Annotated in this window: 52 protein-coding genes (1 of these 52 running past the window's edge); 25 read left to right on the top strand and 27 right to left on the bottom strand. The window is 68.6% G+C overall.

All coding sequences use genetic code 11. The annotated features are described in order from the left end of the window. The 3 genes from AB0B91_RS47525 to AB0B91_RS47515 form a co-directional block, all read right to left on the bottom strand. Positions 1-233 carry the beginning of a glycosyltransferase family 2 protein gene (locus AB0B91_RS47525; protein WP_358335703.1) on the bottom strand. Its footprint begins 658 nt before the window's first position, so only the first 233 of its 891 coding nucleotides appear in the window; its start codon is at positions 231-233; its stop codon lies off the left edge, out of view. Positions 234-325: 92 nt separating this feature from the next. Then, positions 326-586, bottom strand: coding sequence for a WhiB family transcriptional regulator (locus AB0B91_RS47520; protein ID WP_214633495.1), 261 nt, complete (start codon positions 584-586; stop codon positions 326-328). A gap of 322 nt (positions 587-908) precedes the next feature. Next, entirely contained in the window at positions 909-2,756 is a 1,848-nt protein-coding gene (locus AB0B91_RS47515) for a hypothetical protein (protein WP_358335700.1), read from the bottom strand. A gap of 193 nt (positions 2,757-2,949) precedes the next feature. Between AB0B91_RS47515 and cofD the strand changes: the two genes are divergently transcribed. The 3 genes from cofD to AB0B91_RS47500 all read left to right on the top strand — a co-directional run bounded on the left by cofD (position 2,950) and on the right by AB0B91_RS47500 (position 6,019). Beyond that, a complete protein-coding gene (gene cofD, locus AB0B91_RS47510) occupies positions 2,950-3,888 on the top strand; it encodes a 2-phospho-L-lactate transferase (RefSeq protein WP_358335697.1) in 939 nt (312 codons plus the stop codon). Beyond that, positions 3,885-5,204: a coenzyme F420-0:L-glutamate ligase gene (locus AB0B91_RS47505; protein WP_358335694.1), complete on the top strand. Its 1,320-nt coding sequence runs from the start codon at positions 3,885-3,887 to the stop codon at positions 5,202-5,204. Before cofD ends, AB0B91_RS47505 begins: the two co-directional genes overlap by 4 nt. A 77-nt stretch (positions 5,205-5,281) precedes the next feature. Next, positions 5,282-6,019, top strand: coding sequence for a lytic polysaccharide monooxygenase (locus AB0B91_RS47500; protein ID WP_358335692.1), 738 nt, complete (start codon positions 5,282-5,284; stop codon positions 6,017-6,019). 61 nt (positions 6,020-6,080) lie between these two features. On the opposite strand, the gene AB0B91_RS47495 is transcribed toward AB0B91_RS47500, so the two are convergent. The 7 genes from AB0B91_RS47495 to AB0B91_RS47465 form a co-directional block, all read right to left on the bottom strand. Then, positions 6,081-7,826: a substrate-binding and VWA domain-containing protein gene (locus AB0B91_RS47495; RefSeq protein WP_358335689.1), complete on the bottom strand. Its 1,746-nt coding sequence runs from the start codon at positions 7,824-7,826 to the stop codon at positions 6,081-6,083. Positions 7,827-7,906: 80 nt separating this feature from the next. After that, on the bottom strand, positions 7,907-10,663 hold the full coding sequence (locus AB0B91_RS47490; protein ID WP_358335686.1) for a bifunctional FO biosynthesis protein CofGH: 2,757 nt from the start codon (positions 10,661-10,663) through the stop codon (positions 7,907-7,909). Between the two features lie 48 nt (positions 10,664-10,711). Beyond that, the gene (locus AB0B91_RS47485) at positions 10,712-11,605 is read right to left on the bottom strand and encodes a DNA-3-methyladenine glycosylase 2 family protein (RefSeq protein WP_358336088.1); all 894 of its coding nucleotides are present in this window, start codon (positions 11,603-11,605) and stop codon (positions 10,712-10,714) included. Positions 11,606-11,904: 299 nt separating this feature from the next. After that, positions 11,905-12,996: an NDP-sugar synthase gene (locus tag AB0B91_RS47480; RefSeq protein WP_219537448.1), complete on the bottom strand. Its 1,092-nt coding sequence runs from the start codon at positions 12,994-12,996 to the stop codon at positions 11,905-11,907. Between the two features lie 20 nt (positions 12,997-13,016). Beyond that, positions 13,017-14,084: a glycosyltransferase family 1 protein gene (locus tag AB0B91_RS47475; protein WP_358335683.1), complete on the bottom strand. Its 1,068-nt coding sequence runs from the start codon at positions 14,082-14,084 to the stop codon at positions 13,017-13,019. Positions 14,085-14,229: 145 nt separating this feature from the next. Beyond that, entirely contained in the window at positions 14,230-15,129 is a 900-nt protein-coding gene (locus AB0B91_RS47470) for a lysylphosphatidylglycerol synthase transmembrane domain-containing protein (RefSeq protein WP_358335680.1), read from the bottom strand. Further along, complete coding sequence (locus AB0B91_RS47465; protein WP_358335677.1) at positions 15,126-15,953, bottom strand: class I SAM-dependent methyltransferase; 828 nt, start codon at positions 15,951-15,953, stop codon at positions 15,126-15,128. Before AB0B91_RS47465 ends, AB0B91_RS47470 begins: the two co-directional genes overlap by 4 nt. Before the next feature lie 97 nt (positions 15,954-16,050). On the opposite strand from AB0B91_RS47465, the gene AB0B91_RS47460 reads away from it, so the two are divergent. From AB0B91_RS47460 to AB0B91_RS47450, 3 genes are read left to right on the top strand one after another with little or no spacing between them, the layout of a single operon-like run. Beyond that, positions 16,051-16,767, top strand: coding sequence for an SPFH domain-containing protein (locus AB0B91_RS47460; RefSeq protein ID WP_358335674.1), 717 nt, complete (start codon positions 16,051-16,053; stop codon positions 16,765-16,767). Next, the gene (locus AB0B91_RS47455; RefSeq protein ID WP_358335671.1) at positions 16,710-17,462 is read left to right on the top strand and encodes a hypothetical protein; all 753 of its coding nucleotides are present in this window, start codon (positions 16,710-16,712) and stop codon (positions 17,460-17,462) included. Before AB0B91_RS47460 ends, AB0B91_RS47455 begins: the two co-directional genes overlap by 58 nt. 9 nt (positions 17,463-17,471) lie before the next feature. After that, the gene (locus AB0B91_RS47450) at positions 17,472-18,431 is read left to right on the top strand and encodes a lysylphosphatidylglycerol synthase domain-containing protein (RefSeq protein ID WP_358335668.1); all 960 of its coding nucleotides are present in this window, start codon (positions 17,472-17,474) and stop codon (positions 18,429-18,431) included. Here the strand turns inward: AB0B91_RS47450 and AB0B91_RS47445 are convergent. The 3 genes from AB0B91_RS47445 to AB0B91_RS47435 all read right to left on the bottom strand — a co-directional run bounded on the left by AB0B91_RS47445 (position 18,332) and on the right by AB0B91_RS47435 (position 22,411). Beyond that, entirely contained in the window at positions 18,332-19,393 is a 1,062-nt protein-coding gene (locus tag AB0B91_RS47445) for a glycosyltransferase family 4 protein (protein ID WP_358335665.1), read from the bottom strand. The genes AB0B91_RS47450 and AB0B91_RS47445 overlap by 100 nt on opposite strands. A 1-nt stretch (position 19,394) precedes the next feature. Continuing rightward, positions 19,395-20,288 (bottom strand): glycosyltransferase family 2 protein, encoded by an 894-nt coding sequence (locus tag AB0B91_RS47440; RefSeq protein ID WP_358335662.1) that lies wholly within the window; start codon positions 20,286-20,288, stop codon positions 19,395-19,397. 95 nt (positions 20,289-20,383) lie between these two features. Continuing rightward, positions 20,384-22,411 carry a hypothetical protein gene (locus AB0B91_RS47435; protein WP_358335659.1) on the bottom strand — a complete coding sequence of 676 codons (2,028 nt, stop codon included), beginning with the start codon at positions 22,409-22,411 and terminating at the stop codon, positions 20,384-20,386. Between the two features lie 219 nt (positions 22,412-22,630). Between AB0B91_RS47435 and AB0B91_RS47430 the strand changes: the two genes are divergently transcribed. The 4 genes from AB0B91_RS47430 to AB0B91_RS47415 all read left to right on the top strand — a co-directional run bounded on the left by AB0B91_RS47430 (position 22,631) and on the right by AB0B91_RS47415 (position 28,332). Continuing rightward, positions 22,631-24,088, top strand: a complete 1,458-nt coding sequence (locus tag AB0B91_RS47430; protein ID WP_358335656.1) for a hypothetical protein — start codon at positions 22,631-22,633, stop codon at positions 24,086-24,088. Positions 24,089-24,260: 172 nt separating this feature from the next. Then, complete coding sequence (locus tag AB0B91_RS47425) at positions 24,261-25,898, top strand: LCP family protein (RefSeq protein ID WP_358335653.1); 1,638 nt, start codon at positions 24,261-24,263, stop codon at positions 25,896-25,898. A gap of 175 nt (positions 25,899-26,073) precedes the next feature. Further along, the gene (locus AB0B91_RS47420; protein WP_358335650.1) at positions 26,074-27,309 is read left to right on the top strand and encodes an acyltransferase family protein; all 1,236 of its coding nucleotides are present in this window, start codon (positions 26,074-26,076) and stop codon (positions 27,307-27,309) included. 57 nt (positions 27,310-27,366) lie between these two features. After that, positions 27,367-28,332: a glycosyltransferase gene (locus tag AB0B91_RS47415; RefSeq protein WP_358335647.1), complete on the top strand. Its 966-nt coding sequence runs from the start codon at positions 27,367-27,369 to the stop codon at positions 28,330-28,332. Here the strand turns inward: AB0B91_RS47415 and AB0B91_RS47410 are convergent. Both AB0B91_RS47410 and AB0B91_RS47405 read right to left on the bottom strand, forming a co-directional pair. Further along, positions 28,329-29,264: a hypothetical protein gene (locus AB0B91_RS47410; RefSeq protein WP_358335644.1), complete on the bottom strand. Its 936-nt coding sequence runs from the start codon at positions 29,262-29,264 to the stop codon at positions 28,329-28,331. The two genes, AB0B91_RS47415 and AB0B91_RS47410, sit on opposite strands and share 4 nt — an antisense overlap. Next, the gene (locus AB0B91_RS47405; protein ID WP_358336085.1) at positions 29,257-29,703 is read right to left on the bottom strand and encodes a sigma-70 family RNA polymerase sigma factor; all 447 of its coding nucleotides are present in this window, start codon (positions 29,701-29,703) and stop codon (positions 29,257-29,259) included. The genes AB0B91_RS47410 and AB0B91_RS47405 overlap by 8 nt, the downstream gene beginning before the upstream one ends. A gap of 104 nt (positions 29,704-29,807) precedes the next feature. Between AB0B91_RS47405 and AB0B91_RS47400 the strand changes: the two genes are divergently transcribed. After that, the gene (locus AB0B91_RS47400; protein ID WP_358335642.1) at positions 29,808-30,521 is read left to right on the top strand and encodes an acetoacetate decarboxylase family protein; all 714 of its coding nucleotides are present in this window, start codon (positions 29,808-29,810) and stop codon (positions 30,519-30,521) included. On the opposite strand, the gene AB0B91_RS47395 is transcribed toward AB0B91_RS47400, so the two are convergent. The 7 genes from AB0B91_RS47395 to AB0B91_RS47365 all read right to left on the bottom strand — a co-directional run bounded on the left by AB0B91_RS47395 (position 30,518) and on the right by AB0B91_RS47365 (position 37,143). Then, positions 30,518-31,309, bottom strand: a complete 792-nt coding sequence (locus AB0B91_RS47395; RefSeq protein WP_358335639.1) for an ATP-binding cassette domain-containing protein — start codon at positions 31,307-31,309, stop codon at positions 30,518-30,520. The genes AB0B91_RS47400 and AB0B91_RS47395 overlap by 4 nt on opposite strands. Before the next feature lie 42 nt (positions 31,310-31,351). Next, positions 31,352-32,236 carry a glycosyltransferase gene (locus AB0B91_RS47390; protein WP_358336083.1) on the bottom strand — a complete coding sequence of 295 codons (885 nt, stop codon included), beginning with the start codon at positions 32,234-32,236 and terminating at the stop codon, positions 31,352-31,354. A 187-nt stretch (positions 32,237-32,423) separates the two neighbouring features. Continuing rightward, positions 32,424-33,191: a CDP-alcohol phosphatidyltransferase family protein gene (locus tag AB0B91_RS47385; protein ID WP_358335637.1), complete on the bottom strand. Its 768-nt coding sequence runs from the start codon at positions 33,189-33,191 to the stop codon at positions 32,424-32,426. Further along, positions 33,169-34,209, bottom strand: coding sequence for an iron-containing alcohol dehydrogenase family protein (locus AB0B91_RS47380; RefSeq protein ID WP_358336080.1), 1,041 nt, complete (start codon positions 34,207-34,209; stop codon positions 33,169-33,171). The genes AB0B91_RS47385 and AB0B91_RS47380 overlap by 23 nt, the downstream gene beginning before the upstream one ends. 28 nt (positions 34,210-34,237) lie before the next feature. After that, positions 34,238-34,969 (bottom strand): phosphocholine cytidylyltransferase family protein, encoded by a 732-nt coding sequence (locus tag AB0B91_RS47375; protein ID WP_358335634.1) that lies wholly within the window; start codon positions 34,967-34,969, stop codon positions 34,238-34,240. Between the two features lie 78 nt (positions 34,970-35,047). Then, the gene (locus AB0B91_RS47370; RefSeq protein ID WP_358335631.1) at positions 35,048-35,671 is read right to left on the bottom strand and encodes a DUF5941 domain-containing protein; all 624 of its coding nucleotides are present in this window, start codon (positions 35,669-35,671) and stop codon (positions 35,048-35,050) included. After that, on the bottom strand, positions 35,668-37,143 hold the full coding sequence (locus AB0B91_RS47365) for a CDP-alcohol phosphatidyltransferase family protein (RefSeq protein ID WP_358335628.1): 1,476 nt from the start codon (positions 37,141-37,143) through the stop codon (positions 35,668-35,670). The genes AB0B91_RS47370 and AB0B91_RS47365 overlap by 4 nt, the downstream gene beginning before the upstream one ends. Before the next feature lie 95 nt (positions 37,144-37,238). Here AB0B91_RS47365 and AB0B91_RS47360 point away from each other — a divergent pair, with 95 nt between their 5' ends. After that, positions 37,239-38,558, top strand: a complete 1,320-nt coding sequence (locus tag AB0B91_RS47360; protein ID WP_358335624.1) for a bifunctional cytidylyltransferase/SDR family oxidoreductase — start codon at positions 37,239-37,241, stop codon at positions 38,556-38,558. On the opposite strand, the gene AB0B91_RS47355 is transcribed toward AB0B91_RS47360, so the two are convergent. Next, positions 38,559-39,581 carry a glycosyltransferase family 2 protein gene (locus AB0B91_RS47355; protein WP_358335621.1) on the bottom strand — a complete coding sequence of 341 codons (1,023 nt, stop codon included), beginning with the start codon at positions 39,579-39,581 and terminating at the stop codon, positions 38,559-38,561. A 69-nt stretch (positions 39,582-39,650) separates the two neighbouring features. Here AB0B91_RS47355 and AB0B91_RS47350 point away from each other — a divergent pair, with 69 nt between their 5' ends. From AB0B91_RS47350 to AB0B91_RS47335, 4 genes are all read left to right on the top strand, one after another. Further along, positions 39,651-41,093, top strand: a complete 1,443-nt coding sequence (locus AB0B91_RS47350; RefSeq protein WP_358335618.1) for an LCP family protein — start codon at positions 39,651-39,653, stop codon at positions 41,091-41,093. Between the two features lie 34 nt (positions 41,094-41,127). Further along, a complete protein-coding gene (locus AB0B91_RS47345) occupies positions 41,128-41,475 on the top strand; it encodes an STAS domain-containing protein (protein WP_358336077.1) in 348 nt (115 codons plus the stop codon). Between the two features lie 94 nt (positions 41,476-41,569). Continuing rightward, entirely contained in the window at positions 41,570-42,400 is an 831-nt protein-coding gene (locus tag AB0B91_RS47340; RefSeq protein WP_358335615.1) for a GNAT family N-acetyltransferase, read from the top strand. Positions 42,401-42,428: 28 nt separating this feature from the next. After that, on the top strand, positions 42,429-43,268 hold the full coding sequence (locus AB0B91_RS47335) for an LLM class flavin-dependent oxidoreductase (RefSeq protein ID WP_358335612.1): 840 nt from the start codon (positions 42,429-42,431) through the stop codon (positions 43,266-43,268). 6 nt (positions 43,269-43,274) lie between these two features. Here AB0B91_RS47335 and AB0B91_RS47330 read toward each other — a convergent pair whose 3' ends face one another. Beyond that, a complete protein-coding gene (locus AB0B91_RS47330; protein ID WP_358335609.1) occupies positions 43,275-44,141 on the bottom strand; it encodes a hypothetical protein in 867 nt (288 codons plus the stop codon). Positions 44,142-44,257: 116 nt separating this feature from the next. Between AB0B91_RS47330 and AB0B91_RS47325 the strand changes: the two genes are divergently transcribed. Next, a complete protein-coding gene (locus tag AB0B91_RS47325; RefSeq protein WP_358335607.1) occupies positions 44,258-44,995 on the top strand; it encodes a hypothetical protein in 738 nt (245 codons plus the stop codon). An 8-nt stretch (positions 44,996-45,003) separates the two neighbouring features. On the opposite strand, the gene AB0B91_RS47320 is transcribed toward AB0B91_RS47325, so the two are convergent. Beyond that, positions 45,004-46,482: an ATP-binding protein gene (locus AB0B91_RS47320; protein ID WP_358335604.1), complete on the bottom strand. Its 1,479-nt coding sequence runs from the start codon at positions 46,480-46,482 to the stop codon at positions 45,004-45,006. A 150-nt stretch (positions 46,483-46,632) separates the two neighbouring features. Here AB0B91_RS47320 and AB0B91_RS47315 point away from each other — a divergent pair, with 150 nt between their 5' ends. Both AB0B91_RS47315 and AB0B91_RS47310 read left to right on the top strand, forming a co-directional pair. After that, positions 46,633-47,796: an NAD(P)/FAD-dependent oxidoreductase gene (locus tag AB0B91_RS47315; protein WP_358335601.1), complete on the top strand. Its 1,164-nt coding sequence runs from the start codon at positions 46,633-46,635 to the stop codon at positions 47,794-47,796. Positions 47,797-47,881: 85 nt separating this feature from the next. Continuing rightward, positions 47,882-48,766: a hypothetical protein gene (locus AB0B91_RS47310; protein WP_358335598.1), complete on the top strand. Its 885-nt coding sequence runs from the start codon at positions 47,882-47,884 to the stop codon at positions 48,764-48,766. Between the two features lie 86 nt (positions 48,767-48,852). On the opposite strand, the gene AB0B91_RS47305 is transcribed toward AB0B91_RS47310, so the two are convergent. Beyond that, on the bottom strand, positions 48,853-49,689 hold the full coding sequence (locus tag AB0B91_RS47305) for a DeoR/GlpR family DNA-binding transcription regulator (protein WP_358335596.1): 837 nt from the start codon (positions 49,687-49,689) through the stop codon (positions 48,853-48,855). Positions 49,690-49,982: 293 nt separating this feature from the next. Between AB0B91_RS47305 and AB0B91_RS47300 the strand changes: the two genes are divergently transcribed. The 5 genes from AB0B91_RS47300 (at position 49,983) to AB0B91_RS47280 (ending at position 55,256) form a co-directional block, all read left to right on the top strand. Then, positions 49,983-51,287, top strand: a complete 1,305-nt coding sequence (locus tag AB0B91_RS47300) for a sugar ABC transporter substrate-binding protein (protein ID WP_358335593.1) — start codon at positions 49,983-49,985, stop codon at positions 51,285-51,287. Between the two features lie 61 nt (positions 51,288-51,348). Beyond that, positions 51,349-52,305, top strand: a complete 957-nt coding sequence (locus AB0B91_RS47295; protein WP_358335590.1) for a sugar ABC transporter permease — start codon at positions 51,349-51,351, stop codon at positions 52,303-52,305. Positions 52,306-52,311: 6 nt separating this feature from the next. Continuing rightward, positions 52,312-53,154 carry a carbohydrate ABC transporter permease gene (locus AB0B91_RS47290; protein ID WP_358335587.1) on the top strand — a complete coding sequence of 281 codons (843 nt, stop codon included), beginning with the start codon at positions 52,312-52,314 and terminating at the stop codon, positions 53,152-53,154. A 49-nt stretch (positions 53,155-53,203) separates the two neighbouring features. Beyond that, positions 53,204-54,064 (top strand): ketose-bisphosphate aldolase, encoded by an 861-nt coding sequence (locus AB0B91_RS47285; protein ID WP_358335585.1) that lies wholly within the window; start codon positions 53,204-53,206, stop codon positions 54,062-54,064. A 1-nt stretch (position 54,065) separates the two neighbouring features. Continuing rightward, positions 54,066-55,256, top strand: coding sequence for an ADP-dependent glucokinase/phosphofructokinase (locus AB0B91_RS47280; protein WP_358335582.1), 1,191 nt, complete (start codon positions 54,066-54,068; stop codon positions 55,254-55,256). Positions 55,257-55,336: 80 nt separating this feature from the next. Here the strand turns inward: AB0B91_RS47280 and AB0B91_RS47275 are convergent, their stop codons facing one another. Next, the gene (locus AB0B91_RS47275; RefSeq protein ID WP_358335579.1) at positions 55,337-56,023 is read right to left on the bottom strand and encodes a DUF4240 domain-containing protein; all 687 of its coding nucleotides are present in this window, start codon (positions 56,021-56,023) and stop codon (positions 55,337-55,339) included. Between the two features lie 680 nt (positions 56,024-56,703). Between AB0B91_RS47275 and AB0B91_RS47270 the strand changes: the two genes are divergently transcribed. Further along, a partial coding sequence (locus AB0B91_RS47270) for a CHAP domain-containing protein (RefSeq protein ID WP_358335576.1) occupies positions 56,704-57,671 on the top strand: 968 nt, incomplete at its 3' end.

The raw sequence follows: 57,671 nt of genomic DNA, 5'->3' as shown, positions 1-57,671 counted from the left end.
CCGAGCACCTCGGCGACCGCCTCGCCGAACCCGGTGGAGCGGGGCAGTTTCAGTACGTTTCCGGAGCCGAGCGCCTTGACCAGCACGTCGGCCGAGCCGTCCCTGCTGCCGTTGTCGGCGCCGACCAGCCGATCCGGTCTGCGGCTCTGGCCCAGCACCGCCTGCAGGGTCTCCCCGAGCCAGCGCCCGCCGTCGTGGGCGACGACGATCGCGGTGACGAAGTGACGGCGCATCGGGCGTGACTCCTGGGGAGTGGATCAGGCGCGCCCACCATACATGCGAGAAAGGGTCACACGGCAGACCGCGTGACCCTTCTCTAATATCCCTAAACGGCCTCTCGCTTGATCCTTCTGCGCTCCCGCTCGGACAGCCCACCCCAGATGCCGAACCGCTCATCGTGTTCGAGTGCGTACTCAAGACACTCCGCACGCACTTCGCACGATCGGCAGACCTTCTTGGCCTCTCGGGTGGAGCCGCCTTTCTCCGGGAAGAACGCCTCCGGATCCGTCTGAGCGCACAACGCACGCTCCTGCCAGCCGAGTTCTTCAGCGTCAAGCTCATCTTGTGCGATGACCAGATCGGTCACTGCACACCTCCCTGCCGCCCGCCCGCAATGGAGCCCCCCATGGAACGCCTTCCTTACTACCCACCCACAGGAAGGCGTAACAACATGGTTGTAATTACACGCGTGTGCCGTACGTGGAGTCAAGCGGCATGCCGGTATCCGGGGAAAGACCAGATCTCGCCCCGGTGTGCATGGCATGTGATGTTCGCACCCTGGCCTACGCCCTCGATCCGTGGCTCTGGCCTGGTGTGTTGGAACGTCTGTCAGCGGTCCGAACCGTACCAGGGCAGGAAAGACACCCGCCCGTGGCCCACCTTCTCTCTAGCCGTGCTTTAACGGACTCTTACCTGCGTGGCTCGTTAGGGGCGTATATGGCCGTGGGGTCGATCGGGTCGTCTCCCTGCCCTGGCCCATCGCCCAGCGCGTCGCCCCGGAACATCGACTGGTCAAGCCGGACCGTCGCCTCGGTCGGGGGCTCGTTCCACCCCGCCGCCTGGTGGTGCGGCTGGTAGGGCTGCGGCTCGTACTGGGCCGGCTGGGGCTCGTACTGGGCCTGGTGTGGCTCGTATGGGGCCTGGTGGGCCGGGGGCTGGGCCTGGTGGGCGGGGGGTTGCGGCGGGTAGCCCGGCTGCTGGAGCTGCTGGGGGTGCCCGAAGGGGTCGTCGTACGGCGTGGCCTGCTGCTGGCTCGCGTAGTCGGGGACGCGGAGGTCGGGCGCGCCGCTGTTCGCCGAGTGCTGGTACGTCTCGGCCTGCTGGTAGGCGTCCAGGAGTTGCTGGGAACGCGGGTCCACCGGCGGGTCGGGCTCCTGGTAGGCGGCCGGGGTGGCGTACTCCTGGCCCGAGAAGCCGGTGAAGGGCTGGCCCTGCGGCTGGTCGAAGGCGTTGGGCACGTAGGGCTGCTGGCCGAACTGAGGCTGGGGCTGCGCCGCGGGCGGGGGCTGGTCGGCCGGTGCCCATGGGTTCGGCTGGTTGTCGATGGGCGCGAAGGGGTTCGGCGGGTTCGCTGCTGGGGTGTACGCGTTGGGCTGGCTGTCGACGGTCTGGTAGCTGTTCGCCTGACTGTCGGCCGGGGCGTAGGTGTTCGGTGGGCTCGCCGCCGGGGTGTACGCGTTGGGCTGGCTGTCGACGGTCTGGTAGCCGTTCGCCTGACTGTCCGCTGGGGCGTAGGCGTTCGCCTGGCTGTCGGCCGGGGTGTACGCGTTGGGCTGGCTGTCCGCGGGGATGTACGGGACCGCCTGGTTGTCCGGCGTGTTGTACGGCTGCCCGAACGCGTTCGGCTGGCTGTCAGCGGGGACGTAGGGGGCGGGCTGGTACTCGGGCTTCGGCTGCGGGAAGCTCGGATCCGTCGCGCCAAAGCCGGGCTGGGGGAAGCCCTGGTCTGGCTGGCCGTGATTCTGGTCGGCCGCAGCGGTGGCCGGCTGGGGCGTGGGCGCTGGCTGCTGGGCATAACCGGGCTGCTCAGGCGCGCCACCATAACTCGGCGGCTGCTGACCATAGCCCGGCTGCCCCACCGGAGCACCCTGGCCATCCGGCTGACCACCGACACTCGGCGGCTGCTGGCCGTAACCGACCTGCTCAGGCTGACCGCCGTAGCTCGGCGGCTGCTGACCGTAACCCTGCTGCTCCGCCGGAACCCCGGCGAAAGGCGGTTGCTCGCCGTACGGCTGCTGCATGGGGGGTTGCTGGCCGTAGGGGGCGTTGGGGAACTGCTGGCCGTACCCCTGCTGGGGCTGGACGGCGGGACGGTCGGGGAGGACCAGGGGCAGCAGGTAGACCAGCGCGATGCCCGTCAGGGCGAGCACCGGCACACCCCTGAGCACGAACTCCGCCGTCAATCGCGCACCGTTGCCCGCGAAGAGCCCGAGCACCAGCGTGATCGCGCCGAACAGGGTGGCGATGCCGAGCATGGCCGCCGCGCCGAACGCGACCGGCTTGGCCTGGGGCGACGGTGTACCGACCTTCGTGAGCAGCAGCACCGAGCCGAGGAGCAGCGCCGTCGTGACGGGGCTGGTGAAGTTCCCGAAGTTGCTGAAGGCGCGGTCGGCGAAGGAGAGGGCGAGGTCGCCGGACAGCGAGCCCGAGGAGCTGACGAGCACCTTGCCGATGGCCACGAGGATGTTCAGCCCGCCGCCGGCGAGCATGAGCCAGGCGGCCGGCTCCCTCAGCCGGGCGACGTCAAGTTTGCTCACAAGTACCCCCATCGGACCCTTTAGCCCGAAGGGAGTGTGCCACATCGCCGCCTCTCACGGCGGGGGTCCCAGCAACCTCTTACGTGCTAGACGTCCCAGTTAGGCCCTATTTGCTGGGTTTTTCGGAGACCGAAGCGTTGTAAAGGCCGCTCCCGAGGCAGGCGTGTCGGAGGCCGGTGCAAGACTGGTCCGCATGCACATCGTGTCCCTCGCCGGCGGCATCGGCGGCGCCCGCTTCCTGCGTGGCCTGCGGGCGACGGCCCCCGACGCCCAGATCACCGTCATCGGCAACACAGGTGACGACATCACCCTGTTCGGCCTGCGCGTCTGCCCCGACCTCGACACCGTCATGTACACCCTGGGCGGCGGCATCGACGAGGAGCAGGGCTGGGGCCGCGCCAAGGAGTCCCACACCGTCAAGGAGGAGCTGGCGGCCTACGGGGTCGAGCCGCAGTGGTTCGGGCTGGGCGACCGCGACTTCGCCACGCATATCGTCCGGTCCCAGATGCTGGAGGCCGGCTACCCGCTCTCCCAGATCACCGAGGCGCTGTGCGCGCGCTGGCAGCCGGGCGTGCGACTGCTGCCGATGAGCGACGAGCGCTGCGAGACGCACGTGGTCGTCTCCGACGAGCGCGGGCGGCGGGCGATCCACTTCCAGGAGTGGTGGGTACGACTGCGCGCCTCCATCCCCGCCGAGTCGATCGCACTGGTCGGGGTCGAGACCGCCAAGCCCGCCCCCGGCGTGCTGGAGGCCATCGCGGAGGCCGACGTGGTGATCCTGCCGCCGTCCAACCCGGTGGTGAGCATCGGCACGATCCTGCAGGTGCCGGGCATCCGCGACGCGCTGCTGACCAAGACCGTGGTGGGCGTCTCCCCCATCATCGGCGGGGCGCCGGTGCGCGGCATGGCCGACGCCTGCCTGACCGCGATCGGCGTCGAGACGAGCGCCCAGGCGGTGCTCGACCTGTACGGCGCGGAGCTGATCGACGGCTGGCTGGTCGCCGAAGAAGACTCCGGCGTCGCCCTCGACGGGGTCAGGGTGACGGCCCGGCCGCTGATCATGCATGACGCCGACGCGACGGCCGACATCGCCCGCGCCGCCCTCGACCTGGCCCTGGAGCTCGCCCGATGACCCTGACAAACTCGACCGACCCCGCGGACTCGGCGAGCCGGCTGCCCGGGCGGGTCGAGGTGTTCGGGGTCCAGGGGATCGGCGAGGTGCGGCCCGGTGACGACGTCGCGGCCCTTCTCGGCGGTGCCGACCTGCGCGACGGCGATATCCTCGTCATCACCTCCAAGATCGTGAGCAAGGCCGAGGGCCGCGTCCGGCAGGCCCCCGACCGCGCGGCCGCCATCGCCGACGAGACCGAGCGCGTCGTGGCCAGGCGCGGCGACACCGTCATCTCGCAGACCCGCCACGGCTTCGTCATGGCCGCCGCCGGGGTCGACGCCTCCAACACCACCCCCGGCACGGTCCTGCTGCTCCCCGAGGACTCCGACGCCTCCGCCCGCCGCATCAGGGCGGCTCTGGCGGCCCGCGCGCGGGTGGGCGTGATCGTCTCCGACACGTTCGGCCGCCCGTGGCGCCACGGGCTGACCGACGTGGCCATCGGCGCCGCCGGCGTGACCCCGCTCGAAGACCTGCGCGGCGGCACCGACACCCACGGCAACCCCCTCAACGCCACCGTGACCGCGCTGATAGACGAGATCGCCGCCGCCGCCGAGCTGGTCAAGGGCAAGCTCGCGGGCGTGCCCGTGGCCGTCGTCCGTGGCCTGTCCCACCTGGTGACCGAGGAGGACGGGCCGGGTGTCCGGGCGCTGGTCCGTCCGGCCGACGAGGACCTGTTCCGCTACGGCTCGCGGGACGTGGTGTTCGCCCGCCGTACGATCAGGGAGTTCTCCGCCGACCCCGTGGATCCCGACGCGATACGGCGGGCGGTGGCGGCGGGCATCGCCGCCCCGGCGCCGCACCACACGACCCCCTGGCGGTTCGTGCTCGTCGAGTCGGCCGAGACGAAGGTGAAGCTGCTCGACGCCATGCGCGACGCCTGGATCGCCGACCTGCGGGCCGACGGGTTCACCGAGCAGTCGATCACCAAGCGGGTCAGGCGCGGCGACGTGCTGCGCAACGCCCCCTATCTGGTCGTGCCGTGCCTGGTGATGGAGGGCTCCCACACCTACCGTGACGACCGGCGCAACGCCTCCGAGCGCGAGATGTTCATCGTGGCGACGGGCGCGGGCGTCGAGAACTTCCTCATCCAGCTCGCCGTCGAGGGACTCGGCTCGGCGTGGGTGTCGTCCACGATGTTCTGCCGCCCGGTGGTGCGCGAGGTGCTCGACCTGCCGGAGTCGTGGGACCCGATGGGCTGCGTCGCGGTGGGCCACGCCGCGGCACCGCCCCGTGACCGCCCGCCGCGCGATCCGCAGGACTTCATCCTGACGCGCTGACAGGCAGTCAATGACCATTTACCGTTAATAAAGTTTCCTTTACATTCGGAGCATCCCCCCATGTAAAGGAGCAATCCATGCGAAGGATGCTCACGTTACTCACCGTGGCGGTGATCTCGATCGCCGCCACGGTCTTCGTCGCCCAGCCGGCCCTGGCGCACGGCTACATCAACTCGCCGCCCAGCCGCCAGGCGTTCTGCGCGCAGGGCAAAGTGCCCGACTGCGGCGAGATCATCTACGAGCCGCAGAGCGTGGAGGGGCCGAAGGGGCTGCGTAACTGCCACGGCAACGTCGCCCGGTTCGCCCAGCTCAGCGACGAGAGCAAGCCCTGGCCCGTCACGTCGGTCGGCAACACGGTGACCTTCAACTGGACGCTCACCGCCAGGCACGCCACCACCACCTGGGAGTACTACATCGGCAACACCCGGGTGGCCTCGTTCAGCCAGGGAGGCGCCCAGCCACCGGCGACGCTCTCCCACACCGTGAACTTCTCCGGCTACACCGGCCGGCAGAAGGTCCTGGCGATCTGGAACGTCGCCGACACGCCCAACGCCTTCTACGCCTGCGTCGACCTGAAGTTCGGCGGCGGAGGCGGAACCCCGACCCCCACCCCGACGCCGACCCCCACCCCGACGCCCACGCCGACCCCGACCCCGACCCCGACCGTGCCGAGCGGCACCTGGGCGCCGAATGTCGCGTACGCGGTGGGTGCGCTGGTCACCTACGCCGGGCTGTCGTACAAGTGCATCCAGGCGCACACCTCGCTCCCCGGCTGGGAGCCACCGAACGTGCCCGCGCTCTGGCAGCGCGTCTAGCCCTCTGCGCGCACGTGCGAACGAGGGGGCGCCGGGATCCCGGCGCCCCCTCGTCACATCATCATGTGCTCGGCTTGCAGGTGGGGTGACACAGGCGGCGGGCCAGCGCGGCCAGGAAGACGTCGATGATCTCGTCGGGCTGCTGGGCGACGTGCAGGGAGCCGTTCGTGGCGGCCGTGATGCCGGACAGGCTGGCCCGGTCCACATCGCCGAAGGCGATGATGACGATCTGGATGGGCTTGTTGGGGTTCCACTCCTGGTGGAGCTTGTCGAGCAGCTGCGGCAGCCTGGTGCCGCGGCCGTCGTCCTTGCCCGCGGTGATCACCAGGAGTGTGTTGTTCATCTCCTCGCGATAATGGCCGGCGACCTCGTGGAAGCCACCGAGTATCGCGTCATAGAGCGAGCTGTCGCGGTCGGGATGCGCGGTGATCGTGGTGGTGAGCTCGTCGAGCACGCTCCTCCGGACCAGCTGGCCGGTCTCGGGGCGGTTGATCGGCCCGAGCCCGACACGCGGCTGGTAGCCCTTGGCCTGCCCGAGCCCGTCGGCGAACTCCCACAACCCCATGTGCGTGGAGTCGGGGAACAGCTGTAACCCGATCTTGGCCGCGGACAGCGCGACGCCCAGCCGGGTGGTGTCCTTCAGCTTCTCGGCCATGTGCTTGGAGGTGTCGGCCAGCACCAGGATGTTCGTCGGCGGCGCCAGCCTGCTCCACGCTCGCAGGGCCTCGTCGATGTCCTCGGGCGACACCGAGGGCCTGGTCTTCGGGGTGCCCGTCGGGATCTCCGGCCCCGGCGAGACCGGGCCCAGCGTGCCGTCGCCCGAGTGGAACCCGGCCCGCCGTACGAGATCCTGGGCCTCGGAGCCACGCAGCCAGTCGGCGAAGAGCGTCGAGGCCTCGGCGACCGTGGGGTCGGTGGCGGTGACGACGTACGGGTAGTCGAGGTTGATCGTGCCCTCGCGCGGGCGCAGCGCGACGACCGGATCGGCCGACGGCTGCCGGTTGTGCGTCCACACCGACTGCTCGGGCACGATGACCACCGGCCGCTTCCAGAACGTGTGGTCGTCCACGGCGGCCAGCATCGAGCGGTAGTCGGGCGCCGAGCCCGCCTGCGCCCAGCGGACGAACGCGGTCAGCGCCTTGTCGGCCTCGGGCCCGTTGCCCACGACGTCCCTGGCGGCGGCGACCGTGGCGATGCCCGCGCCGGCCAGCGACGGGTCGGGAACCCGCACGATGTCGGGCTCGTTCGCGTTGGGCGTGAGCCGTCCCCGCACGGTCGAGGGGAAGACCATCCGCCAGTTCATCTCGGTCTTGCCGACGGAGAAGCGCTGCGCCAGCGAGGACCGCGTGGCGAACACCAGCGGCGACGTCGCCACCACGCTCTCACCCGCGGGTAACGCGCTCGCGCCCTGCTTGCGGGCCAGCCGGATCCAGGCGGAGGAGTCGGCGATCCAGCCGTCGGGGCGCTCGCGCAGCACCCCCGCCCGGTCGCCGATCAGCGTGCGCAGCACGGTGGCCGGGGGCTGCTCGGTGACCTGGACGAGCACGCACCGGCTGCCGACCGTGTTCTTCTCGTCGTTGAAGCGTCCGGCCGCCTCCATGGCCGCCGGAGCAACGTCCACCGCGGCGGCCACGCTGACCAGAACAGGCTCTCGTGTCGTGCACAGCGCGCCACCTCCGCCGAAGATGACGACCACGGTGGCGGTGACGATGGCCAGCGCCGCCGCCCCCGCCAGCAGGCCGCGTTGCAGCGCCTTCCTGCGGCGCTGCTCGGCTGGCAGCGCTGCGCGGTGTCGACCCAGCCGCACGGTGCACCTCTCTCCAGGGGACTGCCGATTCTCCCAGCGCCGCCCACGACTGGCGCAAGAGTCGGTAGAACTTGTTATATCTAAGCCATCGGGAGCACCCGCCTGACGCTCTGGCAGACACCGTCGCTCGCCGCCGACGCGGCCAGCCGCTCGCCGTCCGGGTGGCCGTACTCCGTCGTCCGCTGCCTGACCGGCCGGCCGGTGATCTCGACCATCGCGCGCAGCTCGCTGATCGTCTTGTACGAGCCGTTCTCCGACCCGGCCATGCGGCTGATGGTCTCCTCCATCAGCGTGCCGCCGAGGTCGTTCACCCCGCCCTGGAGCACCTGGTGGCACAGGTCGTCCTGGAGCTTGACCCAGGAGCACTGGATGTTCGAGATGGCGCCGTGCAGCAGGATCCTGGCCAGCGCGTGCACGGCCCGGTTCTCCTGCGCGGTCGGTCCCGGCCGGGCGACGCCCGCCAGGTAGATCGGCGAGCTGGTGTGCACGAACGGCAGCAGCACGAACTCCGAGAACCCGCCGCTCTCCTCCTGCAGCCGCCTGATCAGCTTGATGTGCCTGACCCAGTGCACGTGGGTGTCCACGTGGCCGTACATCATCGTGGACGTGGTCGGGATGCCCACCCGGTGCGCGGTGGTGATGACGTCGATCCACTCCCTGGTGGGCAGCTTGCCCTTGGTGAGCACCCAGCGGACGTCGTCGTCGAGGATCTCCGCCGCCGTGCCCGGCAGCGAGTCGACCCCCGCCTCCTTGGCCGCGTGCAGCCAGTCCTCGATGGAAAGGTTCGTCCGGCTGGCGCCGTTGATGACCTCCATCGGGGAGAACGCGTGCACATGCATGCCCGGTGTCCTGGCCTTGACCGCCCTGGCGAGGTCGAAGTAGGCGGTGCCCGGAAGGTCGGGGTGGATGCCGCCCTGCATGCACACCTCGGTCGCCCCGGCCCGCCACGCCTCCTCGGCGCGGTCGGCCACCTGGTCGAGGCTCAGCGTGTAGGCGTCGGCATCGGTCCTGCGCTGGGCGAACGCGCAGAAGCGGCAGCCGGTGTAGCAGACGTTGGTGAAGTTGATGTTCCTGTTGACGACGTACGTCACCTCGTCGCCGACCGCCTGCGCGCGCAGGTCGTCGGCGATGCGGGCCAGCTCGTCGAGCGCCTCGCCGTCGGCCGACAGCAACGCCACGGCCTCGGCCTCACTCAACCCCGCCGGATCCGCCTCCGCCCGCCGCAACGCCGCCCGCACTTCAGCGGGCGTGTGCCCCCCAGTCGCCCGCGCGGCGCGCTCTGCCTGCCCAGGGTCTCCGTGATCTGCCCGCCCGGAGTCGGCGCGCTCCCTCTGCCCGGGGCTCCCGTGCTCTCCCCGGCCGGGAGCGGGTACGGTCTGCTCTCCCTGATCCGGTACGGCGGCCCGCTCTCCTGGCGCCGGTGCGGCGAGGAGGTGGTCGGCGGCGGGCGGCGCAATGCGTACGGCGGGGTCCAGGCGTTCGCGCAGGGCCTCCCAGTCTCCGTAGACGTTGTCGAAGTCGTCGCGCCGATCGTTGGTGCGCCCCTCTCTGTCCACGGCGACGTGCAGATCGGTCCGCCCAGCCGAGGTGAATCCACCATCGGGCTCCTGCCAGGGAAGCCCCTGGAGCACCGCGTCCTCCCGAGCCAGCCCGGTGACCGGATCAGCCAGCGCCGCCACATGCCCGAACAGCCGAGGATCCAGCCAGGGCTCCCCCGCCAACACATATTCCGGATAAATCGTCAGCCGCTCCCGCAGCACGAACCCCGCCTCCCGGGTCCGCGCCGCCAGGTCGTCGATCTGCGGCCATGGCCGTTCCGGGTTGACGTGGTCGGGCGTCAGCGGCGACACCCCACCCCAGTCGTCGATCCCCGCCCGGATCATCAGCTCGTACTCCGCGTCGACCAGATTGGGCGGCGCTTGCAGTCGTACCCGGGGCCCCAGCACGAGCCGGGCGACCGCGATCGTGGCGGCCAGTTCCTGGAGGTCGGCGTCGGGCAGGCCGCGCATGGCGGTGTCGGGCTTGGCGCGGAAGTTCTGCACGATGACCTCCTGGACACCGCCGTACTCGCGCGCCACCCGCCGGATCGCGAAGATCGACTCGGCCCGGTCCTCGATGGTCTCGCCGATGCCGATCAGGATCCCGGTGGTGAACGGCACGTTCGAGCGGCCCGCGTCCTCCAGCACGCGCAGGCGTACCGCCGGGTCCTTGTCGGGGGAGCCGTAATGGGCCGCCCCCTTCTCCTCGAACAGCCGCCGCGAGGTCGTCTCCAGCATCATGCCCATCGACGGCGCGACCGGCTTGAGCCGCTGCAGGTCGCGCCAGCTCAGCACGCCGGGGTTCAGGTGCGGGAGCAGCCCGGTCTCCTCCAGGACCCTGATCGACATCGCGCGTACGTACGACAGCGTGTCGTCGTAGCCGTGCGCGTCCAGCCACTCGCGGGCCTGGTGCCAGCGGTCCTCGGGACGGTCCCCCAGCGTGAACAGCGCCTCCTTGCACCCCATCGCCGCCCCCTGCGCGGCGATCTCCAGCACCTCGTCGGGGCTCAGGAACGGCGCGGGCAACTTGTTCGGCGCGGTCGCGAACGTGCAGTAACCACAACGGTCCCGGCAGAGCCTGGTCAGCGGGATGAACACCTTCCTGCTGTAGGTGATGGCCCCCTCCCGGCCGATCGCCGTCAATCCGGCATCCCGGACCCGCGAGGCATGTTCGAGCAGTGTGTCAAGGTGTTCATCGCGGGCGTGGAGAAGCACGGTCGCCTCGGCGACGTCGAGGGTCTTGCCATCGCGGGCCCTGGCGAGAGCACGGCGAAGCGCGGATTCACTGACGAGACTCATAACGGGCACACTACGTGGGCTGGGTTCGTGGCCCGCACCTAGGGCAGGTCAGAAGGCCCGGTAGTCGCGGACCGGCATTCGCGGACCGCGCGCCGGCGGACGCAGTCCGGTGAGCCAGATCAGGACCGTCGCGCGGTGCCGGTGCCCCTTGTACGGCTCCAGCAGCCGCATCATGCCCGGATCGTCGGTCTTCTCGCCGGTCAGCGCGTAGCCCACCAGCTTGGCCAGGTGGAAGTCGCCCACGCTCACGGCGTCGGGATCGCCGAAGGCCCGCTGACGAACCTCCGCCGACGTCCACACCCCGACCCCCGGCAGGGCCCGCAGCAGCCGGTCGAGCTCCTCACTGGTGGCGGCGGCCTCCAGCTTGTCGGCATGCCAGGCGGCGGTGGCGATGGTCCTGGCGCGTACTGCCTCGGCACCGGCCCGATGCCAGTGCCAGGACGGCACCTCCCGCCACACACTCGCCTCGGGCACGACCCGCATCCCTTCGGGCGCGGGTCCCGGGGCAGGCTCCCCGTAGCGGTTCAGCAACCACCGCCAGGCCCGCCAGGCCTCACGCCCGACGACCTTCTGTTCGAGCACGGCAGGCACCAGCGCCTCCATGACCCGGCCGGTCCTGCCGATGCGCAGCCCCGCGTGCTTCCTGGCCACGTCCTCCAGCACGGCGTGCCGGACACTGAACCCCGACGCGTCGTCCTCGGCCCCGAGCAGCGCGGGCAGCCCCTCAAGCAGCCACTCGGCCCCCGGCCCCCAAGCCTGTCCGCGCACACTGCCCGTCCGCGCGCTCACCCGCAGCGTGCCAGGCCCATCGGGGGTACGGGAGGTACGCCATACGGCGCCGTCATGCGTGGCCCGCCAGGTCGGGTCCCCGGTACCACGCCGGTGCGGCCCCAGCACTAGGCCCACATCCAGCGCCCCCTCAGGCACCCACCAACGCTCCATCACCCAACCAGTCTGCCGTCCGATTCCGACTAGGGGTGCCGTGGGCCTGTGATGAGGCGCTGTCTGGATCCGCCTCCGGGTGCCGGGGGCCCGTGAAGAGGCGCCGTCCGGATCCGCCTCGGGGTGCCGGGGGTCCCGATACGCCTCGGGTGCCGGTGGCCGCCTGTCACGGGCGCGCGTATCGGCGCCCGGCCATGTGCGGGCTCAGCGGCCGTATTCCTGGAAGCCCCCAGCCCTGTACGGCGGGTGGCGGGTGCCCACCGCTTGCCGTACAGGAACAAAAGGCTTTTCGCCAGAAATCAGACGTCGCTCGAATAGCGGACCGCGCGCTCAGGGAGCTCGATGCCCGGCCAGATGCGCACCCCCGCCTGGAGCTCGTTGCCCGCGCCCACCACCGCGCCGTCGCCGATCACGGCGTCGCACACCACCGCGCCCGCGCACACCCGCGCCCCCCGGCCCACCACCGAGTCCGTGACGGTCGCGCCCGAGTGGATCACGCAGTCGTCGCTCAGCACGCTGCCCATCACCGAGGCCCCAGCCTCGACCACGGCCCGCGCGCCCACCGTGGAGCCGCCCTGCACCTTGGCCTCGGGAGAGACCACCGCGCCGTCGAGCACCAGGTACTCGCCCGTCGGACCGGGCAGCGCAGGCGAGGCCAGCCGGCCGAGCACCAGGTCGCGCGAGCCGCGGACGAAGGCGGCGGGCGTGCCGACGTCGAGCCAGTAGGTGCGGTCGGCGTAGCCCAGCACGAGCTCGCCCGACTCGATGAGCCCCGGGAAGGTCTGCCGCTCGACCGACACCACCTCGCCCCGGGGGATCTGGTCGATGACCGAGCGGGTGAACACGTAACAGCCCGCGTTGATGCGGTTGGTCACCGGGTTGGGCGTCTTCTCCAGGAAGGCCGTCACCCGCCCGTCGTCGTCGGTGGGCACGCAGCCGAACCGGGTCGGATCGTCGACCTCCGTCAAATGGAGCGTTACAGCGGCGGATCGCCGCAGGTGAGTGCGGATCTGGTCACCTATGTCGTGACCGGACAGGATGTCGCCGTTGAGGATGAGCACGGGGTCGTCGGGACCCGAGCCGAGCGCCTCGGCGGCATTGCGGATCGCCCCGCCGGTGCCGAGCGGCGTCTCCTCCGTCATGTATTCGATCGAGAGCCCGAACGCCGACCCGTCGCCGAAGACCGGCTCGAACATGGATGCTTTGTACGAGGTCGCGAAGACGATCCGGCGAACCCCGAACGATCGGGCCCGGGCCAGCTGGTGTGCCAGGAACGGCACTCCGGCGGTGGGCAACAGCGGCTTGGGCGTGCCCAGTGTCAGCGGACGCAGGCGCGTGCCCTGCCCCCCGACCAGGAGGATCGCCTCGAGGTCCGGCAAAGAGCTCTCCATCACTCGGTGAGGTTATCTGACTATTCAATTGCGCGTTGATAGGAACTGAGATGCGCTTCCACGGACGCCTCCCAGGTGAATTCGCGGGCCCTGGCCAGACCGGCCTCGCGGAGCTGCCGCCGCCGTTCGGGGGAGGCGAGCAGTCGGCCCAGCTCGCTGGCGATGCTGTCGGCGTCGGGCTCGGTGTAGGCGACGGCGTCGCCGCCCACCTCGGGCAGCGAGGTGCGGTGCGTGGTGAGCACCGGCGCGCCGCAGGCCATCGCCTCCAGCACGGGCAGCCCGAAGCCCTCGCCGCGCGACGGGAACGCCACCACGGCCGCCCCGCCGAGGAACCCCGGCAGGTCCGGAACGCGCAGGAAACCCGGCCGCACCACCTTGACCGTGGCCTCGACCTCCCGGCAGGCGGCGTCGACGTCGTCCTCGTGGATCCCGCCGCCGAGCACCAGCGCGGGCGGCCTGTCCAGGCTCTTGACGGCCATGGCGAAGCCGCGGATGAGGTTGGGAACGTTCTTGCGCGGGTCGAGCGCGCCCAGGAAGGCCACGTACGACTGGCCGTGCAGGCCGCACCTGGTGGCCGCGCGGAGCATCTCGATCTCGTCCGGCGGGTGGAAGAGCTGCTGGTCGACACCGTGGTAGGCGACGTCGATGCGGGTCGGATCGGCGGCGAGCACCCGGATCAGCTCGTCCCTCGTCGCCTTGGACGGCACGATCACCCGGGTGGCGTGACGTACGGAGGTGCGGGTGGCGGACCGGAAGAACGACGCCCGGACCGCGCTGTGCTGGTCGGGCTCGGTGAACCAGGTGACGTCGTGCACGGTCACCACGGTGGGCAGGCCCGCGCGGATCGGCATCGAGTAGTAGGGGGCGTGAATGACCTGCGCCCCCGCCTGGCGGGCGAGCAGTGGCACTCCGCTCTGCTCCCAGGCGAGCCTGGCGGCCCGGTTGGTGATGGCGACCGGGCCCGGCATGATCCGCGCCGAAGGCGCAAGCCGCCCATAGCGGTCGGCGTCCGCCCGCTGGCAGACCACGGCGAGGTCGGCGCCGGCCCGGTCGAGCCCGGCGACGAGCCCGTCCACATATCTGATCAACGCACCACGGTCTGCGGGGACCGCCGCGGCATCGACGAGCACACGAGGCATTACGAAGATCTTCTCCCCTCAAGATCAACGTGGGACTTTGTCATCCCCCTCTAGGTTCAGCTTATGACCAGCGTCCCCCAAATCGTGGCCTAAATCACACCGAGTCGCGCCGAGCCGCGATTCCCGCCATACCCGCGCAGATCAGGTCACCAATGACGATGACGATTCGCGATGAAAGAGCCACGGCGATGGCCTGACCCGAGGGCATCACGGGCGACAGCACGCCCACGATGACCACTTCCCGAACACCGGCCCCGGCGGGCACCACGACCGACATGATGCCCAGGCACCACGACAGCGCGAAGGCGCCGATGGCGAAGAGCAGGCCGGCCTGCGGCACGATGAAGTACAGGTGCAGTCCGTAGCAGACCCAGCCGGCCAGGGCCCAGCCGAGCGCGGTGAGCATGCCGCGCCGGGTGAGCGGGTGTTCGAGCGGCTCGCGCTTGAGCCGGCGCAGGCCGAACCCGATCAGCCCGTTGATCACCTTGGGCTCCAGTAGCACCAGCAGCACGGGGACGAGGAGCAGCAGCCAGCCGAACCGGTCCCAGCCGAGCGTGACCAGCGTGACGAGCAGGCCGGTGGCCAGCTGGATCGGCATCGTCAGGAAGAACGCCGCCGCGCTGCGCGGGCGGGGCACGCCGAGGTCGCGGCCCATCTCCATCTGGGCGAGCACCGGCCAGACCGCGCCGGGGATGTACTTGCCGAGCTGGCCGACGAAGAACACCTTGGCCGCGGAGCGAAGGGGCAGCGGCGAACCCAGGTCGGCCAGCAGGGTGCGCCAGGTCAGCATGGCGCCCAGCAGCGCGCCCACGACACCGATCAGAGAGGCGGCGAGCAGCGGCCAGCTCAGCCGGGCGAACCCGGCGACCACGGCGTCCCACTGCGACGCCACGGCCCACACGCCGAACCCGAGGGCGACCAGCAGGAACCCGAACCGCACGACCTTCCGCACCACGGGCGCCTTGCCTGACGTACCGGGTTTGATGGTGCTCACAGCGGGCGGACCCGCTCGGGCGGCTGCGGAAGGTCGGCGCCGGCCGGGCGCCGGGCAGTCTTCGTCGCCACCCACAGGTACGTAGGCACGACCGGCAGGAGCAGCCGCAGCACCGCGCGCGGCGTACGCGCGAGCACGGCCTGCACCACGCGCCCGAGCGCGCCCGGGAACAGCTCGGACCCGGCGAACCGAGTCGGCGTCGCCAGCACCGGGAAGGTGTAGTCCCACACGTGGAAGGCCCGCAGCATCCTGCGCAGCCCGCGCCGGGTGCGGAAGCGCTCGTAGTAGTGGTCGGCGCGACCGGAGGCGCGCACGTAGCGGTCGGCGAGCGCGGGCGGCAGGTACGACAGGAACGGCAGCTTGTAGTGCGGCTCGATGACGCCGAGCCGGTTGCCCAGCCCCAGGTAGAGCACGCCGTCGTCGGACAGCACGCGGTGCATCTCGGCCACCACGGCGTCGGGGTCGACCACGTGCTCGTAGATGTGGTTGAACACCAGCACGTCCACCGAGCCGTCGGGGAACGGCAGCGCCGTGCCGTCGCCGCAGACGAACGCCACCCGCTCGCCGAACCGGTCCGCCGCCTTGCGCAGCCCGGGGACGTCGATGTCGATGCCCAGCGTGTGCTTGGCCCCCGCCCCGGCCAGCTCGTCGGCGATGAACCCGGCCGAGCAGCCGACATCGCCGACGGTCAGCCCGCCGAGCGGGCCGTGGAAGTGCTCCACCACCGCGATGATCTTCGCGGCCTTGCGCCGGCGCTTCTTCTCGTCGAGCATCGCCGACTGGAACTCGGAGTACTCCAGCTGTGCGACCCGTTCCTTACCCACGCCGCCCAACAGTACCCGCGTGTGAGAGGCGCTGACCGGTCGAAACGACTTTGGTACGGTTGCCCGCCTGTGTGAGATAGCGGAAGACGGGGAAGAAATGGCGCTCTTCGCTAAGATCCGGGGCGAGCTGGCCGGGACCGATGCCCAGTTCCGTACCGAGGAGGTGGAGGGCTACCTCCGCCAGATGATCGTCGGCCGGCTGGCCCACGCCATGAGCACCGCGAACGTGCCGGTGCTGGACATGGCGGCCAACCAGCACGCGATGGGCCAGCAACTGGCCGAGGTGCTCACGGCGGATCTGGCCGGGGTGGGCATCTCGGTGCCGAACTTCACCTTCGAGAACATCTCGCTGCCTCCCGAGGTGGAGGAGGCGCTGGACAAGCGCTCGCAGATGGGGATCCTGGGCGATCTGGGGCAGTACGCGAAGTTCCAGGCGGCCAACGCGCTCGAGAACTCGGGCGGGATCGGCGAGGGGATGGGCCTCGGTATGGGCATCGCCGCGGGTCAGCAGATGGCGGCCGCGCTCAAGCCGGAACAGCCCGCGCAGCAGGGGCCGCCGCCGCCCGCGCCGTCCGCGAGCACTCCTACGACGCCTTCCTCGCCAAGCCACGCGTACGGTCGACGGCCCCGAACCAGTTCGCCTGCCCGGGCTGCCACGCCCGCACCGAGAGCGACGCGATCTCCAAGCTCTGCCAGTTCTGCGGCACCGCCCTGGTCGCCGACACCACGGCCGACGCGCAGATCGCCCCGGAAGCGGTGCTCCCGTTCGCCCTCGACCGCCACGGCGCCCGGCAGCACCTCCGCGGCTGGGTGAAGACCCGCTGGTTCGCCCCGAACCGCCTCAAGAAGGTCTCCGAGGCGGAGTCGATGAAGAGCACCTACCTGCCCCACTGGACGTTCGACGCCGGTACGGTCTCCGCCTACACCGGCCAGCGCGGCGAGCACTACTGGGTGACCGAGAGCTACATGGAGAACGGCCAGACCAGGACCCGCCGGGTCCGTAAGACCCGCTGGTACCCCGCCGGCGGCAGGGTGTCGCGCGCGTTCGACGACGTGCTGGTCAGCGCCACTGACCAGGTCAGCAAGGAGCGGCTCGACAAGCTCGAACCGTGGCCGTTGAAGAGCGCCGTGCCGTACCAGCCGGGCTATGTCGCCGGGCACCACAGCCTGCGCTACGACACCGAGCCGCAGAGCGCTCTGGAGCAGGCCAAGGGCCGCATGGCGAAGGTCATCGAGGGCGACTGCCGCGACGACATCGGCGGCGACGAGCAGCGCGTGCACTCCGTCGACACCTACTACTCCGACGTCACGTTCAAGCTGATGCTGCTGCCGGTGTGGATCGGCTGCTACCTGTTCGGCGGCAAGGCGTACCAGGTGCTCATCAACGGGATCAACGGCGAGGTGCAGGGAGACCGGCCCTACAGCACTGTCAAGATCATGCTCGTGGTGCTGACCATTCTCGCGGTGGTCACCGGCGGCGTCTGGATATACGCGGTCAACCACGGTTAGCCTTGGCCAATGCTCCGCCGCCTGCTGCGCGTCTTCCTCGCGCTGGTCGCGCTCGGTTTCCTCGGGTACGGACTGGCCAGGAACTGGGATGAGACCATCGCGGCCGTGGCCGCGCTGTCGCCTTGGGCGGTGCTCGGGGCGTTCGCCGCGGTGCTGGCCGGGCAGTTCTGCATGCTGCTCGCCTGGCGGAAGGTACTGGCCGGGCTCGGGTCGCCAATGCCGTTGCGGGTGACCGGACGGATCATGTTCGTGGGCCAGCTCGGCAAGTACATCCCTGGCTCGGTCTGGGCGTACGCGGCGATGATGGATCTCGGCCGCGACCACGGCAGCCCGCCGCGCCGGACGTTCGCCTGCATCTCGCTGTCCCTGGTGATCAACCTGGGGGTCGCGCTCTCGATCGCCGCCGCGACGCTGGCGACGCAGCAGGCCGTGCGCCAGGCGTGGTACCTGCTGCTGCTCGTCCCCGTGATCATCGTGTGCCTGCATCCCAAGGTGCTCACCTGGGGTCTCAACCTGGCCCTGCGCCTGGCGCGCAAGGAGCCGCTCGAAAGCGTGCTGCCCGGCCGTACCGTGCTGGTCGCGGTGGCCTGGACCGCGCTCGGCTGGTTCGTGTACGGCCTGCACACCTGGCTGCTGTCCGGCAGGTGGGACCTCTACGTGGTCGCGACCGGGGCCTACGCGTTCGCCTGGGCCACCGGGCTGCTGACGTTCGTGGTGCCCGCCGGGGTCGGGGTGCGTGAGGGCGCCATGATCCTCGTGCTCCGGCCGCTGATCGGCGACGGCCCGTCCTACGCGGTCGCGGTGGTGTCGCGGCTGGCGTTCACCCTGGGCGACGCCGTCGCCGCGGGCATCGCGTTCCTGCTGGGCCGTCAGGCGTCGAGGAGCACCGCGGAGTACGCCGACCAGAACGGCTCCGGATCGACCGCCTTGACGCCCGACCGCAACCGTTCGGGCTCGCCCGGCGCGTAGAACCGCTTGATCGCCCGGTTGAGCACCTCGACGTCGTCCGGCTCGACCAGCAGCCCGTCGACGCCGTCCGTCACGTGGTCGGCGAGCGCGCCCACACGGGTCGCGATCACCGGCACGCCGTGCTCGTGCGCCAGCCAGACGTTCTGGCTGGCGGTAGCGGTGCGGTACGGCAGGACGAGCGCGTCGGCGGAGGCGAACAACTTCGGCACGTCCTCGGCGGCCACGTAACCGGGCCGCAGCTCCACCCGGTCCGCGATGCCCAGCTCGCCGATCAACGCCCGGGTGCCGTCGAGCCCGCCCCAGAACTCCCCCGCCACAGTCAGCCCGACCCCTTCCGGCAGGGCGCGCAGCAGCAGATCGAGCCCCTTGTACGGCCGGACCATGCCGAAGAACAGCAGCCGCCCGTGCACCTCGGCGGAGCGCTCCCCGGTCGTGGACGGCAGGTGCGGCGGCAGCCCGGCCACACTCACCGGCCGGTCACTCAGGGAGGCCGCCAGCGCCGCCTGCTCGTCGGAGTGGGTCAGCACCGCGTCGACCCGGTTGAGCAGCGCCTTCATCAGCGGCCTGTCGTACGGCTTGCGCTCATGCGGCAGCACGTTGTGGCACAGGGCGACGGTCTTGGCCTTCCCGCCCAGGCCGTACAGGATGCCGAGATAGGCCGGGACCTGCACCGGGCTCAGGACGGCCAGGATCACCAGGTCGGCCGAGCGCAGCCGGCGTCCGCACGCCACCCAGCCGCCGGGACTGCGCCAGTCGAGCCTGCGCAGCGTCTTGGGGTAGGGGGTGCCCTCGGGCGCGGAGATCGTCTGCTGGCCCGGGTAGAGGAACGCCGGGTATTGAGCCCGCCACGACTCGATCACCACGTCGTGGCCGAGCGCCGTCAGCCGGTGCGCCAGCTCGGTGGTGTGCTGCGCCCCGCCCCCTTTGTACGGGTAGGTGGGGCCGACGATGGCGATGCGCACGCTATTCGCCCCGCGAGCGCACGATCAAGTCGGCCAGCAGTGCCACGGATCCGATGAGCAGCCCCGACAGGAAGATCATGACGGTGTTGGCCGGGAAGTAGAACGGGTGCTGGATCATGTCCCAGACCCCCTTGACGAACCCGATCCCCACCAGCCACAACGCGGGCGGCATGAGCACCTTGAGCGGGTTGAAGTACATGATCATCCGCAGCACCTGCAGGATGTAGCGGTAGGCGTCGGAGACGAAGCTGAACTTCGACTTGCCCGCCCGCTTGGCGTAGCCGATCGGCAGGTAGTAGACGTCGTGCTGGTTCGACAGGAACGACAGCGTGATCGTCGTGACGCAGGAGAACCCGGGCGGCAGCAGCCGCAGGTAGGGCTTGGCCACCGTCCTGCGGAACGCGCGCAGCCCGGAGTTGAGGTCCGGGATCTTCTGCCCAGCGAGCTGCTCCGCCACCTTGCGGATCACCCACTTGGCCGGGACGCGCAGCAGCTTGTGCGACCCCTCCTCGGACGTGCGGGCGCCGACGACCATGTCGACGGTCGCGTCCTTCTCCAGGATCTGGACCAGCTCGGGGATCCGCTCGTTGGGGTAGGTCATGTCGGCGTCGGTCCAGACGACGATCTCGCCTCTGGCCTCCTGCGTGCCGATGCGGCGCACGGTGCCCGCCCCGCCGTTGCGGTGGAACGCCCGGATCCGCAGGTGCTCGAACCGGGGCGCGGCCTCCTGCAGCCTGGCCAGCGTCTCGTCGGTGGAACAGTCGTCGACCGCGACGAGCTCATAGGTATAGCCGCTGGAGTCCATCGCCTTGGTGATCCGCTCGACCTCGTCGATGACGTGGTCCTGCTCGTTGTAGCAGGGCAAGACGATCGTGACGTATGGCGCTTCTTCCACGGCGTATCCACTCTGGGGGGTCTCAGGCGTGCTCACGTGCGTCGAGGGTACTCTGCCCAGCCGGGAGCCGAGTCCACCTGCGGCCGGCGACAGGGTCAGCCCACGGCCATCCACACGTTGATCTGGAGCGACCAGGTGCCGTTCGGCGCGTCGACGAGAGACCGCTCGTCCTGCCGGGTCACCAGGCCCATGACCTGCGTCTTCGGACCGTAAGCTGCCACCTGCTCCTCCTCGGCAGCCAGCACGACCGGGACGTGGCCGGCGGCGCGGACACGAGCGATCATGCGGCGCACGTCGGCTTCGTCCGCCGTATCCCGCCTGCCCACGGCGCGGACCTGCGCCGCCGGTCGGCCGCACATGCCGCGGACGAGCTGGGTGAACCGGTTGCCCGTCACCCGCTCGACGATCAGCACCGAGGCGTTCGGCGGGATCTTCGCGCACATCGCCTCGACCGCCGCCCGCTCGCCCCGCTCCACCGGGGTGAACGCGATCCCGATCGACGTGATGACCGGGGGCACCAGGATCAGCACGGTGCCCGCAGCGGTGATCCAGCTGCCGTACTTGCGGAGGATGGCCTGGTTGCGCACCCACTCCAGCCCCCACACCGCCAGCAGGATCAGCCCCGGGATCACCACCGGCACCAGCCGGCGGGCGGCCCACGGCTGGTCGGGGGTGATCTCCGGGCGCAGCAGCGTGGTCACCGTGGTCCAGCCGATGACGGCCAGCGGCAGCAGCCACTCGGCCGGGGAACCGTTCCTGAGCAGCCTCCGCACCAGCACCGCCGCCGCGACCGTGGCGAGGACGATCATGGGAAGGCCGACGTACCAGCTCACCCAGTGCAGGGACAGCTCCGAGTAGAGCCGGGTGCCGTCGACGGGCAGGCCGTTGGCCTTCTGCGTCTGTTCGATGAATGTGGCGGTGAGCTTGTCTTCCTTCGTCGTGGCCACCCGTCGCACGGTCTGCAGCCACGGCCGCACGGCCAGGCCGACCATGACCAGCACGACCAGCACGGCCCCCACGTCCGGAAGCCACCTGGGCATCCGGATCCGGGCCAGCCGGGGCGCCGCGAGCGTACCGGCCAGGGTGAGGAGGAGAACGGCGGCGCAGATGAGCAGCAGCGGATTGACCGACCTGGACAGATAGGACAGATACGGTCGTGCCAGCACGTACGCCGCCAGCAGCCCCAACCCGGCACCGACCGCGAGCCCGAGCAGGAGCGGCGGCCCGAGCGCCCCCTTGGGCCTGCCGAGGCGCCGCCAGGCGATCAGCGACCCGGCGAACGCCAGGACCGGCAGCACGTCACGCAGCCCATCGATCCTGACCAGCACGGCCAGCCCGAACACCAGCCCGGCCAGCGCCCCCGCTCTTCGCTGGATGTCCCCGCGGGAGAGGGCGTCGTGGACCAGGGCCAAGCCGCCGAACAGCAGGATCAGCGAGGGAATCTCGCTGAAGGTGGTCCGTGAGGTGTAGAGGATCGGCAGGCTCACCGCGAAGGCCAGCGCCGCCACCGGCGCCCAGCGCCCGCCGGCGAGCCGGCCCACCACCCCCGCCAGCGTGAGCACGGCCAGCGCCCCGAGCACGGCAGGTGTCAGCAGCAGCCCGCCGAGCCAGTCACCCACGGCGAACAGCAGCGGCGGTCCCGGCATGAACTGCGGCACCACCGACCCGCTGACGTCGTAGAACCCGACGCTCTCGAACATGAGCGCCGGATCGGCCCCGCCGAACGCCTCCGCCTGCGCGGGGATCGGCAGCGAGCCGTGTCCGGCCAGCCAGGTGGCGTACTGGGCGTACGTTGCGGGATCACGCCTGACGATCAGCTGCTCGCTGTGCATGATCGCGTTGAACACACCGGACCCGACCGCGACCGCGACGACCGCGCCGACCTGCCGCCCGGTCGCCCCTTCGACGACCTTGAGCGGCCGGCGGAGGGCGAACCAGCAGAGCCCCCCGATCACCACCGCCCCGAGCACCAGCGCGGGCACCGGCCGATACCACCCGGCCAGCAGCAGCGGCAGCGCGGCGAGCAGCCAACCGGCCACGACCAGGGCAGGCAACACCGAGACCACGGCGAGCACCCGACCCGCCGACGGCCTACGCGTCCGATCCAGCCAGGCGATTCCCATCGGTGATCGCGAGCGTATCCAAAACACGGCCGCGCCGACGATGCCGCAGCCCCCTCGGCCCGGACGACACGAAGAACCCAAAGGGCCCAGCCCGGACGACGCGCGGACTCCAGAGACCCTCAGCCCAGACGGCGCGAAGAACCCGAAGGACCTCGGCCCGGACGGCGCCTCGGATGGGGGTTACGCAGGATCGCGCGAAACGCGGGTAGCGTACGCGACGTGCCGGTGAAGCGGGAGGACGCACGGGTGGAGGAGACGACGCTCGTCGGCGAGCCCGAGCCCAGGCCCACACCCAGGCCGGCCCGGGCGGTCTCACTGGCGCGCCGGCACGGCTGGTTCCTGGCGGTCCTGACCCTGGGCACCGCGCTACGGGTCGTCACGATGCTCGGCTACCGCCCGGCCCTGTGGTTCCCCGACTCCTACACCTACGTCGTCACCGTCTTCCACCCCCGCCCCGACCTGGTGCGCCCCGCCGGCTACTCGGCCTTCATGAAGGCGCTCGAACCGTTCCACTCCTTCGGCGCGATCACCGCCGCGCAGCACCTGCTCGGCCTGGCCACCGGCGTGCTGGTCTACTGGTGCGCACGCCGCGCGCCCAGGTGGGTGGCGACGCTGGCCACGGTGCCGGTGCTGCTGGACGCCTACCAGATCGAGCTGGAGCACCTGCTCGTCTCCGACGCGCTCTTCATGTTCCTGGTCGTCGCCGCGATCGCGCTCACCCTGGCCGACCGGCCCGTGGTGATCGCCGTCGGGCTGCTGCTGGCCGCCGCCACGCTCACCAGGACCGTCGGCCAGCCGCTGATCGTGGTCGTGGCGGCCTGGTTCCTGCTGCGCAGGCGGGTGGGGCTCGCCGGGCTCGTGGTGGTGGCCGCGCTGGCGCCGGTCATCGCGTACGGAGGCTGGTTCTACGCCACCTACCACCGCGTCGGCATCGTCGGGGCGAACGGCGTGTTCCTCTACGCCCGCACGATGTCGTTCGCCGACTGCGCGAAGATGGAGCCCCCACCGGACCTCAAGGTGCTCTGCGACCCTCGGCCGCCCGATCGGCGTCCGCCCTCGCAGGAGTACATCTGGGCCAAGGACTCCCCGCTCGTCGCGTTGCCGGACATCACGTTCACCGAGGAGAACGACGAGCTGGCGGGCCGGTTCGCCTCGCTGGCCATCCGTGAGCAGCCGCTCGACTACGCGGCCTCCGTGCTGTCGGAGCTGGGCCGTTCGTTCGTCTGGGGCCGCCCGGTCTACCCCGACCACGAGATCTACGACTACTACGAGTTCCCCGCCGTCTCGCCGCAGCCTCCGGGCCGGTACGCCGCGCAGCTCGGCGTCGACCTGGGCAAGCGCTACGAGCAGGGACCGATCGGCACCGAGGTCGTCGAGCCGTACGCCGGCTGGGTGCGCGCCTACCAGGACATCGGGCGCCTGCCGGGCACCGTGCTGCTGGCCGTCCTGCTCGTCCCGCCCGCCCTGGCGATCAGGCGGCGGCTGTCCGGCGGGCGACGGCTGACGAGCCTGACCGACGAGCCGCCCCCGTGGTTGCTGCCCTGGTCAACAGCGGTGCTCCTGCTGGTCATACCGCCGGCCGTGGCCGAGTTCGACTACCGGTACGTCCTGCCGGCCGTGCCTCTGGCGTGCCTGGCCGCGGCCCTGGCCACCCGTGCCGGGCCCCGCACTCCGTAAAGACTTTGACGATGAATATTCCGCTAAATGTCCAGGTCTGAGTATGCTTTTGCGCGGTAACATCACGTCCGGGTCACGGTCGATTCTTTTCGTCATGGCTGCGGGTACGCCGTCCGTGACCTAGTCTCGTGGCGCAGAATGACCGAGCCAACCGGACCAGGCGAGGGGGCGCATGAGTGACCAGTGGGGCGTGTCCGTGCAGGACCGCAGGGTCGCCTCGACACAGCCCGGCAGCCGGATGTCGCGCCGGGCGGCGGCATCTCCTCCTCCTCCCCCGCCCCCCGAAGACCTGCCGCCCCGCGGCCATCGCAGCGGCGGTGGCGGTGGTGGCAACAAGATGCGCGTGCTGGCCTGGATCAGCATCGCGACCACCTCGCTCATGGTCGCCGGCGCGCTGACCGGCTACACGCTCTACCGCGACGCCTTCAGCAACATCAACCAGCGAAGCGTCAACAAGGACATCATCAACCCCCGGCCCCCTGAGACCGGCGCGCTCAACGTGCTGCTGGTCGGCTCCGACACCCGCGCGGGCAAGGGCAACGCGAAGTACGGCCAGGCGGACGCCAGGAAGGCCGACGCGGGCGGCAAGCGCACCGACACGATCATCCTGATGCACATCTCGCCCAACCGGGACCAGGCGCGGCTCATCAGCTTCCCGCGCGACTCGATGGTGCAGATCCCCAAGTGCAAGAACGAGACCACCAAGCAGGAGATGCCGCCGCGCCGCGACATGATCAACTCGGCGTACAGCTCGGGCGGCGTCGCCTGCACGATGTCCACGCTGGAAACCCTCACCGGCATCCGGGTCGACCACTTCGTCGAGGTCGACTTCAGCGGTTTCAAGAACATCGTCGACGCGCTCGACGGCATCGAGATCTGCCTGGCGAACGGCGTGGACGACAAGAACTCCCACCTGAAGCTGCCCGCGGGCAAGAGCCTGCTGAACGGCGAGCAGGCGCTGGGCTACGTCCGGCTGCGCCACTACGGTGACGGCAGCGACATCCAGCGGATCAAGCGCCAGCAGATCTTCCTGAGCAAGGTCGTGCAGAAGGCCACCAGCAGTCAACTGCTCACCGACGTCGGGAAGCTCAGGGCCTTCATCAAGGCCACCGCCAAGTCTGTGACGATGGACCCGGACCTGGCCAACGACACCACCCAGCTCATCGAGATCGCCACGAGCGCGCAGAAGATGACGGCGGGCGGGGTCAAGTTCACCACGATCCCGTGGCAGCCCGACCCGGAGGACAAGAACCGGGTGATCTGGCGGCAGCCCGACGCCAACGATCTGTTCAATGCGATCAAGAGCGACGTCGACCTGCCCGAACCCGCGGCGTCGGCCTCGACCGCCGCCTCGACGCCCAAGATCAACGTCAAGCCGGAGCAGGTCCAGGTCCAGGTGCTCAACGGCACGACGACGCGGGGCAAGGCCAAAGAGGTCGCCGACCTGCTGAGCAAGGAAGGCTTCAAGGTCACGGGCGTGGGCAACTACCTGGCCACCGACGGCAAGAGCCAGCCGACCACCCAGGTCCGCTACGCCAAGAAGGCCACCGACGGCGCCGCGTACAGCGACGTGCTGGTCAAGGCCATGCAGCCCAAGCCGGCTCCGACGGCGGGCAAGCTCAAGCCGACGACCACCGAGACCTACACCTCTCCGGTGCCGGTGCCCTCGACGACTCCCGCGACGACGAACCCGCCCGTGATCCAGCTGATCATCGGCGAGGACTTCAAGTCGGTCAAGGTCACCAAACTGCCCGACAGCGTCACCAACAGCACGATCTCGGCGGACAAGCAGAAGAACGTCTGCACCTGACCTCCAAGTTCCCTGTGTAACCGGGTGTTCTCGCACCGCGAGTGAGACAGGAGCCTCGTCGCCGGGCTAGTGTGTAGCGGGTCGGCGACGCGGCTCGTCTCACTCGTCAAGGACGCGTGCATGCGGGCTGCCTGTCGCGTTCCCCCGACCCCGAGTGAAGCTGAGCGACTCCGTAGTGTCTGACACCAAGCACTCCCCACCGGTCACGACGCCCCCCGACACGGGTGACGCCGATGAGGCCACCGGCCCCGCGAGCACAGGAGCTCAGTGGCCGCTGCCGGAGGAGGCTTTCTGGAGTGAGAAGACGGATCCGCACGGCGTCGGCCCGGCCAAGACGGACCAGGAGCAGGACAAGGACCAGGAGCAGGAGCGGCCGGAGCCAGAGCCGGCTCCCGAGCCCCAGCCCGAGGCCCCCAAGCGCAAGCGCGACCCATATCTGGACAACGTCAAGTTCGTCCTGATCGCGTTCGTGATCGTCGGCCACTCGTTGGTGCCGACGCTGTCCACCGACTCGGCCAGGTCGCTCTACATCTTCATCTACACCTTCCACATGCCGCTGTTCGTGCTCATCAGTGGCTATCTGTCCAGAAATTTCTGGAACTCCAACGCGAAGACGAACAAGCTGGTCGACACGTTCGTCGTGCCGTACGTGATCGTGGAGGTCGGCTACGCGCTGGTCCGGCTCGGCCTGGGCCAGAAGTGGAGCCTCACGATCATCGATCCCGCGTGGATCAACTGGTACCTGCTGGCGCTGCTGTTCTGGCGACTGTCCACACCCGTGTGGAAGCGGATGAAACACCCGATCCCGGTGGCGATCGCGATCTACCTGTTCGCCGGGTTCTCGCAGATCTCCGGTGACTTCAGCATGGACCGCTTCTTCGGTCTGATGCCGTTCTTCGTCATCGGGCTCGTGATGCAGCCCGAGCACTTCGAGCTGCTCGACCGCCGGTGGATCAAGATCGTCTCGGTGTTCGTGGTGCTCGGCGCCGCCGCGGTGTCGATCTTCATCGCGCCGAAGGCGCCGCTGAAGCCCTTCTACTACAAGCACAGCTTCCAGGACTTAGATCTGTCCTGGTGGATGGGCCTCGGCGTACGCGCCGGGCTGCTGATCTGCGGGCTGGCCATGTCCTACGCCGTCCTGGCGCTGGTGCCCAGGCGCGAGACCTGGTTCACCGATCTCGGCACCCGCACCCTCTACTGCTACCTGCTCCACGGCATCCCCGTCCTCATCGCCAAGGACCAGGGGTGGCTGGAGCTGCCCTGGCTGCACGGCCCGCTCGGGGTGCTGGCGATCAGTGCGAGCTGCTTCGCCCTGGCGATCGTGCTGTGCCTGCCCGAGACGCGCACGGTGTTCAAGTGGGTGCTCGAACCTCGGCTGACGTGGCTCTACCGCCGCCCGTCAGGAAGTTAAGCGGCAATTCCCCCAGCATTTACGCCATTGACCGGGTAGCGGCGCAGCATCGACCGCATGCGTGTATGCGTAGCCACCACCGTCCACCATCCCGAGGACGCCCGGATCATGCATCGGCAGATCCGGGCGCTGCTCGACGCGGGCCACGAGGTGACCTACGTCGCGCCCTTCACCTATTACAACGTGACACCCGCGATGGGCGTCGCCGCGATCGACGTACCACGCAACGCCGGCTACGGCCGGGCGCGGGCCGCGCTCAAGCGCGGCCTGAAGGGCGCCGACCTGCTGGTGCTGCACGACCACCGCCTGCTGCACACCCTGCCCTTCCACCACCCGCCGATCGTCTGGGACGTACGGGAGCAGGTCACCGCCAGGCAGTTGTCCCGGGCCGAGCGGCGTCACCACGTGGTCACCTCCGCCGTGGTGCCGGAAGCCACCCTGGTGTCGGCGGCACCGCCCCCGCCCGGCGACACCAGGGTGGTGCACATCGGGCGGCTCTCCGCCGAGCGCGGCGTCTCCGAGCTCATCGGGCTGGCCGAGCGGCTCGTCCCGCACGGCATCCGGATGGACCTGCTCGGCGCCGCCGACCGTGAGGTCCGGCCACTGCTGCGGGACGCGCAGCGGGTCGGGCTGCTCGACTGGTTCGGGTACGTCCCGAACCGCCACGCCCTGCGGATGGCCGAGGGCGCCCTGGCCGGCCTGTCCCTGTCGGCGGAGACCGGCCCGAGGACGCCGACCAAGATCCTCGACTACATGGGCCGGGGGCTCCCGGTGATCACCACACCGCACGGCTCGATGGTGGAGCGGGTCGGGTGCGGGGTCGTGGTGCCGCTCGACGTGGACGCGCTCGTGAACGCCGTACTCGATCTCAAGGAGGAGCCCGAGCGGCGGGCCGCCCTGGGGGCGCGCGGCCACGCCGAGGCCCGGCTGCGTCATCACTGGCCCGACCACGCGGCGGAGTTCGTGGCCAGGATGGAGAGGTGGGCGGGGGTCCGGGTGCCCGCCCATTCCCTGGCTGTCTAGGGCCGTTCGAGGTCGTAGGTGACGTCCGCCACGCGGACCGTCTGGACCAGCGGGTCTTCGATGATCTTCCGCAGCTCGCCGATCTTGGCCCCCGGGTCCACGTAGGCATACGCCAGGCCGTCGTTCGCGGCCTTGCGCAGCCGGGCCAGGCTCAGGTCGAAGTCGTGCAGGTTGTCGTCGTCGTAGTCCTTGAGGATGCCCACCCAGCGGCGGAAGCTCTCGAGGTCCAGCCTGATCGCCTGATCGGGCTCGATCACATGGTCATCTTTGGGCATCGGGGCTCGGTCCCAAGACGTCATCCCGCCCCACGTGATGGGGATCGACCTGGGACGCCGCTCGTAGACCACCTTCTCGGCGAATGACTTGTACCTGGTGGTGAAGGCGACCAGTTCCTCGGTGGTGAGCGGCTTGGCGAACTCGATCACCGCCAGCGCGTTGAGGCTCTCCGGAAGCCTGGCCAGCACCTTGCGGGTGTCCTTCTTGGGCTGGTTGCCGGTGCTCACGTTGGCGATCGCCGTGCTCAGCGTGGTGTTGGCGGAGTTGCCGAGCGGCAACCTGCCCACGTGGCCGAAGAAGTCCTGGGTGATGACATGTTCCGCGCTTCCGTAACCAGCGACGAAGCCCCCGTTGGCCCGCATCGGGCTGACCGCCACGGTGAACGACATCGACAGCGGCGTGGTGGCCCCCCAATCCTGGACCTGGATGTCGTAGGCGGGGTTGTAGATCTTGAAGGCGGTGCCGAGCACATCCGTCATGCGCATTTCCCGGTCACCGCGCTGCTGGATCATGCTGGAGCCGACCGTCGCCACCAGGACGAGGACGACCAGCGCCGCCAGCACGGTGATCGCGGTGCGGGTGAGACCCCGCCGGACGGCCCGGCGGGTCGCCTTGGGGTCGAAGTCGGGCATGGGCAGCAGGTCGTCTTCAGTCATGGGGGACTCCATAGATGTCGGCGAACGCGGCTCTGGCCCGCCACACGGCGGTCTTGATCGTGGCGTGCTTCTTGCCGGTCATCGCGGCCACCTCGACCATGGAGAAGCCCTCGAAGTAGACCAGGGCGAGCAGCCTGCGGTGCTGCTCGGGCAGCCGGTCCAGGGCGTCGCGTACGGCCAGCGACTCGACGTGCAGCGCGGGCACACCGAGCTCGTCGGGGTCGGGCAGGGCCAGCTCGCGGCGGTGGCGCCGGACGTGGTCGACCAGAACGTTGCGGGCGATGGAGAGCAGCCACGCGGCCGCGTTCTCGCCGCGCCAGCCGAGCAGCGCCCTGGTGGCCTTGACGAACGTCTCCTGGGCCAGGTCCTCGGCGAGATGGGGGTCGCGGGTGCGGCGTAACAGGAACCCGCACACGAGCGCCCAGTGCTCGCGGTACAGCTCCTCGATGATGATGCCCTCCGCGTTCTTACGAATGTCACAACAGACCAGACGGGATCCGGGCAGGAATGGTCACACGGCTATCCGGTTGATGTACTGGAGTCATGTCTTCGCATCTGATCCAGGGCCGCACCGTGAGCATGCCCGTCCAGGTGAGAGACGCCACGGTCTGCAGCGTCATGTACCCCGTCCGGGCCGACGCCGCCAGGGCGGTGATCGCCTACTCGGGTCTGGACGCGGCCGAGGTGTTCCCCGGTAAGGCGATCTGCGTGCTGGTGTTCGTCGACTACCGCGAGGGAGATCTGGACTCCTACCACGAGTTCGGCGTGGCGTTCCTGGTGCGCCCGCCGGGTGTGGCGCAGTCGGTCGGGCTGGGCGATCTGCGGCGGGCCGGGGTGTTCATCCACTGGCTGCCGGTCGATCAGGGGTTCACCTTGGAGGCGGGCCGCCGCATCTGGGGCTTTCCGAAGGAGCTGGCCGACATCGACCTGCGGCTCGACTCGCCGTACAAGCGCTGCGTCCTGCGCAAGGACGGGCGGCTGGTGCTCGATCTCCTGCTCAAACCGGGCATGCCCGCGCCGGGCGCGGGCGCACTGGTCCCGCTGGACGCCTTCACCCACCGGGAGGGCGTGACGCGCCGCGTCCCGTGGTCGGTGGAGACCCATGGCGTCCGCGTACGGCCTGGCGGCGCGCTGATCCGCCTGGGCAACCACCCGATAGCCAAGGAACTGAGCGAACTGGGCCTGCCGAAGCGCCCCCTACTCACCACCACGGTCGCCCGCGCCACCATGACCTTCGGCGACGCGGCGGCCATCTAGGCTCGCGCGCTCCACCGTCCGTCGATGCGGCTGATCCGCACCGGGTGGTCGAAGCACTTGCTCACCAGGTCGGTGGTCAGCACCTCGTCCACCGGACCCGACGCCATGCACTCCCCCTCCCGCAGCAGCAGCGCGTGAGTGGTGCTGGCGGGCAGCTCTTCCAGATGATGGGTCACCAGTACGGTGGCCAGCGCGGGGTGCTCCTTGCGCAGCTCGTCGAGGCTGCCGAGCAACTGCTCACGGGCGGCCAGGTCCAGCCCGGTGGCGGGCTCGTCGAGCAGCAGCAGCCGCGGCTGCGGCATGAGGGCCCGCGCGATCAGCGCCCGGCCCCGCTCTCCCTGTGACAGGTGGGGCCAGCGCGCCTCGGCCTTGCGGGCCATCCCCATCAGCCCGATCAGCCGCAGGGCCTGCTCCTCCTGCTCCGCGGTGGGTTGCCAGCGAGGGACGAGCTCGATGGTGTTGGTGGCCCCGGTGAGCACCAGTTCCCGGACCCGGAGGCTGGACTCCAAGGAGTGCCGCGGATTGACGTGCCCCAGAAACGAGCGGAGCTCCCGCATGTCGACCCGGCCGAGCCGATGGCCCAGAACCTCCACGATCCCGCGCGTGGGATGCTTCACAGCCCCGAGGAGGTCCAGCAGCGTGCTCTTCCCGGCCCCGTTGGGGCCCAGCAGTGCCCAGTGCTCCCCCGGCGCGACGGTCAGGGAGATCGACCGCAACAGAGAAGTCCCGTCGCGCACGACATCGACCTCGACAGCACGGAGCACAGCCCCACCGGTAACAGGATCCATCGGGGCAGGCTATCAAGAGTCATCAGATGTCTGAGGACTGGCTCACACGATGGGCGGACGACCCAGTTTCATCATGCGCCAGGCGGTGCGCCAGGCCATCGGACGGCGCTCGCCGGCCGGTGTCCGCAGTCCTTCGAAGAACCCGGTGAACCACGCCTTGATCGCCACCCCGGACCGGCGCTCCCGGATGAGCGTCAGCACCACCCAGTCGAGCAGATAGAGGACCGCCAGCGGCCACGGCAGGTTGCGCCGCGCCAGCCACACCCGGTTGCGGGCGTTCAGCCGGTAGAACTCGGCGTGCCGCGTCGGCGGGACCTGCGGGTGGTACATGACCGTCTCGGCGTCGTACTCAATCCGGTAGCCCTCGCCCAGCAGCCGCCACGCGAGGTCGGTCTCCTCGTGAGCGTAGAAGAACCGCTCCGGAAGGCCGCCCACCTGGAGGAAGGCCGAGCGGCGGATCGCCGAGGCACCGCCGAGAAAGGTGGTGACGGGCGAGGAGCGTTCCGGGTCGCCCGCGCGCAGGCGCGGCACGTGGCGCCGCTGGCCGATGCCGCCGTCGGGGTCCATCACCCGGAAGGAGATGACCGCGAGGTCGGGCTCGGTGGCGAAGCGGTCGCGGACGTGGGACACGACCTTCTGGTTGGCGTACCAGCCGTCGTCGTCGAGGAACAGCACGACATCACCGGAGCACTCCTCGACGCCGCGATTGCGGCCGGCCGGGATGCCGGTGTTGCGTTCGAGCCGGACCGTCTTCACGGTCGCGGACGAGCCCACGGGTGGCGTCGCCGACACCTCGGGCACATCGGCACCGTTGCCGACGATCACCACTTCGACGTCGCCGTCGATCTGGTTGAGCGCGGACTCGACCGCCCGGGTCAGCTCCGCGACCCGGTTGCCCATGGTGAGGATGACGCACGAGATCTTCAACGGGTCATCGTCCTGACGCGTCGAGAACACGGGCGGAGCATTCTTTCATGATCACCGAGTCTGCTGGTATGCATATTTCCTGATATTGGTGGAGCTAAGCGTATCGGAACCGTGCGTGAACCCCCACCGAACGGCGGACGTCCGATCAATACGACGAGCGGGAGGGCCCGCCGGTTCCGATGTGCGTTCACGCAAGCCGCCTCGATGCCAGGATGCTGACCAGATGAAGGACGGTCTGCAGCGCGGCGGCCGCGAAGCAGACGACCAGGAGCACGCGCGAGGCCAGCAGATCGCCGGTGACGGCGTCGATGACAGCGGCCACGACCGTGAGCAGCGACAGCTCGATCGGCTGCACGATCCGGTGGAACTTCGTCGCCCCCACCACTTTCCTGGCCAGCCCCAGCAGCCCGGATCGGAACTGCCCCACGGACGCCTCGGTGGCGGACGGCAGGCCCCCCTTGGCCCTGGCCACGTCCACGAGGTCGGTCTCGACCTTGATGAGGATCGCGCCGAGCGCGGCGGCGACGCCCAGCACGGTGTACCAGTCGGGCAGGACGGCCGACGCCCGCCAGCCCAGCCCGATGAGCACCGCGGCCTCGGTGAAGTAGGCGCCGACACGGTCCAGGTAGATGCCGACCAGCGACGTCTGCCCGGTCCAGCGGGCCAGCTCGCCGTCGGAGCAGTCCAGCAGCAGGTAGACCTGCACGAGCAGGGCGGCGGCCACGGCGGCCCACAGCCCCGGCAGCGCCAGCACGACGCCGGCCAGGATCCCCGCCACCGTCATCACCCAGGTGAGCTGGTTGGGCGTGACGGACGTCTTGGTCATCAGCCAGGTGACGTAGATGGACAGCCGGCGCATGTAGAGCACGCCTGCCCAGTGCTCGCCGTTCCTGCGCTCAAGGTGTCCGGCGGGCTGGGCCACCCGCCGGATGTCAGCTACCGAAGGCCCGGACATAGTCCCCCACCCGATCGCGTACCTCGGACTCCGGCATGCGCAGGTGCTCCAGGATCGTGTAACGGCCGGGTCGGGTGGCCGGCGCCAGCACGACGGCCTCGGCGAACTGCTCGCCGGTCAAGCCGATGTCGGCCGGGACGACGGGCAGCTCGTGCTGTCGCAGGCAGTCGGTGACCTGCTTGAGCCGGGCGGCGTCCTCCCTGAGGAAGAAGCAGAAAGCGGCACCGATCCCGGCGAGCTCGCCGTGATTGGAGGTGCCGGGGAAGAGCTGATCCACGGCATGAAGGATCTCATGGTCTCCACCGCTCGCGGGCCGAGACGACCCGGCAATCACCATTGACATGCCGGACATGATCAGCGATTCAGCCAGAATGGTGAGGAAGGCATCCGACTCGATGGAGTCGACCCGGCCGATCAGCGCCTCGGCCGCGATGCGGGCCATCGAGCAGGCCAGCCCGTCGATGGGCTCGCCGCGCTCCACGTTGCCGAGCTGCCAGTCCTCGATGGCCGACAGGTTGCTGACCACGTCGCCGACTCCCGACCGGACGAGCGACTCGGGAGCGCTGTGCACGAAGTCGAGGTCGACCAGGACCGCCAGCGGCATCGGCACGCCGAACGTGCCCTTGCCGCCGTCGTACACCAGCGAGGCCGTGGGCGAGCAGATGCCGTCGTGGGAGAGGTTCGTGGCCACGGCGACCATCGGAATGCCCGCCAGCGAGGCGGCGTACTTGGTCGCGTCGATGGTCCGGCCGCCGCCGACGCCGACGACCACCTCGTAGGCACCCTTACGCAGGTCGGCGCCGAGCGAGACGGCCGCGTCGACCGAGCCGTCGGCGACCCTGAACACCTCGGCCTCGTCGAGCGTGGGCGCGATCAGGCCCTCGATGTGGTCGCCCTGGCCGGGACCCACGGCCACGGCCACCCGGCCGGAGGTCGCCACCCGGGTGTCGGCCAGCAGCGCGCCGAGCTCCGCGACCGCGCCGCGCCTGACCATGATGGCCAGTGGCGCGGGCAGCATCCGCGCTAGAAGCGGCATACCCGCCTCCTCAGTAACGAACGGCTATGGTGCGAGCCTTGGCCAGGTCGTCGTGGTTGTCCACCTCGACCCAGTCGACCTCCCCGATAGGCGCGACGTGGATGCGCTCGCCGCGCGCGACCATCTCCTGGTAGCCGTCCTCGTAGTAGAGCTGCGGATCGCGCTCGAAGGTGGCCCGCAGCGCGTCGGCCAGGCGCTCGGCGGCGCCGGGGCGGATGAGCGTGGCGCCGATGTACTCGCCGTAGGCGGTGGCCGGGTCCATCAGCTTGGTGATCCGCTTCAGGTCGGCGCCGTCGAGGGTGACCTTCATCTCCTCGTCGGCCAGCCGCTTCACGTTGTCGACCGCGAGCAGGATGTCGCTGGTCTCGGGGGCCGACAGCAGCGTCTTCTCGATCGAGACGGGGTGCACGGTGTCGCCGTTGACCAGCAGCGCGCCCTGCGCGAAGTAGTCGCGCGCGCACCACAGGGAGTAGGCGTTGTTCCACTCCTCGGCCTTGTCGTTGTGCACGAGAGTGAGCTTGACGCCGTGCCGCTTCTCCAGCGCGTCCTTTCGCTCATGTACGGCCTGCGCCGCGTAACCGACGACGACCACGACCTCGCGCAGGTCCACCTCGGCGAGGTTGCGCAGGGAGATGTCCATGATCGTGGTCTCACCGTCGACCGGCACCAGTGCCTTCGGCAGCGTGTCGGTGTACGGTCGCAGGCGTCGTCCGGCTCCAGCGGCCAGCACCATTCCCAGCAACGTCCACTCCTCTGTCGGGCATGACTACTTAGGACCCAAAGGTTAGTTGCCTTTAGGCCCTCCCCGGGTAATCGGCCGTTAGTCTCGCGTTTCCGTCTCGGCCGCGGCCACCCTGGAGGGGGCCGTGGCGAGCCAGCAGGTGAGGCTCTCCCACCCGAACAGGACCCACAGATACAGGGCGAGCAGCACGAAGGCGCCGGTGACGAAGCCCACGACCGCCGCCAGTGAGACCACGATCATCCGCCCGTCCCAGCCCAGCCCGAACGTGCTCAGCCACGGCGGCGGATAGACGCGCTGGCGCAGCCGGTAGATCAGGTCGTAGTGATGGAAGGCCAGCGCGCCGAGCAGTGCGAAGATCAGCACCGGCGGCACGTCGTGGGCGAACCCGATGGCCGCGATGAAGGTGTACTCGATCAACCGCAGGACCGGCGGCACCAGCCAGTCGAGCCGGCCGTCATGCGGATGGGAGCTGCCCGGCCCGGCCAGCAGCAGCGTCACGGCGGGCGCGAAGACCGCCAGCCCGTCGGACCCGGCCACCCCGATCAGCAGCAGCACGCCGGTCACGAACGCCCCGGCGATCAGCGGCGGCAGCGGCGGGAGCTGCCCCGACACGAGCGCTCCCATGCCGCGTGACAGCGGCCCGTCGTCGCGGTAGGCCACGACGGTGCTGCTCGGCACGGGTGTCATCTGGACCGAGTTCATCGCGCCGACCTCGCGATCCGGCCGGCGAGCAGGTAGAGGGCCGCCACCCCGCCCCAGCCGAGCAGCGCGATGAACGTGACCCGGGCGTTGTACACGCCGGCGGTGATCGCGATCAGCGCCATTCGCTCCCCAATCGGCAACACGATCATCTTCTTCAGCCACCACAGCACCTTTTCGCGCTCCATGCGCCGCGCCAGGCGGAGCACCCCCTGCGGTGGTACGCCGTAGCGCCCGCCGTCGGCCGACTCGTGGAGCGGAGTCGCCGGCTTGCCCCCCGGGACGCCGATACGGCCCGCGTCCTTGGCCGCGGCCCCGAAGGCGTAGTTGATCGAATGCCGAACCGTCTGGAGGATCATCGCGGCGACGGCGAGATACCAGATGCCGTCGGGCCCGCCCTCGCTCAACGGCAGCCCGGCGGCGTAGCCGAAGGCCAGCCCCACGTAGACGACGTACTCCTTCAGCCGGTCGGCCATGGAGTCGATCCAGGCGCCGAGCGGCGAGAAGGTGCGGGTGTAGCGGGCCAGCTGGCCGTCGAGGCAGTCGAGGCAGAACGACAGGTAGAGCAGCACGGCCCCGGCGAGCTGCGCCGGGCGGTTGCCCGCCGCGAACCAGATCGACGACAGCACGGCCAAGCCGATCGAGATGCCGGTGACGGCGTTGGGCGTGAGCTTCATCGCGGCAGCGGGCCGGATGAGATAGCGCGTCCAGGACGAGACGAAGTAGGTGCTGAAGAAGCCGTCGCTCGACTTGACCGCGGTTTCCAGGCGTACGCGGGACTCGTCGACGTCGGCGAGCCTGCCCAGCGCGTTGTCGGCCGAGACCTGGCCGGTCACCCGGTCGCAGTGGAGCGGCCCGATCGAGGCGGAGCGGACCGCCACACCCGACCTGACCAGGCCCACCAGCAGCAGATCGACCGCCTCGACGGTGGTGACGGGGCCGAGCTTGCCCATCTCGGCGAGCTCGGCCAGCTCCTCGGCGACGTCGGCCAGCGCGGTCAGGTCGGTCTCGCGCGCCTGGAGCACGCCGCGGAAGGTGGCGTTGGCCTCGGGGACGAGGTGGAAGGAGCTGCCGGCCGCGACGACCTTGCCGCTCTCCACCCGTACGGGCGGCCGCATCGGCGCGGCGGTGGCGTCGTAGGAGACCAGGGCGCTCGTGTCGCGCGCGGGATGCTCCAGGAGCAGCGCGAGCGCGTCGGTGTGGGCGACGAGGTCGGCGGGCAGCACGACCACCGGGCCCGGCGCGACGCGCGCGATCTTGGCGATGCCGCGCAGATCGGCGCTCAGCCCGCCGAGCCCGTCACTCGGGGACACCACCTGGACGTCGAGGACGGACAGCTCGGCGAGCTGGCCGTTGAGCCGGTCGAGCAGCGTGCCGTCGGCGCAGGAGAGCCTGCAGGCCGGTGTCGTGGCGAGCAGCACCACCGAGGTCGTGCTCTCGCGGGTGAGTGAAACAGGCTTCAATGAATCGGTCACAGCGCAGGACTCCTCCCGTTCGCGAGGGAGAGCGTGGACACAGCGTAGCGACAGGGCAACGCGATATCACGGAACCGGACCGTTACCCTCGCCGTATGGAATCACGGCTGCGCTCCGTAGGGGTCGTCCTGGCAGGGGGTGTGGGCCGGCGTGTCGGGCTCGACACGCCGAAGCAGCTCATCAAGATCGCCGGCCGGACGATTTTGGAGCACACTCTGGCCCTGTTCAACGGCTCACCCGAGATCGACGAGATCGTGGTGCTGATGGCCCCGGGCTTCACCGGCACGGTCAGGGAGATCGTGGAGAAGGGCGGTTTCGACAAGGTCAGCCAGATCGTCGAGGGTGGCGCCAGCCGTACGGAGAGCACGTGGCGCGCGCTCAAGGCACTGGGCCCGCAGGAGTGCAACGTGCTCCTGCACGACGCTGTACGGCCCCTCCTGGAGCCCCGGATCATCACGGAGTGTGTCAGGGCCCTGCGGACGTATTCGGCCGTCGAGGTGGCGATCCCGAGCTCTGACACCATCCTGGTGGCCGCTCCCGGACCGGGTGGCGACATCATCCATGACATTCCCGACAGATCATGGCTGCGGCGCGCCCAGACACCGCAGTGCTTCCGCCTGTCGCTGATCCGCGAGGCGTACGAGCGGGCCTTCGCCGACCCCGACTTCGATCAGCGGCCGGCCACCGACGACTGCGGCGTGCTGCTGCGCTATCTGCCCGACGTCCCGATCTACATCGTGCCGGGCAGCGAGCGGAACATGAAGATCACGCACCCGGTCGACGTGTACATCGCCGACAAGCTTCTCCATCTCGCCGGCGCCGGCGCGCCCCGCCCGAACGCGCGGGACTACCGCGAGGCACTCGACGGCCGGACCATGGTGGTCTTCGACGGCGGCGCCGACCTGGTCGAGCTCGCCACCGGCCACGGCGCCCGCGTGCACTCCTTCTCGCGCGCCCAGAACGGGGTGCGGGTGGAGGACTACGACTCGGTGGTCAAGGCGCTGGCGCAGGTGGGCCGGATCGACTTCGTGGTCAGCGCCGCGGGCGCGCCGCATGTGGGCAGGATCGCCGAGGTCACCCACGAGACCATCGCCGAGACCGTGGCCGTCGACTACCTGGGCCCCGTCAACGTGGCCCGCGCCGCCTACCCGCACCTGCGCGAGAGCGCGGGCCACCTGCTGTTCCGTACCAGAGGCCGGGCCGACCACAGCCTCAACTCCTCGACGAATGCCGCCGTCGCCGACCTCACGCGGACGCTGGCCGAAGAGTGGGCCGACGACGGCATCCGGGTCAACTGCGTCACCCCCGAGCGCGAACCCGTGCTCGGTGAGGAGCCCGGGCGCGCGGTCGCCCAGGCCTCACTCGACGTCCTCATCTCCGATCTGACCGGGCAGGTGATGGACGTAGGTGTTTGATCAGGTTCGGCGTGGGGGTCGAGCGAGTCTGCGCGGGCTCGTGAGGAACCCCCAGCCCCAGGACATGTGCATCGCGGCGTACACGATCGGCAGCCTGGTCTTGGCCGATGCCGGCAGTCCGCTGCCCGTCAGCGCCGACCCGGCCACGATGGCGAGGGCGTAGCCGCCGGGCACGATCAGCGCGAGCGGGAAGAACGGCGAGACGAGCAGGCCGAGCAGGATCCCCAGCACCGCGGCGGGCGGCGCCAGGTAGCGCAGGTTGATCGTGCCTTCGTGAGTGCGCGAGACCACCCGGCGCCAGCGCCCGTAGTGGAAGTACTGTCTGGCCAGCGCCTTCACGTTGGGACGCGGACGATAGGAGACCCGCATGCGCGGCTGGAACCAGACCAGTCCGCCGGTCTGGCGGATCCGGTGGTTCATCTCCCAGTCCTGGGCCCGCTGGAAGTGCTCGTCATAACCGCCGACCCGGTCGAGCGCGGCGCGCCTGAACACCCCCAGATAGACGGTGTCGGCGGGACCCGCCGTGCCGCCCACGTGGAAGGCGGCCGCGCCCACACCGATCTTGGAGGTCATCGCGCACGCGACGGCCTTCTCGAACGGCGTGATGCCCTCGGCCGCCATGACGCCGCCGACGTTGTCGGCGCCGGTCTCCCTCAGCGTCTCCACGGCGACGCGCAGATAGTCGTCGGGCAGCATGGCGTGCCCGTCGACCCTGGCGATGATGCCGTTGCGGGAGGCGGCGATGGCGGCGTTGAGCGCGTTGGGCGTGCGGCCCGTGGGGTTGGGCACCACGGTCACTCGCCGATCGGCCGCCGCGATGGCGTCGGCGACCTCTTGGGTACGGTCATGTGAGGGCCCCACGGCGAGAACGACTTCGATCTCACCTGGGTAGCTCTGGGCGAGGACCATGTCTACGGCCTCGCGTAGATGCCGCTCCTCGTTGAGGACCGGCATGACGACGGAGATGGGCGGCCAGCCGTGCGTCTCCGCTGGCGCGTGCGGCGAGTCGGGGAACTGCTTCATGGCGGGGCTCACGCTACTGTACGAGCAGGGGAACACGGCAATCCCGCGGTGGCACGAGGGGAGCAGGGCATGCGCGACCCGGGCGGGGAGGACGCTGGGGTGCACGTGGGCGGTGACGCGTACGGCGGCGTCAGGCTCGTCGGCGGGCGCACGCGCAGGCCACTCAAGAGCGCCAAACGCCGGCGCCGGCACCTGATCCTCTCGGGAGTGCTGTCCGTGGGCGTCCTGGCCGGCACCGGCGTGGTCTGGGCGGCGCCGAAGCGGATCGGCACGATCGACGCGGGCGTCACCGAAGCGGCCCCCCGCGGCGCCATGAACATCCTGCTCGTCGGCGTCGACAAGCGCGACGACCTCACCCGCAAGCAGCAGAACGAGCTCAAGCTGGGCCGCGAGGCCGGCCAGCGCACCGACACCATGATGGTGATCCACCTGTCGGAGGACCACACCAAGGTCACGGTCGTGAGCCTGCCCCGCGACACCTGGCTGACCATCCCCGGCAAGGGCGATCACAAGATCAACTCCGCGTACCAGTTCGGCGGCCCCAAGCTCGCCCGCCAGACCGTCGAGCAGGCCACCGGGCTGCAGATCAACCGCTACATCGAGGTCAACGTCCTCGGCTTCATCAACGTCGTCGACTCCCTCGGCGGCGTCACCGTCTGCACGCCCGTGCCGATCAACGACCCCAAGTCCGGGCTCAACCTCACGGCCGGCACCCACGAGCTGAAGGGCGCCCAGGCGCTCGGCTACGCCCGCACCCGCGCCACCGCCCGCTCCGACCTCGACCGGATCGGCCGGCAGCAGCAGGTCATCTCGGCGCTGCTGAACCGCGCGCTCAGCGCCGACACGCTGGCCAACCCGGCCCGGCTCACCTCGTTCGTCAACTCCACGCTGAGCACGATCAAGGTCGATCCGGACGACGACCTGATCGGCCTGGCCACCCAGCTCAGAGACGTCTCGCTGGACAACGTGAAGTTCGCCGACGTGCCGCTGTCCAACGTCGACTTCAAGGCGCCGACCGGCGAGTCCGCGGTGCTCTGGGACAAGCAGGCGGCCCGCGACATGTTCGCCAAGATCAAGGCCGACCAGGACCTGGCCAAGCCGAGCCCCAAGCCCAGCTCGTCCACGTCGGCCTCCGCCAAGCCGACCATCCCGCCGGAGCGGATCTCGCTCAAGGTGAGCAACGGCACGCTCATCACCGGTCTCGGCGCGCGCACCAAGACCGCGCTGGTCGCCGCCGGGTTCCACGTGCCGGGCACGCCGGGCAACACCAAGAAGAAGGACTACAAGAAGACGGTCGTCCGTTACGGTCCCGGCCGCGAAGACTCGGCCCGCACGGTCGCCGCCGCCATTCCCGGGGCCGAGCTCCGCCAGAGCGACGCCGACGGCATCGAGGTCATCGTCGGCAGCGACCAGCCGAAGATCGGTAAAGTGAAGACCGCGACCACGCCAAGCGCTCAGCCCACCGTGACCCCCACAACCAAAACGGCGACCCAGAACATCTGTAAAAAATAGGCATATCTCTCTGCCGTTCGGGCACGTGACAGCCATGGTGGTCAGGTCGTGGCGAGAGGAACCGCTCACCGTATTGCACGCCGTCGGAGACCTCGACGTGGCAGGCGCTCCACGCCTCCAGGCCGCGCTCGATCAGGTGCTGGCCTCCGTGGATCCGCCGAGACTCGTGCTGGACCTCACCGACGTGCCCTTCTGCGACTCCGTGGGGCTGGGCGTGCTGGTGTCCACCCTCAACCACGTGCAGCGCGCGCACGGCAGATTCATCCTGGTCCTCGTGCCCGGCATGATCAGCCATCTGCTGACGATCACGAACCTCGACCGGCACTTCGAGACGAGTCCGTCGCTGCCGGCCGCACGGACGGCCCTCGGGACAGCGGCCTGAGAGGTGTGCTAAACGATGTCCATGACATCGGTGGCGCGTCTTACGGCAGTCTCGTAGGGCGGCCCGCTTCGTTCGTCCGCGGAGGCATTTCACGTTGTTCGATCAGTTCCCCGAACCTGCTCGATCCCAGCTGGCCGGCGCCTTCGACGAGGGCAAGACGCGGCCGGAGTGGTGTTTCACCGAAGGCCAGGCCCGGCTCGCGTTCTGGGCGCCCTTCCGCGGCGCGGACCCGGTCATCACCTGGCAGTTCGAGCCCGGCCCCGACCCCGCGCTCGCCGCCGGCCTGCTGCGCCGGGGCCTGTCGGAGATGGGCCTGGACAAGATAATCCACGACATCTCCCTCAAACCCGGCCTCACTCCGGTCGTCGACCGAGCCGTCGAACACCAGGCGCTGCTCGGCGCCGGGTTCGCGATGGAGGTCGAGCGGCTGATGCTCGAATGGCCGGCCGGAAGCGACGTCCCGGTCGATCCGGGCCGGCTGACCTACCGCCCCGCCCGCGGCCTCGACGCCGACTCCGTACTCGAGCTGCTGGTACGCATCTCGGAGGGGTCGCTCGACCACGACACGCAGGTGGAGGTGGCCACGGCCGGCGCCGAGCACGAGGCGCGGTGGATGTACGACGACCTGATCAATCGCAAGGGGAAGCCTGACTGGTTCGTCGTCGGCTATTTGGGCGATTCGCCGGTGGGGCTGGTGGCGCCGGATGATCATTCCATCGCGTACATCGGCGTGGTGCCCGAGCACCGGGGCCACGGCTACGTCAACGATCTGCTGGCCAAGGGCACCGCGACGCTGGCCGAGACGGGGGTGAAACGGATCGTGGCGGCCACGGACGTCGGCAACGCGCCCACGGCGAACGCGTTCCGGCGGGCGGGCTACTCGGAGGTCGGGCGGCTTTTCCGCTATTACTGGAGGGCCGTTTGAGGCTTTTTTAGCGCTATTGGAGGACATCATGAGGCTTGGCGTCATGTTCGACCGCGACCTGCCCCCCGAGCAGTTGGTCCCCTTCGCCAGGGAGCTGGACGGCACGGCGGCGGACGACCTGTGGGTGGTGGAGGACCTGGGCTGGACGGGCGCCATCTCCTCGGCCGCCACGGCCCTGGCGGCCACCTCCCGCCTGCGCGTGGGCCTCGGCATCACCCCCGCTCCCCTGCGCAACCCGATGCTCCTGGCCATGGAGCTGGCCAACCTGGCCCGCCTCCACCCGGGCCGCCTCGCGGCCGGCATCGGCCACGGCGTCCAGGACTGGATGCGCCAGGTAGGCGCCGCGGTCCCGTCGCCGCTGGCACTCCTGGAAGAGACGATCACCTCTGTCCGCGGCCTGCTCCGCGGCGAGACGGTGACGCTGCGCGGGCGCTCCGTACACCTGGACGGCGTTTCCCTGGTCCACCCGCCCGCCGAGCCGCCCCCTGTACTGGCGGGCGTCCTCAACCCCCGCTCCCTCGCCCTGTCAGGCCGGGTGGCTCAGGGCACGATCCTTCCGGAAGGCTTCGCCCCCGAGCGGTTCCCCGAGCTCCTGGGCCATATCGGGGCGCCGGCCGATCATGAAGTGGTGGCGTTCATCCACCTGTACATCGGCGCCGACGCCCGTGAGGCGACCTGGGACATCGCCGTCGAACACGCCAAGTTCCTCAAGGTGCGGCCCGAGGAGGTCGTCATGGCGACGGGCTCGGCCGAGGAGGCCGCCGAGCGGGTGCGGGAGCTGGGGGCGGCGGGGGTGCACACGGTGGCGGTACGCCCGGTCGGCGCGGAACCGCTGCCACATGTGACGAAGCTCTTGGCCGCTTTGTAAGGCTTTCTAGCCGTCACCACCGCCGAACTCCCGCTCCACCTGGCGCGCGATCTCGTCGGTCCTCGGCAGATAGGCGGCGTAGAAGTCCTTGCCACACTCCAGGTCGTCGAGCGCCGCCTTGACCTCCCTGTTCAGGTATTGCCGGGCGGTGGCCACCGGGATACGCGGCTCGTAGTACTGCCCGTCGGGCAGTCCCTTATCGGGAATGTCATCGTTCAGAGCGATCTTCTGCTTCTGGGCCTCGAACTCCTGCATGCCGCGCCGGCTCATGTCCACCGGCCTGAGGGAGGCCACCTGGCCTCCCTTGCCCTTGAGGCAGTCACCCATGGCCGTGGCCAGCTCGACGAGCTTCGGGTCCGCGTTGAGTTCGCGGTCCAGCCTCTGGGCGATCATCTCGTTCTCCTGCTTGGCCCGGTCCTCATCAGACGTGACGACCTTGCCGGTGACCTGCTTGAGCGCGAGCGATCTGCACGCGGTCAGAGCCTTGCCGTAGGCGGTCCGCTGGGCGGGCGACAGCTGGTTCTTGACGGCGAAGTTGGGGCTGTCCGACTCGCGCCAGATGACACGCTTCTCTCCTTCCTCGGGGTAGACGAAGTCGGCGAAGACCCCGAAACCCCGCTGCGAGCGCTCCTTCTTCATCGCCTCGTAGTCGCCCAGATATGCCTTCTCCACATCGTCGGAGACCTTTGCCTCCGGGACCCAGGCCACGTACTTGAAGCCGCGCTGCTTCATGCAGTCCGCCACGAGGGTCTGGATGCGCCGGGGGTCGTCCGCCTTACCGCTGTTCACGACGACCGGGGCCGCCACCGGGGACGATGCGCAGCCCGCGACGAGGCTGAGCCCCACGAGAGCCAGAGTAGATCTCTTGATCATAGCGACAGACAATACACCGTTTAACGGAGTGTTGCCCTTGAAGACGACCGAACGGCGGATGCCCAATCAGTCGAATGGCCGATGGCGACGCACCGGCGCCGGGCCACGATCGCCACATGAGGCGAATCGCGGCAACAACCACGGCCTTAGCGCTGGCGGGACTGATCGGGCTGACCGGCTGCGCGGTGGAACTGGACCCCAAGGAGGTTCACACCGCCCAGTCCTTCCCCTACACCGGCCCCCAACTGGCCATCAAATCCTCACTGGGCGGCCTCCGCATCATGCCCGGCACCGGCACAACCGTGCAGGTGGAACGCTGGCTCCGCGGCAAGGCGGCCGATGACGGCAACGCATCATGGTCGCTGAGAGACGGCACCCTCCGCCTGAGCGCCAACTGCACCGTGGTCTTCGGCGACTGCGGCGCCCGCTACCACATCAAGGTCCCAGCGGGGATCCGCCTCGCGGTCGACGGCGGGGACGACGGCATCATCCTCCAGAACCTCACCCAGGACGTGGACGTCTCGAACGGCGGCTCCATCAAGGCGTACGACACCTCCGGCAAGCTCCGCCTCCTGAGCGACGACGCCACCATCACCGGCGAACGCCTCAAATCCCCCACCGTCCGCGTCCGCTCGAACACCGGAGCCATCAACCTGTCCTTCGCCCTCCCCCCATCGACCCTGGACCTCCTGTCCAAGGACGGCGGGGTGACGGCGACCGTGCCCGCCGGCGCCTACCGGGTCACGGCGCAGAGCAAGGACGGAGCCGAACGATCGGAGATCAAGAGCACGGAGAGCGACCGGACCATCGTGGCGAAGAGCAACACCGGGGATGTGCGGATCCTCGCCAGGTAGACAACGGGTCAGGCCTGGTACAGACGCTCCAGCCCGACGAGCATGGTCCGGGAGTCGTCATCGGCGTACGCCGTCAACTCCTCCGTGAAGCCACATCCCCCGTAACAGGCCAGAACTGTGTCACGGGTGTCATAGCCCTTCTGCTCGAGCAGCAAACGAGCCCTGGCCAGGCGTTCCAGGTGATGATGGCTCATTACCTCACCCCATTTGACCTCACCGAGCGACAGGATTCTCCGGGGCTGCCCAGGCTCTTGCGCGGCGAGAACCGCCACGTCGATCTCGATCTGGGTCCGTTTCGCGGAGTCGCCCACCACTCCTGACCCGACCTCAGCCGGAAAACCGGCATACAGCGTTTCCCCCACGTCCAGCGCGAAGTCCCGGCAAAGGGACTCGAAGTGGGGGCCCACCACCTGGGCGAGGAATGTCTGCCGCACGGATCCCCACACATTCTCCGCCCGGTGGATCTCCAGTTCCGGCCAGCGCCGCCGCATGATGGCCTCATAGAACGTGATCAGCGGCTCCACGATGCGATAGCGGGACCGCCCGGACCTGAACAGGTCCGGCTCGCGCGCCACCAGCGCACAATCCTCCAGAACGTTCAGTGGGTGGGTGATCTGATCGGACTTGCGTCCGACGTAATTGGCGATCCCTCCGTTTGTGGTGTTGCCACTGGCGATGGCGGCCAGCACCGAGTGATAAAGAGCGGGGTCGCGGATATCCGATTCCTCCGCCAGCAGGTAACGCCCCTCGCGAAAGAGCGGCGTCTGCGGATTGAGAACCGTCCGGCGGACCCAGTCATCGAAATCCGCCAGGTCTGCCGGTACGTCTCCCTGCGTGAACTCGTATCGGTAAGCCGGCGTCCCGCCCAGAATCGCGTGTACGAGCACGGCCAACTGCGGGTCCGAGATCTCCCAGAACTCTGCGGCGTCCCGATAGCGAAAGGGGTGGATGACGAGTTCGAGCCCCGCTCTTCCGCGCAACGGCGCCTGCCCCGCCAGCAAGCCGCCCATCACGGACATCGCCGAACCACAGAGCACCAATCGCGCCGCACTGTCCCGCCCGCTGCCTCCTGGACCGAGCTCCCGCTGGATGATCGACGGCAGCGCCGGTGAAGTCCTGGACAGGAACGGGAATTCATCGATGACCACCGGCACCGGCCGGTCACGGAAGCTCCGGAACAGGTGAGCGATCGCGTCATTCCAATCCCGAAAGGGCGTATCGGGGATCTCGCGGGTGTGACGCACCAGCGCATCGGCGAACAACCGGAGGGATTCGGCTTCGGTCGCCTCGGTTGCGGCGAAGTACATCCCTCCTGTCGCCTCGGCCAAGGCTTGCAGCAGGAAACTCTTTCCCTGCCGCCGACGCCCGCTGACCACACCAAGGGCAGCACCGGCCAACGGCGTGGCGCCATCTCCGCGGGACACGAACCGGACGAGCCCTTGCCACTCTCTCTCCCGGCCGAAGACCCGCTCTGGCTTCCCGATCACCGAGTCTCCCCAAACTTACAGAAGTGCACTTCTCGGAAGTGTACTTCTGTATCTCGTACGAATGGCGCAGACATGCGACGTTGAGCATTCGTCGAACATCTTCGTCACGAACGCTATCGTAACGAACATGTTCGTGCTACGTTGACGTCCATGAGCTCGCCCACCATGTCCTCACGTTCCATCGCCATCGTCGGCGCCGGCCTCAGCGGCCTGGTCCTGGCGCGCGTCCTGCAGATGAACGGCATCGAGTCCACCCTGTACGAGGGCGAGGCGTCCGCCGACGCCCGCAGTCAGGGCGGCGTCCTCGACATGCACGAGGAGTCCGGACAGTACGCGCTGCGCGAGGCCGGCCTCTACGAGCAGTTTCGCCGGCTCACCCAACCACAGGGCGAGACGATGCGCGTCCTGGACAAGGCGGGCACGGTCTTCCTTCACCACGAACCCGAGGGCGGCTACGGCGGCCGCCCCGAAATTGACCGGACCGCACTGCGCAACCTGCTCATCGAGTCACTCGACCCCGGCCGCATCGTCTGGAACCACAAGGTCACCACAACACGCACCCTTGATGACGGCCGGCATGAGCTGACCTTCGCCGACGGCGGCCGCACCACCGTGGACCTCCTGGTCGGCGCGGACGGCACCTGGTCCAAGGTGCGTCCCCTGGTCTCGGCGGTCACCCCGCGATACAGCGGAATCTCCTACCTGGAGCTGCATCTGTCCGACGTCGAGGTGCGCCACCCTGACCTGGCCGCGCTCGTGGGCCCTGGCAGCATGTTCGCCCTGTCCGACAACAAGGCCCTGATGGGCCACGGCGGCACCGACATCCACCTGGGCGCATCGCTACGGGTTCCGCAGGACTGGGCGGCCACCCGCGGCGTCGACTGGACCGACACGCTCGCCGCCCGTGAGGCCCTGCTCAAGGAGTTCGCCGACTGGAGCCCCGATCTGACCGACCTCATCCGCAAATGTGATGACGCGATCATCCCGCGACTTATCTATGCCCTGCCGACTGGCCATTCCTGGCCCCGCGTCCCCGGTGTGACCCTTGTCGGCGACGCCGCGCATGTGATGTCGCCGTTCGCCGGTGAGGGAGCCAACCTCGCCCTGCTCGACGGAGCCGAGCTGGCGCTGGCGATCGTCGCGCACGAGGACGACGTGGAGACCGCGCTGGCCCAGTACGAGACGGCCATGTTCCCCCGTGCCGCGGCCGCGGCCGAGATGTCCGCCCGGGGGCTGGACATGTGCTTCGCCCCGGACTCCCCACGCGCCGTGGTCGACTTCTTCTCCGGCGTCGGCGTACCCGTGGAGCACTGAGTCGGTCTGGTTTGACATGATCGCGTCGCCAGCGATAGATGCGTCGCTGGTGTCGTCGAAAATCTCCGTGCCTGCCTTATGCGCTGTGGCGATCCTGATGCCGCTGGCTCCCGCCGTCATCGTGCCCAAGACCGCGAACCTCGTCATCGGTGCGGTCGTCTCCGCGCTGCTGGTGGTGCCCGTCGTGCTGCTGCGCCACCGGCGGTGGGCGTCGCGACTGGGCGCCGCGCTGCTGGCCCTGCTGGCCGTGGCCGCCACCATGCCGCCGATCACCGGGCTCGACGAGCCGAGCGAGGAGGAGATCCAGCGTTATCTCGTGATGCGGAACGCCAGTGGCGGACCGGCCGACATCAACGTCGAGGCGCTGCGGTTCCTGCCCTGGGACGACAACGACCTGCTGCTGCTCGCCGTCGCCTGCCTTTCCGCGGCGGCGCTGCTGGTGGCGCTCGGCCGGGCCGTTCACCCGGAGTGGCGGCGTGAGCTTCTTCCGCTGCGCTGGCGGTGGCCGCTGGTCATGTGGGGCGTCGCCCTGGTGCTGGTGAGCATTCCTCAGGCGATGCTCCTGGCGTCCCTCGCCGACGGGACGACCGAGTACTCGATCATGATCATGGACGGCGGTTGTTTCGGCGCCATGGAGGAGATCCTGTTCGGGCATGCGACAGCCGTTCTGATCCTGATCCCGCAGCCGATCGTGGTCACCGTGGGCTTCGGGCTGTGGGCGCTGCTGGCCCGTACCGGACACCGGCCGCTGGGCCGGGTGGTGGGCTGGCTGACGGTGGTGCCTCTGGTGGTCAGGGACATGGAGATGAACTGGCTGCCCGCGCTCGGGTGCGCGGAGTCCTCAGAAGAGGCGGCCAATCCAGTCACCCTCATGTGGGTGCTTTACACACTCCTACCCGTCGTCCTGATCGTGCTGGCGGTACGGGTGCGCCGAGCCTTTGCGCCAGAGGCCTCCGACGCGCCGGCGTGATCGCCTGGCCGTTCTCCTGTCACGGGGGACGGCCAGTGATGTTGGGGATCACACGCGAGTCATCCGGTCATTTCCGGTCGGCCGGACTACTGCAGATCTTGGGCGCCGTCGAGGGTCTCCGGCGTGATCAGCTCTACCTCGTTCTCCTTCAGCGCGTCCAAAAGATCAGACGGCGGGGTGGAGTCCGTGACGAAGTAGTCGGCGGCCCCGAGCTCGGACACCTGGGCGAAGAGCCGGCGGCCGAACTTGGACGAGTCAGCCAGGATCGCCACGCGCCCCGCCCGGGAGATCATCTCTCTCATCATCGCCGCCTCGGCGAGGTTGCTCGTCGTGAACCCGGCGGCAGCCGAAACGGCGCCGACCCCGATCAGCGCCAGATCGCAGCTGATGTCCAGGTCGCTTCCGTCGGACCCCCGGAAGCTGACGGGGCCGACGGTGGCCAGCGTGAGCGTGCGGACCGCGCCGCCGAAGAGGTACACGTCGCGGACGGCTGAGGGCGGTAGCGCCGGGGGTACGAGCAGGCTGTTCGTCACCACCGTCAGGTCCCGGTGGTTGCGCAGGTTACGGGCCACGGCAAGAGTGGTCGTACCGCCGTTGATCATGACGATTGATCCATCGTCCACCAGCGACGCGGCAAGTGTGGCGATCTTCTCCTTCTCGCGTTCTTCCATCTTGAGGCGCACGTCCACCGCCCGGTCGACCCGGGAAATGGTCGACTGGCTGACCGCTCCGCCATAGGTGCGGACCAGGACGCCGTCGGCGCTGAGCTGGTCCAGGTCCCGCCGGATCGTGTCGATGGAGACGCCGAAGCGCTCTGCTAGTGCGGTGACCGTGACCTGCCCGGCCTCGGCGACGTATGCCGCCAGTTGGGCTTTGCGACCTGCAGGTAGACGCCGCTGCCGGTCCTCTTCGTCAAGGGTCACTGACCCTCCCATCTCTGCGGTAGTTGCGCCACGGATCAGCGCAACAGAGGAGTGATACGGCCTAGAACTGCAGACTACCGCATACTTCTGCTTCTTTCCGGCAAGATTCCGCTCTCCCTGAGGAATCCGGCATCGGGAGCTCCCACTCCAGCCAGCATCTTCTGACTGGATGCCGAACTGTGCGGTTTCTAGCAGGGTTTTGCATTACTAGCCCTTGTGATGTGGCGTCATGCGTTGTTAATGTGGCGGAAACCAGCAAAGAGCGGTAACACCTGTACAGCAAGGAGGTCGCGATGACCGGAGGCAGCACCCGGTTGCAGGGCCGGACGAGGCGACTACTCGGGGTGATGGCGGTGGCAGTGCTCAGCGCCACCGCCGTGGGGTGTGGCTCTGGCGGATCAAGCGCGGGAACGAGCGCGGACGGCACCGTCACGCTGGAGTTCGCGCAGTGGTGGGCGCCGGAGCTGCCGGCGGGATCGTTCGACAAGCTCATGACGGAATTCACGGCGCAAAACCCGAAGATCAAGGTCAAACTGCTGAGTGCGCCGTACGCGTCCACGAAGCAGCAGCTGGTCTCCGGAGCGGCGTCGAGGACGCTGCCCGATGTCGTGGGTCTCGACGGCGCATGGGTGAGCGACTTCGCCAAGCAGGGTGCCATCGCCGACCTGTCCGAGCTCATGTCAGCCGCGAAGTACGACTCGAGCCAGCTCGCGAGTCAGATCCAGATCAAGGGGAAGACCTACATGATCCCCGTGGTGAACTTCGTCTATCCCCTGTTCGTCAACAAGGATCTGCTCTCGAAGGCTGGGGTCAAGAAGCCTCCGAGCACGCGCACGGAGTTCTTGGACGCGGCCAAGAAGATCAGCGCGCTCGGCGGCAACGTCAAGGGCTGGGCCCTGCCACTCGACTCCGCCGTTCCCAACGGCGTCCAGAATGACGTGATGTCATGGCTGTGGGCATCGGGCGGCAGCATGCTCACCAAGGACGGGAAGCCCGACCTCACCAACCCCGGCGTCAAGAGCACCGTGGACTACGTCAAGAGCCTGAACGACGCGGGCGTCATCGCGCCCGGATATCTCACCATGAAGGAGCAGGACAAGGTCGAGAAGTTCTCCACCGGTCAGGTCGGCATGATGATCGACTCCTTGGCGCACATCACGCTGATCAAGAAGAACGATCCGAAGCTGGACTTCACGGTGGTGCCGATCCCGGCCGAGGACACCTACACCGGCAAGCGCGGCATCCCGTACGCGTCCTGGGGCATCGGCGTCGCCGAGTCCTCGGAGCACAAGGCCGAGGCGTTCAAGCTGGTGCAGTTCTTGATGGACAAGCAGGCGAACTCTGAGCTGAGCACGCTGGCGAACGGCTTCCCCGGCAACAAGACGGCCGAACCCGACTTCAGCAAGAGTGACCCGCTGTTCAAGACCGCCTTCGACATCTACAAGGCCGGATATCCCGCCAACCAGTTCGTGGGATTGCCGAAGTCCGAAGACCTGATGCGCAGCTTCGATGAGCAGCTGCAGCTCGCGCTCACCGGCAAGCAGAGCGTCGACGACGCCCTCAACAAGGCACAACAGGCCTGGACGCCGGTGCTCTGACCTTCCGTACTTCGTGGGCCGCGCCGACCGTGCGGCGCGGCCCCGAACCAAGGAGACATCGATGGAAACCGCGAAACTCGATCCCGCGGCCTCCCCGGGAACCGCAAAATCGGCACCCTCTGCGGACCGAAGGAGAAGGACGCGGCCTTTCCCCGTACAGCGGGTCGTCCCGTTCGGCTATCTCTCGCCGACGCTGATATTGATCTTTGTGCTGATGATCATCCCCATCGCGATGGTGGTCAGCTATTCGTTCAAGGACAATGTGATCGTCGAGCAGAATCCGGTCTTCACCGGCCTCGCCAACTACACCACGGTGCTCACCGATCCCGACTTCCTGGCAGCGCTGAAGAACACGTTCATCTTCATCACCCTGAGCACTCTCGCGCACCTCGGCCTCGGGCTGGTCTTCGCGACGATGCTCAACTCGCCGTTGCTGGGCGGAGTGACGAAAGCCATCTTCCGCATCGTCTACATCCTGCCCTGGCTGTTCACGGTCGCGGTGATCGCGGTCATCTGGCGGCTCATGCTGGACCCGTCCGGGGTGGTCAACTACGTCCTGACCGCGATCGGCGTGATACGCGGGGAAGTGAGCTGGCTCTCCGACCCGAACATGGCGCTCTGGGCGCTGACATTCATCAACATCTGGGCCGGCTTCCCCTTCTTCATGATCAGTATCCTCGCCGGGTTGCAGGGAATCTCGCCCGTTCTGTACGAGGCGGCCGCCGTGGACGGCGCAACCCCTTTCCGCCAGTTTCGCAATGTGACGCTTCCGCAGCTGAAACCGGTGCTCCTCAGCATGGCCGTGCTCGATCTCATCTGGACCTCTCAGCAGTTCGCCCTCATCTGGATGACCACCGGTGGTGGCCCGCTGAATGTCACCGAGATGCTCAGCACGTACACCTACAAGCAAGCCTTCAGCAGTTACGAGTTCGCCACCGCGTCCGCCGCCGCTGTCATAGTCCTGCTGCTCACGATGATTCTGGCCTTCTTCTACGTTCGCCTGCAAAAGGAGAGGTGATCACCCGTGCTCACCCGCAAAAGGCGGCGCCTCGGCGCGAAGATCGCCGTGCTCGCAGGCTTGTGCGTCGGCGCGGCCTTCGCCGGCCTTCCGGTCGTGTGGATGCTGTCGACGTCGTTCAAGACGAATGGGGAGGTCTTCCAGGTTCCGCCGCGGCTGTTCACCGAGCATTTCTCGTTCGACGCCTACGCGAAGATCCTGGGCGACGCGGCCCAGTTGAGGTTTTTCATCAACAGTTACATCGTCGCGCTGTCGGTGACCGTACTGACATTGTTCGTGGCGATCCTCGCGGCGTATGGATTCAGCCGCTACAACTTCCCGCTGAAACGATCCATCAACGCCGTGATCGTCACCGTTCAGGCTGTGCCGCCAATCACACTCGTCATTCCCTACTTCGGTCTCGTGGTGGGGCTCGGTCTGTATAATACTTATGCGGGGTTGATTCTCACGCACATGGTGTTCACCTTGCCCTACGCGATCATCATGATGACCGCGTACTTCAACACCCTGCCCCGGGAATTGGATGAATCCGTCAAGGTGGACGGGGCGTCGAGCTGGACGGCTCTCTGGCGGATCCTGGTGCCCATTTCGGTTCCCGGACTGGTCGCCGTCGGCGTCTACACTTTCATGATCTCTTGGAACGAATACCTGTTCGCGCTGACCCTCACTCGTACCGACGACATGCGAACCGTGCCCATCGGCATCCAACTCCTGATGGGCCAGCATTCCTACGAGTGGAATCAGATGATGGCCATGAGCATCCTGGGGTCCATCCCGGTGCTCGTGTTGTTCCTCCTCTTCCAGCGGCGATTCATTGGCGGCCTCACCTCCGGTGCGGTCAAGGCCTGACACCTCACCCCCCAGCGATAATTTTCTACCCAGAAGGAGAAATACAGTAATGCTGACGACCGGCAAGGTGCTCCTGGCCGTGGCGAACGAAAAATACTTCGCCGTGCCCGCCTTCAATATCAGCGACTACGCCATGTTCAACGGCATCGTGGACATCAGCGAAGAGAAAAACGCACCGCTCATCATCGGGATCCACCCCGACGAGGTGCGGCACCTCGGACCGGACGTGATCGTCGCGATGGCCCAGCGAGCCCACCGCTCGTCCGTACCGATCGCGATTCACTGGGACCACGGCGCGACCTACGAGGAAATGCTGACCGCGATCAAGATCGGCTTCACCTCGGTGATGATCGATGCCTCGATGAAGTCCTTCGAGGACAACATCGCGCTCTCCAAGAAGGTCACCGAGACCGCGCACGCGGTCGGCCTGTCGGTCGAGGCGGAGCTGGGGACGATCGGCAAGACCGACAACGAGGCCGAAGACGGCAGCGACGCGATCATCTACACCGACCCGGCGGACGCCGTGACCTTCGTGAAGGCAACGGGGGTGGACAGTCTCGCCGTGGCCATCGGCACCTATCACGGCATCTACCCGAAGCACCTGAAGCCGGAGCTCAAGCTCGACCTGCTGAAGGAGATCAAGGATCGGGTCAAGATCCCCCTCGTGCTGCACGGCGGCTCGGGCAACCCTGACGACGAGATCGCGGAGTCGGTCAAGCTCGGCATCAACAAGATCAACATCTCCAGCGACATCAAGCTGGCCTACCACACGAAGATGCGCGAAGTCCTGGCCGATGAGAGCCTGCGCGAGCCGAACTCCATCCAGCCGCCGTGCATCGATGCGATGAAGGTGGTGGCCGCACAGAAGATCGACCTCTTCGAGGCGACCGGCAAGGCATCCCTGTACTGACATGACCAGTCCTGTGGTCCTGGGCTTGGGGGGATGCGTCGACTATGAACTCAAGCTGTCCTCGTCGGTCTTGGAGCAGCTCGTCGGTGAGTACCAGATCCACGATGCCGAGCTGACTTCGTCGGTCACCGTGACCGACGAGCGCGAGCTGGTCATCTCCATTCTCACCTACCTCAGAAAGGGGGGAGGAGGCGAGCACTTCGTCGCCTCCTCCGAATGCCTGAGCGCATTCGCGGGGCGGTTCCCCACCCGGACAACTCTGGGCGGAACCTCCGTTCGAGCGGCGATGGAGATGAGCCGGCTCGGCGTACCCTCCACCCTGCACCTGGTCAGCCTCAACGACATCGTCCGCCGCCTGCTGCCGGCAAGCTGCGACTACATCTGCAGTGGCGACCAGGACACCCTCTATCCGCACCTGATCGTGCAGTACGACCAGGACATGCGGGTTCGGGCAGGTGACATCGACATCCGTGCGCCGTTTCCGAACAGATTGATCTACGTCAACGACCCGGCGAACGAGTCCATGCTGCTGAGTGACGAACTGGGCTCGTTGCTTCAGGACGCACGGGTCTTCCTGATCTCGGGATTCAACGCGGTACGGGACCAGCGGACACTGGACCTGCGTCTGTCCACGCTGCGAAGCCACATGCGACAGCTTCCGGCCGAGGCGGTCGTCTACTACGAGGATGCCGGATTCCACGAGCCGGGCCTCAGTCAACGGGTCCACGACGCGCTTCTGGAAGTCATCGACGTTTACGGACTGAACGAAGACGAGATGCAGTCGCACCTGGGCGACGCCGTCAACCTGCTCTCCGTGACGGAGGTGGCCCGCGCCCTCGAATCGCTGCGGGCTCTCATCCCCGTGAAAACCCTGGTCGTGCATACCAAGTACTGGTCGGCGGCATTCGGCGAGAGAGCCGGCGAGTACGCGGAGCCGCTGAACGAGGGCATCCTGATCGCCAGCACCCGCTACTGCCACGGCGACGACTACACGGACCACCACTACGAACGCATGCGGAACCGGCCGAGGCGGACGGAGTCGGTGGAGTTCGCCGCGGCTCTGGAAGCCCACATGGGCGGGGTCGTCCGTTGCCTGCCCGGCTTCGACCTCGACGTCGCCACGCCCACGACCATCGGGCTCGGCGACGCGTTCGTCGGCGGTTTCCTCGCCGCGGTCTCCCGGAGTTCGTGATCACGATGGTGTGAGGCACCGCCCGGTGGCCTACTTGAGCAGCTGCCGGGCCATCACCATGCGCCGGCGCTGCTGTCAGCTCACCGGGTGCTACTTCTCGCACACGGCCGGTCCGCCTCCCCGCCCGTGCCGTCGATAGCCCATGGGTGAGCGTCGGCCAAGCCGAGACGCCTTGGTGCCAGATTCATGCGCGGTGAGCTGTTTGGCCGTGAGCGCGTCGTACCGCTGCCGGACTGGGCGGCATCACCCAGGCTGTCCGCTTCCAGGCCGGTCGCCTTCCTATAGGGCTCGTAGGTCACGTAGCCCATGAGCTCGAACTCTGGCCGCTCCTCCCCTGTCCGAACGTCACGTCGGCGTCGGGTGAGCCGCGTCAGGCGGAATTTTCCGTCCTTGGACCAGGTCACGCGCCTGCAGCCGCGAAAAAACGAGCGCTCCAGCTCCAGGACATGCTGAACCTGCGGCAAATCGATAGCGGCGTCGGGGCAGTCAGCCACCGTTTCGAAGGCTTCGCGTCCCAGGCTGATCAGCCAGCTCACGAAGTACTCGAACCCATCAGACGAGCCGCTGCCCATGAGCGTCCAATAGACCGCGTACATGTCCCAGGAGCAACCGCGATTGGCGGCGATGGTCCACCACGTCTCGTAGTCGACGATCTCTGCGACCGGCAGGGCGGACAGGCGTTCCCTCAGCCATGCCAGGCGCTCCGCCCTTGTGCACGTCTCCTGCGCGGAACGCTCGATCATCGCCCAGAAGCTGTCAACGTCCATGAGGCGCGATCATGACAGCCTCCGTGCGGCCTGTACAGATCACGGAACACGGCCCACTCCACGGGGCTCGGGCATCGCGCGAAACCCGGCAGCGCTCGCCCTCACGTACCGGGTTTCCGCACGTCAACCGGCTACTTCAGAAGCTACCGGCCATCACCATGCGCTGGAGCTGGTTGATGCCCTCGTAGATCTGGGTGATCTCCGACCCGCAATGCGATCACCTGAGCAAACAGCTCGATCATGCGGCTAAGCAGCGGCTACGCCTGCGGACGCTTCGCATCACTTCTCGTTGGTTCCGGTGCTCCCACGGAACAGCGACGGAACAAGGGCAGGGCGCATGGAGGCGGTCTGCGCAGATCCTTAGTGAGCGCCTGCTTGCAGCGCTGTTTGACCGTGCGGAGGAGAAAGCCTTCGCCGACCGCCCATCGCAGCGAGTCATGCGAAGGCTGAGGCAGCCTGATACCTGAGACGTGAGTGAGGGTGGGAGCTGTTGATCCCGCATCGCAGCAGCTCCATTCCCCTGACCACGAGCTGACCAATGCTACGGGCCTTAGTCGCGCCATACCCGCGCTATACCGCCAGAACCTACTGTCGGGTAGCACTGCGCGCTGCGCCACACACGACGAAGTTTCCTCCGCGTGTCGCGCCTTTCTCCGAACCCCTCAATGAAGGGAACGAAAATGCAGAGAAAATCCACCCTCGGCAAATGGTTAGCCAACACGGCCGCGCTCATCACCGTCATCGCAGGCAGCCTGGTCGCGACGTCGACTCCCGCGGCGGCGGTATCCCGCTCCAGCATCGTCTCCATGGCGACGAGCGAGCTCAACAATTCCTCGCGCAATCACGAGTCGCCTGCTGGGAGTGGCTGCAACTACTACACCGGTTACTTCCGCACCTGGAAGCCGGCCGACGGTTGCCCGAGCACCGACGGCGTCCAGTGGCGTGACAGCGACTGGTGCGCCGACTTCTCCAAGTACGTCTGGCAGAAGGCTGGTGTCACGTATGCCGATCTAGCAGAGGACCCCGACATGCCCTGGCGCCTCAGTGGCTGGGCGTCCTCGTTCAAGGACTACGGCGAGAAATACGGAACGTGGCACTCCCGCGGCAGTGGCTACACGCCCCAGCCCGGCGATGCCATCACCTTCGACTGGGGTAATGACGGCTCTATCGGTCACGTCGGCATCGTGACTTCGGCGACCTCGAGCACGGTCTACACGATCGAGGGAAACAGCGGCAACGTGACGCAGACAAACTCCTACTCCCGAGACAACGTAGAGATCGAGGGTTACACCGTCCCCGTCGGAGCAGCCTCCGACGAACCAATGATCGGCAACAGTGTGACGGGTGACTCCTACGCTGACCTGCTCGCCGTGGACGCCAGCGGCAAAATGATGCTCTACAGCAACAACTTCGTCCGTGACGACGGCCAGCCCTTCACCGGCAGTACACCACGCGAAGTCGCGCACGGCTGGAGCAGCTCGACCCGCATCATCCCGGCGGACGTCACCGGTGATGGGTTCACCGACCTGCTCGCCGTGGACGCCAGCGGCAAAATGATGCTCTACAGCAACAACTTCGTCCGTGACGACGGCCAGCCCTTCACCGGCAGTACACCACGCGAAGTCGCGCACGGCTGGAGCAGCTCGAC

The organism is Nonomuraea sp. NPDC049141 (genome assembly GCF_040648415.1).
GTDB lineage: Bacteria > Actinomycetota > Actinomycetes > Streptosporangiales > Streptosporangiaceae > Nonomuraea.
Note: the sequence above shows the minus strand (reverse complement) of the source record. Positions and strands in the feature narration are given on the sequence as shown.

Coding starts and splice junctions, on each gene's coding strand:
- AB0B91_RS47315 (WP_358335601.1), top strand. CDS start 46,633: ATGAGCTCGCCCACCATGTCCTCACGTTCCATCGCCATCGTCGGCGCC.
- AB0B91_RS47400 (WP_358335642.1), top strand. CDS start 29,808: ATGTCTTCGCATCTGATCCAGGGCCGCACCGTGAGCATGCCCGTCCAG.
- AB0B91_RS47425 (WP_358335653.1), top strand. CDS start 24,261: ATGAGTGACCAGTGGGGCGTGTCCGTGCAGGACCGCAGGGTCGCCTCG.
- AB0B91_RS47480 (WP_219537448.1), bottom strand. CDS start 12,996: ATGGAGAGCTCTTTGCCGGACCTCGAGGCGATCCTCCTGGTCGGGGGG.
- AB0B91_RS47285 (WP_358335585.1), top strand. CDS start 53,204: ATGCTGACGACCGGCAAGGTGCTCCTGGCCGTGGCGAACGAAAAATAC.
- AB0B91_RS47345 (WP_358336077.1), top strand. CDS start 41,128: ATGGTGGTCAGGTCGTGGCGAGAGGAACCGCTCACCGTATTGCACGCC.
- AB0B91_RS47490 (WP_358335686.1), bottom strand. CDS start 10,663: ATGAGTCTCGTCAGTGAATCCGCGCTTCGCCGTGCTCTCGCCAGGGCC.
- AB0B91_RS47380 (WP_358336080.1), bottom strand. CDS start 34,209: ATGCTGCCCGCGCCACTGGCCATCATGGTCAGGCGCGGCGCGGTCGCG.
- AB0B91_RS47275 (WP_358335579.1), bottom strand. CDS start 56,023: ATGGACGTTGACAGCTTCTGGGCGATGATCGAGCGTTCCGCGCAGGAG.
- AB0B91_RS47415 (WP_358335647.1), top strand. CDS start 27,367: ATGCGTGTATGCGTAGCCACCACCGTCCACCATCCCGAGGACGCCCGG.
- AB0B91_RS47295 (WP_358335590.1), top strand. CDS start 51,349: ATGGAAACCGCGAAACTCGATCCCGCGGCCTCCCCGGGAACCGCAAAA.
- AB0B91_RS47280 (WP_358335582.1), top strand. CDS start 54,066: ATGACCAGTCCTGTGGTCCTGGGCTTGGGGGGATGCGTCGACTATGAA.
- AB0B91_RS47325 (WP_358335607.1), top strand. CDS start 44,258: ATGAGGCGAATCGCGGCAACAACCACGGCCTTAGCGCTGGCGGGACTG.
- AB0B91_RS47355 (WP_358335621.1), bottom strand. CDS start 39,581: ATGAAGCAGTTCCCCGACTCGCCGCACGCGCCAGCGGAGACGCACGGC.
- AB0B91_RS47370 (WP_358335631.1), bottom strand. CDS start 35,671: ATGAACTCGGTCCAGATGACACCCGTGCCGAGCAGCACCGTCGTGGCC.
- AB0B91_RS47485 (WP_358336088.1), bottom strand. CDS start 11,605: ATGGAGCGTTGGTGGGTGCCTGAGGGGGCGCTGGATGTGGGCCTAGTG.
- AB0B91_RS47410 (WP_358335644.1), bottom strand. CDS start 29,264: ATGACTGAAGACGACCTGCTGCCCATGCCCGACTTCGACCCCAAGGCG.
- AB0B91_RS47350 (WP_358335618.1), top strand. CDS start 39,651: ATGCGCGACCCGGGCGGGGAGGACGCTGGGGTGCACGTGGGCGGTGAC.
- AB0B91_RS47450 (WP_358335668.1), top strand. CDS start 17,472: ATGCTCCGCCGCCTGCTGCGCGTCTTCCTCGCGCTGGTCGCGCTCGGT.
- AB0B91_RS47395 (WP_358335639.1), bottom strand. CDS start 31,309: ATGGATCCTGTTACCGGTGGGGCTGTGCTCCGTGCTGTCGAGGTCGAT.
- AB0B91_RS47505 (WP_358335694.1), top strand. CDS start 3,885: ATGACCCTGACAAACTCGACCGACCCCGCGGACTCGGCGAGCCGGCTG.
- cofD (WP_358335697.1), top strand. CDS start 2,950: ATGCACATCGTGTCCCTCGCCGGCGGCATCGGCGGCGCCCGCTTCCTG.
- AB0B91_RS47460 (WP_358335674.1), top strand. CDS start 16,051: ATGGCGCTCTTCGCTAAGATCCGGGGCGAGCTGGCCGGGACCGATGCC.
- AB0B91_RS47500 (WP_358335692.1), top strand. CDS start 5,282: ATGCGAAGGATGCTCACGTTACTCACCGTGGCGGTGATCTCGATCGCC.
- AB0B91_RS47385 (WP_358335637.1), bottom strand. CDS start 33,191: ATGTCCGGGCCTTCGGTAGCTGACATCCGGCGGGTGGCCCAGCCCGCC.
- AB0B91_RS47330 (WP_358335609.1), bottom strand. CDS start 44,141: ATGATCAAGAGATCTACTCTGGCTCTCGTGGGGCTCAGCCTCGTCGCG.
- AB0B91_RS47335 (WP_358335612.1), top strand. CDS start 42,429: ATGAGGCTTGGCGTCATGTTCGACCGCGACCTGCCCCCCGAGCAGTTG.
- AB0B91_RS47435 (WP_358335659.1), bottom strand. CDS start 22,411: ATGGGAATCGCCTGGCTGGATCGGACGCGTAGGCCGTCGGCGGGTCGG.
- AB0B91_RS47300 (WP_358335593.1), top strand. CDS start 49,983: ATGACCGGAGGCAGCACCCGGTTGCAGGGCCGGACGAGGCGACTACTC.
- AB0B91_RS47360 (WP_358335624.1), top strand. CDS start 37,239: ATGGAATCACGGCTGCGCTCCGTAGGGGTCGTCCTGGCAGGGGGTGTG.